This window comes from Rhodococcus sp. BH5, assembly GCF_027583855.1.
Taxonomy (GTDB): domain Bacteria; phylum Actinomycetota; class Actinomycetes; order Mycobacteriales; family Mycobacteriaceae; genus Rhodococcus_F; species Rhodococcus_F qingshengii.
Map to the genome: position 1 here is coordinate 286,492 of NZ_JAJHVW010000008.1, position 44,144 is coordinate 330,635.

Sequence of the window (44,144 nt, forward strand, 5' to 3'; positions counted from 1 at the left end):
GAAGCCACGCTCGGTCAACGAGGGTGCGATTCGACGCAGCAAGACACCGTCGACGATGAAAGTTCCCTGGGGATCGCCCGTGCGGGTACCCAGCACCACCCGTCGCAGCGTCGCGAATCCACCCGTCATCACCGAACGCAGCAAGCCACGTTCCACCTCTGAGTCCGAATGAGCCTTTGAACCGATGACCACCGGCGGGACGGACCCTAGATCCGCCATCACGCGGTCGGCGCCTTCGATGTCACCGAAACCGAACGGAAGGTCGTCCGCGGTGAGCAACACGCGTCGTCCACGAGAAGCAAGCGTCCCGGCGCGAAGCGCTGCGCCCATCCCTTTGTCGCTGCTCATCGGCAGGAAGGTCACTCCAGGCCAAGACCAGGAAGCTGCCAGAGCAGCACACACGTCGGCAGTGTTGTCCGTCGAACCGTTCTCCACGACGATGATCTCGACCTGACCGGCGCTCTCGGCCGGGCGGCTGGTGAAGTACTCGGCGAATTGACGCACCGTCGACTCCAGCACCTCGCCTGAGTTGTATGCGGGGATGATCACCGAGAGTTCCGGCGTAGCTGGTTCCCCACGAACGGGTTCCGTTCGCGATGTCGCCACGTCCCGATCTCCTTACTTCCCCGACTGCAGTTCGAACTCGTCGGAATACTACGCTCCGAGAAACAAGGCGCAGCCCAGGCTCCGAGAAAAAGAGCACGACCCAGGCTCCGAACAACAGCCATCGACTCGAAGACGAAAGCACATCGTGAAATCTGACTTACCGCTCGCACAACGCGTGGTGCCGCCAATTCTTCTCGCCGCTCTGGTGTCGATCGTCGCCGCCATCCCACTGATCTCCAATCGGTGGTTCTACTACTGGGACGACAGCGCAGCAGCTTTCACGCCTGGTTGGCACACGATCGGCGAGCGAATCCTGTCCGGGTCATGGCCGACGCTCATTCCCGAATTGTGGGCCGGCGGCAATGTCACAGCCGAAGCCCTTTACGGGACATACAATCCCGTGATCCTTCTGGATTCGGTTGCCATTGCTCTCATTCCGAACCTGGGAATCGGAATCACCCTGGTCAAGATGCAATTCATGGCGATTCTCGCGGTAGGCGTTTATCTGGTGGCCCGCCAGTACGGCGCCAATCGGTCGATGGCTTTCATCGCCGGATTTGCCATGCCGTTCGCCGGATACACGCTCTATTTCGACGCCTCCAGTTGGGCGTCCGGGCTGATCGCCTTCGCCTGGATCCCCCACGTCTGGTGGTCTACCCGCGCCAGCGCCCTCGGCCGAGTGAACCCCCTGGTACCGATCGTTTTCGGCTATCTTGCGATGACCACCGGAAACCCGTACGGCGCTGTCGGTGTCGCGGTCGTCTACCTCGCTGTCATAGCGGAATGCATCGCAATCAAACGCGCAGGCAGCATCAAATCACTGATGATCAGCGCGGCAGCGATCATCATGATGTCGCTGATCGTGTATCTACCGTTGCTCTTCACCACCGGCGTGTCGGTGCGTACTCAGTCCGGAATCGCGAACGACGGTTCGCTTCGACCCGATCTCGGTGACCTGCTCAACGTCTCCGGCCCGTCGAACCAGCCGTACGTCACCGCTTTCGCTTCGCCTGCCATGACGATTCCGCTGGTGTACCTGGCTTGGTTCCTCATACCGCTCGCACCGTGGATTCAGTGGAAGTCACTGAAGAAGTTGGGCCGCCACAGCGTCTCGCTGTTCGTCTTCGGCGGAATTTACGTCGTACTACTTCTCGGACCGTCGAATCTGTGGCTTTTCCGTTGGCCCGCGCGACTGCTCGAGTACGGTCAACTGCCCGCCATCGTGGTCACGGCGGTCGCCCTCTCTGCCGGACTGCATCGTGATCGAATCCGGACAAGATCAATCATCACCGCGGGATTGTTGGCACTTCAGTTCTATCTTGCCTGGTCGAATGTCCCGGAAGACATCGGTATTCACTCGGCATCACTGATAATCACCGTGGTTCTCACCGTCTTCGCGTTGGTCGTGGCCTACCGAAAGCCCCGCTACCTCGCCGGTGCACTCGCTGTCGGCATCGTCGTCGTGCTCAGTGCTCAGACCAATTTCTGGTTCACCGGAAACTACAACGTGACACCGTGGAAGTTCCCCCGGCAGGTGGCATTCCTGGAGTCCAAGTTCGAGGACCGTTACCAGGGAACCACTTTCGCGATTGCCGACCCCGTCAACATCCCGCCGGACAACGAAACCGGGCAGTGGGGTGACCTCCTGTTCGGCAACGCCTGGCAGCCTGCCGGAGTCAATGCCGTCAACAGCTACGCCGGAATCAGCTACAACGATTTCGTTCAAGCACTGTGCTTGAACTACTACGGCGGTGTCCAGTGTCCGGACGGCGTCGACCGACTGCTCGCTGAGTCGCCGGGAACGGGTGTGTCCTGGCTCGACGCGATGCGAGTCGACACGGTCGTCGTTCAGAATTCCGGACCGTACGGCGGAAAACGCGCCCTCGACGCCCTACCGGAGGGCGAGTGGACCGTATCGCCGGATCGGGTGGTCACGGTCGGCCATCGCACCACCGAGCATCAGTGGCCCGACGGTCGCGTATCGGCAACGACGCCTGGTCTCGACGTGCGTGGCGATGCCGCCGCTACGGACACCAGGGAAACCGTCGAATACACCGGATCAGGCACGGTCACATTCGCCCTGCTGGCCTGGCCGGGTTGGAGCGCGACCGTAGATGGTCAGACGGTCGAGACGAAGGCCAGCCCCGGCGGGTTGTTGCAGGTCGATCTACCGCCGAGTGCCACGTCCGGATCTGCCCTTACCATCGAATTCAGTCCACCCGGAAGCACTTTCGGCTGGACTGTCGCCGGCGTCGGATTGCTCCTGGCACTGTCTCAAGGAGCGTGGGCCTTCCGACGCCGACGCAGCGGTCAGGACGACAACGCTGCAGCCAACGCAGATTCCGTCACCTCGTGAACCGCGCGGTGAGCGGGCAGAATCGACGCTCGCTCACCGTCTGCGTCACCGGTGCCCTGCACCAATCCGAGGAAATGCGTCAGCTGCGCGGCAAGCGGTTCCTCGCTGTAGCGGATCGTCGGAATTTCGATGACCGTCTGCTGCTGGTAGCCGTCCCGATCGGTGGGCATGTTGTCGTCGATGTGCCGGTAGATCGTGATGTCGCGACGCAGGAGATCGATCTCGATGAGTCGATCGGCCTCGAGCAACGACAGCTGGCGAATCTTGCGCTGACTGATCCGGCTCGCGGAAATCGTTGCAACAGCACCTGATCCGAAGCGCAATACGGCGTCGGCGCAATCTTCCGACCGGTTCTGCACGGACGTCGGGTGGAAGTAGCCGAACTCCCCTTTTGCCAAACTGGGTTCCGAGCCGGCAAATCCGATGGCAAGGTCGATATCGTGAATCAGCAGGTCCGTCGCGACACCCGTCGGAATGCGGGAAACGAACGGCGAGTGGCGGATACCGTTCACCTGCCACACATCGCCGGAGAACTCACGGGCGGTGCGGACAGCGGGATTGAACCGTTCGAGCAGTCCACACATCAGGGGAACACCGGACGCGCGTGAACGATCGACCAGGTCGACGCTCTGCTCGTACGTCGCTGCCAACGGCTTCTCCACCAGGACGGGCTTCCCCAGATCGAGAACCCGCCCGGCCAACTCGTAGTGCGCCGGCGTAGCGGCAGCGATCACGACAGCATCGATCTCGTCGAGGGAGTCGAAATCGGCGGCCCAACGCGTATCGAACCGCGCAGCAACAGCTTTGCCCTGCTCCTCGCGCGGCTCGATCAGCAGATCCAACTCGCACAGCGCCGACTGCGCGATGACCCGCGCATGCAGCGAGCCCATCTGACCGGATCCGACAAGAGCGATACGTGGCTTGCTAGCAGTCATTTTTCAGGCCTCCATGGCGCCGCGTACCGCGGCAACGATCTGATCGACGTCGCCGGCGGACAACGCAGCGTGGACGGGGATGCTCAGGCACCGGGACGCAACCGAAGTGGCCACCGGCGTCTCGTCGATGACGACGCGCGGATGTTCGCGGTAGCACTCGTAGTCGTAGACGGCCTTCGGGTAGTAGATGCCGCTACCGATGTCCTTCGCGGCCAGACGCTCACTCAACTGGTCGCGAGTGATCGGTGCGTCTTCGGCCAGCAGCAAGGTGAACTGATGCCAGACATGTCCACGACCGGACAGTTCGCTCGGCAGGATCAGTCCTTCGACGTCCTTCAGGCCGACACGCAAGGCCTCCGCATTCCGGCGGCGCGCCTCGACCTGCTGCATGTACGTCGCCATCTGGGGCAGAGCCAAGCTCGCCTGGAGGTCAGTCATCCGGTAGTTCTGGCCGACCATCTCGTACTGGTAGCGCGCCCGCATGCCCTGGTTACGCAGGACCCGAAGTCGATCGGCGATCGCGTCGTCGTCGGTCGTGATCATTCCGCCCTCGGCGGTCGTGAGGTTCTTCGTTGCATAGAACGAGAAGCAACCCACACCGAAACTGCCGGCGCCTCGCCCGTCGTACGTCGCTCCGTGGGCCTGAGCGGCGTCCTCGACGACAGTCAGACCGTTTTTCGATGCCAACGGCATCAATGCGCCCATGTCCGCCGACTGTCCGTACAGATGAACCGGCATCAGAACCTTCGTGCGGTCACCGATTCGATCGGCAGCGACTGCCGGGTCGATGTTGAAGTCGGACTCGGAGATATCGGCAAACCTCGCGGTCGCGCCTGCCTCGAGAATTGCATTGAGGGTGGCCACGAACGTGAACGGCGTGGTCAGAACCTCGTCACCTGGCTGAAGATCCTGGACCTGAAGAGCCGCGATCAACGCCGTAGTGCCGTTGTTCACCGCCACCGCGTGTCGCGTGCCCACCAGCGCCGCGAACTCGTCCTCGAGCCGCTTCACCTTGGGTCCCTGCGCGACGATCCCCGATCGCAGAGTGTCCAGCACCTCGCGCTCGACTTCTTCCCCGAACGAGATACTGGATATCGCGATCACTGAGTTACCTCCGATAGGTTGCATTCATTCAGCACCGACGGTGTCGGTGCCGACCAACTGAGGGTAACGAAGCAGTCGAATGCTCTACGAAAGGATTCCCGTACATCATGCCAATTGGTAAGAATTGCCAGATTCATCCCACCGTTGTGATCGGAGACGAAGTCACCATCGGCGACGGGGTCAGCATCGGGCCCTACGCGGTCCTGACGGGATCGCTCGAGATCGGCGACAACTGCTGGATCGGTTCGAGCGTCAGCCTCGGCGCCCCTCCCGAATGGATAGGCAAAGAGCACCCTCTGACATGGACCGAACGCAGCCCTCACCAGGGCATCGTCATTGGCTCAGGTACCACGATCCGCGAACTGACCACGGTTCATCAAGGCGGCGAGCGACCGACGATCATCGGGCGCAACTGCTTCATCATGAACCGCACTTCTGTAGGGCATGACGTCCAGATGGGTGATGGATGCACCGTCGCTCCGTCGACCACTTTCGGAGGCCACGTCACGATGGGAGATGACGTCAACTTGGGAATCAACACTGTCATCCATCAGCGGCGTGTCATCGGAACCCGCGCGATGGTGGGGATGGGTTCAATAGTTCCGAAGGACGTTCCTCCGTACGCAACGGTGTTCGGCAATCCAGCGAAACTTCACGGGACCAACCGGGTCGGAATGAGTCGGTCGGGAATCGCGGAGGAGGACATCGCCGCGATCGAAGCCGTGTACGCCGCGGGCAGCTTCGGCACGTCACCGGCCATTCCGGACTCGCTGTCGAACGCCTTCACCTGGTGGCGGGAACGCGCCGACAAACCGCTCGTGGTTTAGCGAGACAAATCCTGGTTGGTATCGTCTGCGAAATGACGAACGGGCGGGATGCAGGCGCGTGAGTACCTCTCCCGAATCTGAACAACCGGTCGAAGACGTCGAACCGGCCGCAGAGCCGAACGCTCTACGCGGCCTTCTCGTCAACGGATTCAAGGTCCTCGTCACCCTCGCGATCGTCGTCGCGATCATCTTCGCGGTGAAGTCCCAATGGTCCGAGGTCAAGAACACGATCACCGAGCTGAACTGGTGGACGCTTGCCGCCTCGTCGGTGTTCATCTTCCTCGGTATGGGTGCCGCAGTGCGGGCCTGGCAACACGCACTCGGCGCCCTCGAACAACCGATTCCGGCCTTCGACGCCGCTCGCGCTTATCTGGTCGGCCAACTCGGCAAGTACCTTCCCGGCAGTGTCTGGGCCTTCGTTCTGCAAACGGAACTCGTGAGGCGCGCCGGTGTGTCCCGTGCCGCAGGCTTTGTCGCAGTGCTGGTCACGGTGGGGTTGAGCACAACTTCGGCGCTGGTCGTCGGCCTCTTCGGTCTACCTGCCCTGTTCGAGGTCAGTACGGCGGCAGCGGTCGGCGTGATCATCCTCGTACCGATCGCATTGGTCTGCGCCTACCCGCCGGTGCTCACACGCCTGGTGAACCTCGCGCTGAAACTGCTCCGCCGCACGCCGCTGCACAAGCCGCTCACGATGCACAAGATTGCGCTCGCGTTGGGCTGGTGCGCAGCAAGCTGGGTGCTCTACGGCATCCAGTTGTGGCTGCTCGCGTCCAGTTCGGCCGGCTTCGAAATCCGTGGGCTCGTCCAGTGCATCGGCGCTCTCGCCCTCGGTATGTGCGCGGGGGTCCTCGTCTTTGTCGTCCCGTCCGGAATCGGTGTCCGCGAAGCCGTCATCGTCGCAGCGCTTTCACCGTTCATGGATGCCGGCGTCGCGCTCGGCCTCGCACTGGCGTCGAGGCTGCTGTTCACCCTCTGTGAGGTCTTTGCCGGCGTCGTGGCTGCACTGTCGGGATCACGAGGCCTGCGCAATGCACTCGTGCACGAGCGCTCGCGGGTGCCGGACCCCACCAAAGCCTGACGTTCGGTCAGATCACTTTCTCGGCCGCGGAATACTGCGTCTCGACGCCGGCCTTCTGCGGACGCCACCACTGCTCGTTGTCGCGATACCACTCGACGGTGGCTTCCAGTCCGCTTCGGAAATCGCGGTACTGCGGCTTCCACCCGAGCTCCTGCTGCAGTCGCGTCGAATCGATCGCATACCGCAGATCGTGACCAGGGCGGTCGGTGACGAAGTCGAAATCGTCCGGCTTGCGTCCGAAAATTTCGAGCAGAGCCGCAATCACCGTCCGGTTGTCGGTTTCACCGTCGGCGCCGATCAGATAAGTCTCGCCGGATTTTCCGCGGTCCAGAATGTCCCAGACGGCGCGGTTGTGGTCCTCGACGTGAATCCAGTCGCGGACGTTGCGGCCTTCCCCGTACAACCGTGGACGCACTCCGTCGAGCAGATTGGTGATCTGGCGTGGGATGAACTTCTCCACATGCTGGTACGGGCCGTAATTGTTGGAGCAGTTCGAGATGGTCGCCGCGATCCCGAACGAGCGCACCCAGGCGCGCACGAACAGATCACTCGACGCCTTGGACGCGGAGTACGGGCTCGACGGGTTGTACGGTGTCGTCTCCGTGAACTTCGCCGGATCATCCAGTTCGAGGTCGCCGTACACCTCGTCGGTCGAAATGTGGTGATAACGGACCCCGTGCGAACGCACAGCCTGCAGGAGCGAGAAGGTTCCCATGACGTTGGTGCGCAAAAACGGTTCGGGGTCGGCGAGGGAATTGTCGTTGTGGCTTTCGGCCGCGAAGTGCACGACTGCGTCGGAGCGCGAGACAAGATCGTCGACCAGCGGCTCGTCGGCCACGTCGCCGTGGACAAACGTGATCCGGTCCTCGACGGACGCCAGGGACTGGCGATTTCCGGCGTAGGTCAGAGCGTCGAGAATCGTGACTTCCACGTCGGGACGCGTCGCCACCGTCTGATGAACGAAATTGGCACCGATGAAGCCGGCACCCCCGGTGACCAGTAGTCGCACGTCATCTCCTCAGGCTCATCGGACGAACCCCACTTTAGCGGCCGGGCGTGTCATGTCCGTTTGCGTCGGCAGGCAGGAGTGCAGGACACTGCACGCATGCGCGGAATCATTCTGGCCGGTGGCACCGGGTCGCGGTTGCACCCGATCACCCTCGGAGTGAGCAAGCAACTCTTGCCCGTCTACGACAAGCCGATGATCTACTACCCGCTCTCCACTCTCATGCTCGCCGACATTCGCGACATCTTGATCATCACGACCCCACACGACGCCGAACAATTCCGCCGGGTTCTCGGCGACGGCTCACAATTCGGCGTCAACCTCACCTATGCAGTGCAACACGAACCGAACGGCCTCGCAACGGCATTCACCCTCGGCGCAGAGCACATCGGATCCGACTCCGTGGCGCTCGTCCTCGGCGACAACATCTTCTACGGCCCCGGCCTCGGAACCCAACTCAGGCGTTTCTCCGACATCGACGGCGGAGCCGTATTCGCTTACTGGGTCTCGAATCCGACCGCCTACGGCGTCGTCGAATTCGACGACTCGGGTCGCGCCGTGTCCATCGAGGAAAAGCCGACGTCGCCGAAATCCAATTACGCAGTCCCCGGCCTCTATTTCTACGACAGCGACGTCGTGGACATCGCACGCACTCTGAAGCCCTCTGCGCGTGGCGAATACGAAATCAGCGACATCAATCAGCACTATCTCGAAGCTGGCAAACTTTCTGTCGATGTCCTCCCCCGCGGAACCGCGTGGCTCGACACCGGCACACCCGATTCCCTGCTCGAGGCAGCGAACTACGTGCGGACCATCGAACACCGCCAAGGCCTCAAGATCGGTTCCCCTGAAGAGGTTGCGTGGCGTCAAGGATTCATCAGCTCCGACCAATTACGCACTCAGGCAGAAGCATTGGGAAAATCCGGGTACGGCAACTACCTACTCGAGCTGCTCGAGCACGGCAAGGAATGGTGACGTGGAAATCCGTCCACTGAAGATCGCCGGAGCTTGGGAAATTACACCGAAGCAGTTCGGCGACAACCGCGGTGTCTTTCTCGAATGGTTCAAAAGCTCCGCCTTCACCGCCGCGACCGGCCGCACTCTCGACCTCGCGCAGGCCAACTGCTCGGTTTCCGAAGCCGGTAGCCTCCGCGGGATCCACTTCACCGACAATCCGCCCGGACAGGCGAAGTACATCACCTGCGTGAAAGGTGCCTTCCTCGACGTTGTCGTAGACCTGCGCGTCGGATCACCGACCTTCGGCGAGTGGGATGCAGTGGTGATCGACGACGTCGATCGACGAGCGGTGTTCCTGGCGGAAGGCCTCGGCCACGCGATCCTTTCACTCGAAGACGGATCGACAGTGATGTACCTGTGCAGCATCGAATACTCCCCCCACCTGGACCGCGACCTCGATCCCTTCGATCCGGAACTCGCGATCGAATGGCCGAGAACAGACCGTAAGGGCAACCCTCTGACCTACGAGCTCTCCGCAAAGGACGCTGCCGCGCCGTCCCTGGCGACGCTCCGCGCGGACGGCATGTTGCCCGGTTTTGTGGCCGAAGATTCGCCGAATCGGTAATCTTCACCTTTCACGACTCGATGGCATGACACCGGCGGGACGGACGGCTGGATGACCAAACGTGCGAGCAGACGCGGCCTGTGGACGGCCGTCGTTCTCGCAGCCGGCCTCGGTGGTCTCGCGCTGGTCGCACCGCCCCTGACTCCGGGAACGATCGAGTCCGCACCGGTCACCGTCATCACGACCACCCCACCCGCGCCGGTTGTTCCGCTCACCCCGGAGGAGCTCTCGGCCCGAGTGGTCCCCACCATCGTCACCATCACGGCGCCGGCCGGATTCACCACCACTGCTGGGACCGGGATCGTGCTCTCCCCTGACGGAGTGGTGCTCACGAATCACCACGTCATCAGCGGAGCCTCGGACGTCACTGCCGTCAGCATGTCCAACGGGCTGATCTACGACGCCGAGATCCTCGGGTACGACAGCGTCAGCGATCTTGCCGTCCTTCGACTCGCGGGCGCTGACGATCTGCCGGTGGCTGTGGTCGGCAAATCAGCAGAAGCCACTCGTGGGGATGCCGTCACTGCAATCGGAAATGCGGAAGGCGGCGGAGTACCCGTCCCTGCTCCCGGCGTCATCACCAACCTCGGTGTCACCGTCAACACCCGCAACGTGTCCGACGGATCGCGAAACCAGTTGAAGGGCCTCATCGAGGTCGACGCGGACATCCGGCCTGGCGATTCCGGTGGTCCCCTGGTCAACGCCGTTGGCGAGCTGATCGGCGTCAGCAGCGCAGGCAACGCCGTCACCGACCGCACCGAAACCTCACCGGCGCCTCAGTCCTACGCGATACCGATCGACACCGCACTACCGATCGTCGAGCAGGTACTCGGTGGCCGCTCCTCCGAGACCGTGCGTGTGGGACCGACACCCGTACTCGGTGTCGCGGTGAAGGATCACGCGGACATGCCGGCCGGCGCCGAAGTTGTTGCCGTGAGCTTCGATTCGCCGGCCGAGCGGGTGGGGCTGACCAAAGGTGCGGTCATCACCGAGTTCGGTGGCAGCCGGATCGCGTCGTCCGCTGATCTCAACGCGGCGATGAGCTCGCGCCGCCCCGGCGACACCGTCGCGGTGACGTGGGTGGACGCAACCGGGCAACCCGGGACCGGTTCGCTGGTCCTCGACGAGGGGCCACCTCGCTAGTCTTAGAAGGCGCCAGCCGTGAAAGCATCGTGGCATGACCACGGTTCTCCTGCTCACCTGTGACGGCGCCGCCCGCGAGGCGGATGTCGAAAGCAAACTCGTCATGGAAGCTCTCACCTCCTACGGCATCGCGTCGACGATGGCGCCGTGGTCGAGCCCGTCCCTCCTCGATATCGACGCCGACCTGGTTCTGATCCGGTCGACCTGGGACTACACCCAGCGCCTCGACGAATTTCTCGCCGTTCTCGATCAGCTGACCGCTCCGATCGCCAATCCACTCTCCATCGTGAAGTGGAACGCATACAAGGGATACCTCACCGAACTTGCCGCGGCCGGCGTACCTATCGTCCCCACCGCTGTGATCGCTGCCGGACAGAGCGAAACACTCACCCTCCCTTCGTTCGAGGGTGCCGACGTCATCGTCAAGCCGGCAGTCTCCGCCGGCGCTGTCGGAGTGGGAAAGTTTGCCTCGGGGTCCGCGCAGGCCCACGCTCACCTCAGCTCGATCCTCGACGGCGGTAACGACGCGTTGGTCCAGCCATTCGTCTCGGACGTCGTCGACGGTGAGCGCTCGATCATCCACATCGGCGGACGCTACTCGCACGCTGTCCAGAAGATCCCGGCCGCCCACGACTTCCGCGTGCAGGAATTTCACGGCGGAACCAACCACCTCCACCAACCGTCCGCCGCCGAACTCGCGGTGGCCGGCGCAGCACTGGCCGCGACCCCATGCGGCCCCGGCGAATTGCTTTATGCACGTGTGGACGTCGTGGGCCCGGTGGATCAACCACTGCTCATGGAAGTGGAATTGATCGAGCCAGAACTCTTTCTGCCATTCGCCCCTGGATCTGCCGACGCCCTCGCACGGGCAGTTGTCGCGTCACTAGGTCGGTGACGCGCCACGGAGTGCCTTCTTGTCGATCTTCCCCAAAGCAGTGAGCGGCAGCGCTTCCAGAATCGAAATCTCCTTGGGCGCCCAGATCGGACCCTTGTGCGATCTCACGTGCGCGATGAGTTGATCGGGTGTGACCGACCATCCCGTCTTCAGTACGACTGCGGCGGTAACAGCTTCTCCCCATTGAGAATCGGGGACACCGAATACCGCACATGCTGCCACCGCGGGATGATGTCCGAGTGAGTCCTCGACTTCGCGCGGGTAGACGTTGAATCCACCACTGATGATCGTGTCTTTGATGCGGTCGACGATCGAGATGAGCCCACTTTCGTCGATTCGAGCAACGTCGCCGGTGTGCAACCACCCATTCGCGAGCGCTGCAGCGGTTTGTTCAGGTTTGTTCCAATAGCCGTCCATCACGAGCGGACCTCGCACACAAAGCTCGCCGGGTACGCCCGTCGCCGTCTCGTTTCCCTGCTCGTCAAGCAACACCACTTCGACACCTGGCATCGCGCGCCCACAACTCCCCAAAACTGCGGGATCGTCCGTGTGCTCACGTGTATCGAGTACCGTCAACGCATTCGGGGCTTCGGCCTGACCGTAATGCTGGCTCAGGATCGGCCCGAACACCGCCCCTGCCTGCTCGAGCCTGGTGGGGTCGATGGGTGCAGCACCGTAAAGCATCCAGTTCAGCCCAGACAGATTCGCATCCGACAGGCGTGGATGGTCGAGTAAGGCATAGAGCATCGTGGGAACCACGAATGTAGCTGTGACTCCGCCATTTTCGATGGCGTCGACAACTCTGTCCGGGTCGAACGACCTGTGCAACTCGAAGCTTGCACCTCGCAGCAGACCGGGTGCGACGAGCAGACCGGCAGCATGAGACATCGGCGTAGTGAGCAGCATGGTGGTTTCAGCCGGCCACTCCCACGTGGTGCAGGCCCAGGCATTGGCGACCAAGGATCGGTCCCTGAGCATGACGCCTTTCGGCTCACCGGTGGTTCCACCGGTGTAGAAGAGATACAAAGCTCGACCCTGACCGCCTAAGCCTGAACCTATTCCCGCCGTACCCAATTCACACGCTGATTCGAGGGCTGACAGTGACATCACTCGAGTCTGTGCCGCTTCGGCGCGTACCTGGAACTGTCCGTCGGCAACCAACAGGAGATCGGTACCACTGTCTTTCAGCACCATCCTGTCGTTCTCTTCGGTCGCGAGCGGATGGAGTGCCGTGTAGCGCACGCCCGCCAGACACGCCGCGGCCATGACCGTGAATGCTTCAGGACACGGCCCCGCAAGCAGGGCGACCCCGGCTCCGTCCGGCAGAGCGAAGCTACTGAGGACACCTGCAATCCGCTCGATCTGTTCCGCAGTCTGCCAATATGTCAGCTCGGCCCGATCACCGTTCCGATCCGTGAATCGAAACGCGATGTGGTCTGGTCGGCGTCGCAGCGCCGACAGAATCAGATCCGCATATCCCGCTTGCACCTGCAAGCCTGGCGCCATCGGTTCATCGTTCATGATGTCCGCGTTCATCGTGGCCCTCCCAAGATCGTGACCGCGGCGACGGCTTCCTCGATGCCGTAGAGACCTCCGCCGTTCTCTGCGACCGCGATTCGAGCACCCGGAACTTGTCGCCGCCCTGCTTGTCCACGCAACTGCGTGACAAGTTCGAAGACCTGCGCCAGTCCCGTTGCCGAGACCGGATGACCACGGGACTCGAGCCCACCTGACGGATTGACCGGACGCACGCCTCCCAACGAACTCGCACCGGACGCCGACCACGCGCCGCCCTCACCGATCGGGCAGAACCCCAGATTCTCGACCTGCTGCACTTCACCGAAGGCCGTGGCGTCGTGGACCTCTGCCACATCCACATCGCCTGGCCCGACTCCGGCTTCCTCGTATGCGCTCATTGCTGCACGGCGACCGATGTGACTCTCCACGTCATCTGCGGTCCGATCCGTGCCTGACACCAAGCTGCAACCGAGTACCTGCGCCGCCCGCCGAGAGGAATCGTGCCTTCGAGCAAAGTCCGCACTGGTCACAATGACCGCCGCTGCACCGTCACTGACGGGCGAGCACATCGGAACTGTCAGAGGCCACGCGACTCGCCTTGCGGCAAGCACCTCTTCGACGCTGAAGAGTTTGCGAAAGTGCGACCGCGGATTGTGCACGGAATGCGCATGATTTTTGGCTGCTACGGACGCGAGCTCGAACTCGGTGGTTCCGAATCTCTCCATGTGCGCCCGGGCAAGAGAAGCGTAGATCTCCATGAACACCGACCGCTCACCCTGCGATCCGAGTGCATCCGGCAGCGGAGCGGACAGCGAAGCAAGGCCCGCGAGCGTCTCGTCGCGATGCGCAACGTCGAGTGCACCGTCGAACACCTCCAGACTTCGAGCCGGATCCGAGCACACCAGCTTGTCCACCCCGACCGCCAACGCGACCTCGGACAGACCGGCGCGAACGTGGGCGATCGCCAGCCAGAGTGCAGTCGCGCCGCCGGCGCAGGCATTTTCGACATTGACGACCGGGACTCCCCCGAAACCGTATGGCCTCAAGGCGATCTGGCCTGGGATCATGTGCTGCCGGTCGATCGCCTTCTGGCTGACTGTCGCGTAGAAGACCGCACCGACGTCACCGCGGGTCAGGCCCGCGTCTTCGACGGCATCGATCGCCGCACGCCCCGCCAATTCCGAGGCCGCGGTATCCGCGTGCCGCCCGAAGAGAGTCGCGCCGACACCGAGAACCATGACTTCGCCGCTCACGCCACCACTCGATTCCTCAATACACCGAGGCCGGTGACCTCGAGTTCGACTACGTCTCCCGGTTCCAGGAACCGCCCGTGCTCCAAGCCGCATCCACTCGGCACGGTGCCGGAACAGAAGACTTCACCCGGGTACAGCCGCGTGGAAGTCGAAGCGAACGAAATCACGTCCTCGAAACGATGGTCCATGTCGGCGCTGGTTCCTCGGCTCACCTCGTCTCCGTTGATTCTCGCGGTCATCTCGAGTTGGTAGGGGTCACCGACTTCGTCGGCCGTCACGATCCAGGGCCCGAGGACATTCGCGTTCGAAAAGTCCTTGCTCTTACTGAGACCGAGTCCGGTGGAGATCTCCTCGAGCTGAGTATCGCGGGCGCTGAAATCGTTGAAGATGGTGTAACCGAAGATATGCGCAGGGGCATCCGCGCGTGAGATGTCGGTTCCACCGCGCCCCAGCACACAGGCGAATTCGAGTTCGTAATCGCGCAGGCTCGAGTACTCGGGCCACACGACGTCAGATTTGTGTCCGGTCACCGCCAATCGGTTCGCTATGTAATACAGCGGGCGCTCCAACTGGATCTTCGGCAGTTCGACGTCCTCGAGTGCGACCCCTTGAATTCGGGCGCGAGCGTTGCGGAAGTGATCCATGAAGCAGCCGAAGTCTCGGATCTGGACCGGCTGAGGAAGCGGCGACATCCAGCGCACATCACCTGCGTCGACGATTGCACTTGCCGGCGGCTCGTCTGCGAGCCGATCCAGGGTCTCCCGTGCCGCCGGACCACCTTCGATGATGGTTTGCATGGTTTCCAGTTCTGGAGCCGGTTTTCCCGTCACATCATGATGAGCTCGCTCGAGTAACAACAGTTGCTCGCCGCTGCCCGTCACCAGAGCCGTCTGCTGAGTCTTTTCGTATTCGACGGTCGCAAGTTTCACTGTGAGTCAATACCTTTCACTGAATTGTTCGTTAGGTGAGGCAGGAATTTTGCTCAGACGAACGCGACCACACGAGCCGGGGCAGCGCTGGCTCGCGCAAGCTTGATCGGGAAAAACGCCACGTGAAATCCCGAGGGCGGAAGCGCGGCGAGGTTCGCCAGTTGCTGAACGATGAATACTTCACGTTCGCGTCCGGCCCGGTGCCCGTCCCAGAGAACCGAGTTGTCCCCGGTGTCACGAAATTTCTGCGCCATGACTGCAAAGCTCAAGTCCCAGCCGGCAGCGTCGGTGCCCAGCACCTTCGCGCCTTGCTCGGCGAGAAACAGCGTGCCTTCGCGACTCATCCCTGGATACTGAAAGAACCCTGGATCAGCCAAGGTGAAGCTCTCTTGTCCGGTACGGAGCAACACGGCACCACCCTGGGGAACGGACGCACCGTTTTCCGCCAGGGCAGCTTTCAGCGCGTCCACCGAGATCGGCTGATTCGCCTCGCACCGGCCGCGCAGGTCGAGCACCACTGTCTCGCAGAACAATTCATCCAACGCGATGTCTGTGATCGTGCGAGAAGGCTTACCCTCCGAGGTTGATCCGTAGTGCAACGGCGCGTCGACGTGTGTGCCCAGATGGCTGTTGAACTCACTCAACATCTCCGATCCCCACCCCTCACCGTCCGGAAGATCATGAACTCCGCACTGCAGTGCTGCCGCGAACTCGTCGCGTCCGGCACCTGCGGGGTGCGAGTAGGTCACCGAGGGGGCAACGACGGAAGCCAGTGCCTTCAAACCCTCGGGGAGCAATTCCCGATCGGCCGGATCGAGAGTTCTAGTCAGATCGATGAGTTCCATGTCCGCCCATTCCGTTAAGTTATTGGACGCTCAGCATAGAACTGGACGATCAACATAGGCAAGACGGTGTCGCGAGAGGAATACGGCCGGCCGATGGCCGGCCTCGTAGCATGAGTGCGGTGCGCAGGTCTCGGCCCCGACGGGCGCGTCGACGTCACCGCGTGCCGGAATTGGCTGCACTCGAGAACGAAAGAAGGCAGGAACACCGAATGGCGTCGACACGCAAGCAGGAGATTTCCGAGGAAACCAGACGGCGACTGGTGAAAGCCGCGGCCGAACTGGCTGCCGAAGGCGGGTCGACCGCGATGTCCGTACAAGCCGTGGCAGAAAGATCCGGTATCAGCAGAGGGTCCGTGGCCTGGCACTTCGGATCGAAGGACGGGCTTCTACGAGCCGTCGTCGAGGACGCATTCCGGTGGGGCATGGAAAAGCTACGCGCAGAGTTGGCATCATCCTCGGCGACTGGAATCGAAGCATTGATCGAAGCCAACTTCGTACTGATGTCATACCCCGAGGCACGAATTTTCTCGACCATCTTGATCGAAGCCGTGATTCCCGGGTCCACCATCCGCGAGACCTACGCAGAGCAGTACGTCGCAATGCGAACGCTGTACGCGGACTACCTGCGTTCGATCGACACCCCGGTCACCAATCCGGAGTTGGTTGCCGTCACCCTTCTGGCCGGCACTCTCGGGATCAACCTCCAACATCGCCTCGATCCCGACAACGTCGATCGACGTTCAGCAGTAACCGAGCTCGAATCGATCTATGCCCGCGCGATGGCACCTACCACAACGTCAGGACACGAGAATCCCTAACCGGACCGGAAGTTCAACTTCCCGAACAACTTTCGCCCGCGACCTGGGGCGGGACCGCATCCAGCCTGGCGCGAATGAACCTGGCAACGTCACGTAGCGCAGCCCGGCTCTCCGGCAAGCCAGGCCAGACGGCGGGAAACGCGTGAACCTGGCCGTTCCAGATCTGCAGCGAGCACGGCGCCCCCGCGGCGGCGAGCCGTTGCGCCATCACCTCCGAATCGACTCTGAGCACCTCGGATTCGGCGGCGATCAGCAACGACGGCGGCAGAGCGGCCAGATCGCCGTCGACGGGTGAGTTCGTCTGTCCGCCAAGCTTTCCGATCGCCATCAATGCCGACACCGGGGCGATCACGTCGCGTCGAGCGTTGGCGTGGACTGATTTGGTGGTGCAATCGAGATCGAGGAGAGGTGAGAGCCCGACAAGACCGGCCGGAACCTCGAGCCCCGCGGAAACAGCTGCAAGTGCCGTCGCGAAGACCAGAAAGCCTCCGGCCGAATCGCCAACGAAGACAACCTTTTCCGGCAAGGCTCCCTGTTCGAGGAGCCACCGGTATGCATCGAGACAGTCGTCGACGGACCCGCTGATGCTCGTGCTCGGCAACTGTCGATATGCGATGTGCAGGACCGGAAGGCCGGTTCGCTTGGCGATGCTTGCAACGACCGGCCGATGCGTGTTGAGCCCGCAGCACATGAACCCGCCGCCGTGCAGGTAGAGAACAACACCGTCGCGCAGATCAGCCGTCGAGCCTGCCGTCCGCACGAGTTCACCGTCGAAACCTGGAAAGCGAATCGCTTCCCGATCGATCCCGGACGGAATGCGTACACCCGCGGCCGAGTCCAGCACTGCGGCGCGGCGCATGGCGCCAGGCGTCAGCGGCGCGATCCCGACCACGGGCCGAAGCATCCATCGGCACGCGTTGTAGAGGACCTGCGATTCGATACTCGGCCTGCCGTATCGAGTTCCGGTCCTTCGACTGACTGTCGGCAACAGAGACATCTGTCCAGATTAGAAGCGATCAGGCACCGAAGAGGTCGACTTCGTCGAGATCGTCGACGATCGTGACCTTTCGTTTCCGCCCGCCGATGACCTTGCCCAGACCGCGCAGTCCGCCGGACTGAGCTTTCGGGGCGGGTTCGATGCGCTGCGGCGCAACTCTCGTCCGCGCTGCGCGCTGAACAGGCTTGGGGGCGGGGGCTGCTGCAGGTGCCGCGGGTTCGGGAACCTCGGCTGGAACCACCGCTTCCGGCTCCACGAAGCCCTGAGCAACCGGGGCCTCGGGCGCGACCTCAGCGGCTTCCTCGACCTCCGCCACCTGCTCCACCTGCACCGGTCCGTCGATCACCGGGATGTCCGATGCCCAGCGGACCCGATACTCCAGACCGCGCGACGCCAGCTCACGCGCGAGATCGCCGTGCCAGACCCCGTCTTCGCCGTCGCCGTATGCCCGTGCGTCGGAGCTCACCCAGATGACGTCGACCTCCGGGTTGCGGTCGGCGAGATCGAGCACGGTCAGCCAGTTCAGCGTCGCCGGATATCCGTCTCGCTTCTTCTTGTCGGTATAGGGCCGACGCAGCGAGATCGCCCTCTCGGCCACCTCGACATGCGACACGTCGACTGGATCAACCACTTCGACGCCGATCGCCACGAGGTCTTCGATCACGTCGTCGACGTAGCCGTCGGCCTTGTCGTGAGCAGCGTCGACGAACCTCGTAAGGTCGCGCCGCAACCCCAGTCGGTCGTACATGCGCGCCTGGACGCTCAGGGCCGCGATCATCTCCGCCGATTCCTCGCGGTAGCGACTCGCAACCTCGAGGACGACCAATCGCGGCACGACGACGCGGTGTCCGAGTGCGCGAGCGTCGGCGATGGCAGTGTCGAACCGTACACCCCTGGTCAGGGCCGAAGAATCGAGAACGATGATCATGCGCTCGATTCTCTCTCGAGAAACCGGACGAATGCGCTAATCCACCCCGAACCGTTACTTGATCTTGAAGATCACTGCCCGCTGAACGATGAAGTTGATGACCGTCGCGGTGCCCTGCGCGATGACGAAGGCCAGCGGCATGCGCCACCACTCGTCGGCGAGCACATGCACCATCAGCGCGTTGAGCCCGACCTGAACCGCAAAAGTGACCGCGTACAGCACGACAACAGCGATGAAGCGGGCGCGAGAAGGCTCGGCCTTGAACGTCCACCGCCGGTTGATCAGATACGCCGTCGTAGTGCCGGCGATAAAGCTGATCGACTTGGCCACGCTCAGATCGAGGCCGACGACCTTGAACAGGAATGCGTACAGCCCGTAGTCCACGACCGCCGACAGCCCACCCGTCGCGACGAACCGGACGATCTGCGTTTTCAGGTCCAACGCGTCGTCGGCGATGTCCGTCGTGACAGGAATCTCGACGGGCAGCGGGACGTGGGGTTCGTGCTGGTGACTTGCAGGTGTTTCGGGCACGACGACGAGAGTAACCACTCGAGTCGGAGCCGTCGGCACTACTCCCAGGTAACCTCTACCTTGATGTCCACGACAGCAGAAGAGACGCCGCAGCCGGCTCTCCACACCCAAGCCCGCACCCTCACCGGTTGGGGACGCACCGCCGCCACCACTGCACAGGTGCTGTCCACCCCCGACGTGGAAGTGATCGCCAACGCGGTCGCCCAGGTTGCGGAACAGAACGATTCCAAGCCATCGCATCTGCGACGCGGCGTCATCGCGCGCGGCCTCGGCCGCTCGTACGGTGACCCGGCGCAGAACGCCGGCGGGCTGGTCATCGACATGAATGCACTCAGCCGCATTCATCGCATCGATCGCGACACCGCTCTGGTGGACGTCGACGCCGGCGTGAATCTGGATCAGCTGATGAAGGCTGCTCTGCCGTTCGGCCTGTGGGTTCCGGTCCTGCCGGGTACTCGTCAGGTCACGATCGGCGGCGCCATCGGCTCGGATATCCACGGCAAGAACCACCACAGCGCGGGCAGCTTCGGCAACCACGTCGTGTCGTTGGATCTGCTGACGGCCGACGGCAAGGTTCGCACGCTCACCCCCAAGGGCGGGCGCAACGACCCGAAGGCCGCACTGTTCTGGGCCACGATCGGCGGCATGGGCCTGACGGGCATCATCTTGCGGGCAACCATCAAGATGACACCGACCGAGACGGCGTACTTCATCGCCGACGGCGACGTCACCAACAGCCTCGACGAGACCATCGCGCTGCACAGCGACGGCAGTGAGGCCAACTACGAGTATTCGAGCGCGTGGTTCGACGCGATTTCCGCGCCCCCGAAGCTTGGTCGTGCGGCAGTCTCGCGCGGATCTCTGGCGAAGCTCGACCAGCTTCCGGCCAAGCTGCAGAAGAACCCGCTTGCCTTCGATGCGCCGCAGTTGTTGACGTTCCCCGACGTCTTCCCCAACGGGCTGGCCAACAAGTTCAACTTCACCGCGATCGGTGAGGTCTGGTTCCGCAAGTCCGGCAAGTATCGCGGCAAGGTCCAGAATCTGACGCAGTTCTACCACCCGCTCGACATGTTCGGTGAGTGGAACCGGGCGTACGGATCCAACGGATTCCTGCAGTACCAGTTCGTGGTTCCGCCGGAGGCCGTCGACGAGTTCAAGAAGATCATCGTCGACATCCAGCGCAGCGGGCACTACTCGTTCCTCAACGTGTTCAAGCTCTTCGGCGAAGGCAATCAGGCGCCGCTGAGCTTCCCGATCCCGGGCTGGAACATCTGCGTCGACTTCCGCATCAAGCCGGGCCTGAACGAGTTCGTCACCGAACTCGACAAGCGTGTCCTCGAATTCGGCGGACGCCTGTACACGGCCAAGGACTCGCGGACGTCCGCGGAAACCTTCCACGCCATGTACCCGCGTATCGACGAGTGGATCGCGACGCGCCGCAAGTACGACCCCACAGGCGTTTTCGCCTCCGATATGTCCAGAAGGCTGGAACTGTGATCAACGCTGTAGGTAACCCGCAAACCGTTTTGCTTCTCGGTGGAACCTCCGAGATCGGCCTCGCCATCTGTGAGGAGTACCTGAAGAAGGCGCCGCTCCGCGTCGTTCTGGCGGCACTCCCTGGCGATCCGGGACGCGAAGCTGCGGTCAAGCAGCTCGAAGCGAAGGGTGCCACCTCGGTGGAGCTCATCGACTTCGACGCCGTTGATTTCGAGTCGCATCCGAAGGTGATCGACCAGGCGTTCTCGAACGGTGACGTCGATGTCGCCATCGTCGCCTTCGCACTGGACGGTGACTCCGAAGAGCTGTGGCAGAACCAGCGCAAGGCCGTTCTGGTGGCAAACGTCAACTACACCGCTTCCGTCTCGGTCGGTGTTCTTCTCGGCGAGAAGATGAAGGCTCAGGGCTTCGGCAAGATCATCGCGATGTCGTCGGTTGCCGGCGAGCGCGTCAAGCGTGCCAACTTCGTCTACGGCTCCACCAAGGCGGGCCTCGACGGTTTCTACCTCGGACTCGGCGAGGCTCTCGCGGAATTCGGACCGCAGGTCACCGTCGTTCGCCCCGGCATGGTGCGCACGCAGTTCAGTGCCCACGTCAAGGAAGCTCCGCTGACGGTCAACAAGGACATCGTCGCGAAGCTCGCTGTTGCCGCCTCGGACAAGGGCAAGGAAATCGTCTGGACTCCCGGCCCGTGGCGCTTCGTCATGATGGGTCTTCGCCACGTGCCGCGCCCGATCTTCCGGAAGTTGCCGGTTTAAGCTCCTCCCGTGCCAGAAACAACAACTGCTCCGAGTACAGACCTTTCGACCCCGTCGCCGTGGCGTAATGCCGCGGCGACGGTGGTGGAAATGGCCCTCGGAGCGCTGGTCGCCGCTGTTGTAGCCGCTGTCGGGCTCTTTGCTTTCGGCCGAGTGCAGTGGCCGGCGTTCACCTCTTCCAATGTCACGCAGGCAGTCACGACGGTGCTGCAGGTGCTCTGCATCGCAGTGGTCGGTGTTGCGGTTCTGATGTTCCGCGCCCGCAAGGCCGAGCGGGTCGCAAAACTCCTCTCGTGGGCCGGGCTCTCCGGCTTCGTCACCACGACGCTCGGACTTCCCCTGGCCGCGACGAGTCTGTATCTGCACGGCGTCTCGGTCGATCAGCAGTTCCGGACCGAGTACCTGACCCGGCTGACGGATTCTGCTGCGCTGCAGGACATGACGTACGTGGATCTGCCGCCGTTCTACCCGGCCGGCTGGTTCTGGATCGGTGGACGCGTCGCGAACCTGCTGGGAATGGACGGCTGGGAAGCCTTCAAGCCTTATGCGATCGGCTCGTTGGCTGTCGTCGCCGTCGTTGCACTCGTGTTGTGGACCAAGCTGATTCGACGCGATTGGGCCGTCGTCGCGGCCTTGGCCGTCACTGCCGTCGTGTTGGCGTACAACTCCCCCGAGGCGTACGGCGCCGTCATCAACCTCCTGATCCCGCCGGTGCTGATCCTCGCGTGGGGTGCATTGGACCGGCCGGGGGCATCTCGATTTGCCGGAGCCGGCGCAATACTCGGAACCGGCCTGTTCCTCGGTTTCGCCGCAACGGTCTACACGCTCTATCTCGGATTCGCCGCGTTCGCAGTGACTCTGATGGCCTTGGTTGCCGCAGTACTTGCCGCACGCGCCCAGAACACGTGGAAAGCCGCACTGGGACCCCTCGTCAGGCTCGCCGTGATCGCCGTGATCTCCGGCCTGGTGGCTCTGACCGTCTGGACGCCGTACCTGCTGAAGGCACTCTCCGGTGCCACCGCAGAGTCCGGCACCGCAATGCACTACCTCCCCGATTCCGGTGCGGTGCTGCCCTTCCCGATGCTGAGCTTCACCCTCGTCGGCGGACTGTGCCTACTCGGCACGATCTGGCTGATTTCTCGTTTCCTCTTCTCCCGCCGCGCCCGGGCACTCGGTATCGGTGTCATTGCCGTGTACCTGTGGGCATTGCTGTCCATGACGTTCACCGTCGCCGGCAGTACGCTCCTCGGTTTCCGACTGGAGCCGGTCCTGATCGGACTCCTTGCCGCCGCCGGTGTGTTCGGTTTCTTCGAGTTCGCCGGTTGGATCGTGCTGGCCACCAGCGAAAATCCTCGCGTCAAAGCGGTACTGGTTGCACTCGGTGTCATCGGAGCCATCGCCTTCGCGCAGAACATCCCGCAGGTGCTGGCGCCGGATATCGCTGTGGCATACAGCGATACCGACGGCAACGGCGAGCGCGGGGACAAGCGACCCCCGGGTGCCGAAGCCAATTACGCCGACATCGACCGGATCATTCGCGAGCAGTTGGGACGCGAACCCCATGACACGGTGGTCCTCACTGCCGACATCGGCTTCCTGAGCTTCTACCCGTACTTCGGCTTTCAAGGACTGACGTCGCACTACGCGAACCCGCTCGCCGATTTCCGTGCGCGCGCTGCGCTGATCGAGCAGTGGTCGGAACTGAAGACGCCTGACGAACTGGTAGCTGCGCTGGACTCGGCGCCGTGGCGCAGCCCCGACGCCTTCGTCTTCCGCCAGGGCGCCGACGGGTACACGCTGCGGTTGGCAGAGGACGTCTACCCCAACGACCCGAACGTCCGCCGCTACACGGTCACGTTCCCCAAGGAACTGTTCGACGATCCTCGTTTCACCGTGACCGAGCAGGGGCCGTTTGTGGTCGTTACCCGCTCTGACGCAATCTAACCAGGAGATACGTCACAAAAGGCTTACCGTCGGGGTCGTTGACGCGACCCCGACGCACCCCTAACTTCATACCGTGCCCCGAACCGATGCCCGAGCGGCGATGATCGATGCAGCCGAGCGTCTGGTTGCCGAGCGAGGTCTGGCCGCTCTGACTCTTCGTGATGTTCAGACCGAAGCCGGGCAGGCCAACAAATCGGCTGCGCAGTATCACTTCGGGTCACGTGAAGGTTTGCTGGCGGCCGTCGTCGAGTCCAGAATGCGACCTGCCGGTGAGCGTCGTCGTGAGTTGCTCGACACGATCGATCTCGACGCGAATCCACCGACGATGCGTGCCCTCGTCGAGGCTCTCGTCCTGCCGTTGGCGGAACAGACCATCTACCGCGAGGGCACGTTGTACGCGCGGTTCCTGGTGCAGTCGATCTTCGACCCGGCGATGTCGTCGACTATCCGTGACCACATGCAGGCCGAGAGTTTCCGCGAAGTTCAGCGGCGGATCGTTGCTGCGTCCTCGTTACCGGCAGAGATCGCCGAACTTCGGGCGGGAACTCTGACCGTGCTCACCGTCGTCACTTTTGCCACGTGGGAAGGCCGCGTCGACAGCCGCGAACGTGCTCACGTGATCGTTGCCGACCTGATCGAAAGTTGCCTCGGAGCACTCTCGGCCCCGGCTGCGCAAATCTGACACGCTGTCCGGCGAGTTTGTTTCCGAAACCGCCGGGGTACTCAGCCCCTCCAAGCGCAGTCGAGCAAACGGCCGCATCAACCACCGGCGGGGTAGGTGATGACAGTGAGCGAACTCGTTGCGCAAAGCCGCGAGCTTGTACCGCATCGTGCAGTTCTCGATTCCGCAGAGCATGTTCTGGTCATTGCGCGCGGCAAACCGTTCGGGCGCGAACAGGCTTTCCATGAAGTGTTGAGCGTCGCGATTCGCAATCGCATCGAAGTACTCACTCTGGCAAGGGCTCTCATCGACGTGTCCGAGTCCCGCGACTACCGCGCGATCCCGACCGACACCGCGCACACCGTTGCGGTGCTCGAATGGGGCGAGCTACTCGAGATCCCCACCGAACACCACCAGAAGTCCAGGGCCGAGTCATCCGAGGACGTCGATGAATCGAGTGAACCCGACGATCCGATCGAACCCGAATATCTGGTCGAGACCGACGTGGGCGGACGGGTCGTCTTCGTCGCCCTCGCGTTCACGATCGGCGGGATAGTCGGATTCTTCGCGCACGACTGGGCACTTCTGCTTCTGATCACCGCCGTGTACCTCGTGTGGATCGCGGCACGGTTGGTCGCGAAACTCGTCAGTGTTTCCCGTAGTGCCCACTGGGCGGACGCTTCGCCGATTCGTGGCGCCGATTCGACCACACGGAACGCGGAAAACTCCCACCATCACGCTGTTGCAGCGTGACGGCGGGAGCATCCGCTTTCGCTAAAGCCTCTGCGGTACACCGTAAGTGACGACGGTATCGCCATTCGACGTGACAGCCTTCGCGTACGGCCTGATGGTCACCGGACCGATTGCTCCCTGTACATAACCGTGAACTCCGGACAGACGGACAGCGGCTTCGGGACCGTCGAACTCCTGATCTTCGAGCAGTGCGACGTCGGTGATACCGCCCGGCGCCAGGTCGACGTCCAGTTCCTGCGACGGAATGATGTCACCACCGATGACGAACCCATTGGAAATATCCAGGCCCAGTTCGAAATCCGGAACCAGACCGATCCCGAGGTTGGTTCCACTCTCGACTGCCCAGTCGAGACCAGGACTGTTGAGAACGACCGTCGCGCCGGTCAGCGCGATCGGGTAACCGATCTGATAACCGATCGTCAGCTTCGTTCCGGTGAAGCTTGCCGCGTCCGGCCCGTCGATCTTCACGCCGGCAACCCCGTCGTGGAAGAACTCGACACTCAGCGGTGAGCTGTCGAGAGGCGGAAAGACGTGGATAGCGGTATCAGCCTGGAAGACTTCTATCCGATTCCCTTTGACGTCGGTGATCGAACTGGTGTTGTCAACGCCTGCCGACGCCGTCCCACCCCCCAGGACAACGGCCAACAAGGCCACTGCTCCTACTGCGCTACTACGAACTGCTGTCTTCGACATGCACAAGCACCATCCCATCCGGTATAGGCCCCGGACGTAGGTTCCAACTCTTCGTCGAGGATGGGATTCGTCGGGGCTGCCTGAACAAACGCGAGCAAGATCCTTGTTGCGATACCCCGGTCACGAACCCGTCAAACGGTGCACGAAAACATTACTTTCCGGACAAGTCGGGCGGACCGGTTTGTCCCGCTGACTGCGCCCGCTCGCGGACGCGAACCGTTTTGTTCGTTACTCTAACAGTGGAAGTTATCGAATCGAGACCTAAGTAGGCCACCCCGAACTTCTGAGATCGCCACTTCAGGGATGGGCGCCAGAACCGAAAGGCACCGACTGCATGACCGAGACCTTGCCCGACGTCCAACTGCTCGAAGAAGCACGTCCAGGGCGAGTCCGTTCAGCAGTGCGGCGCTCGGTCGTCCAGCGCGGTCGTCTGGTCGACCTCGCGATCATGGCGACGTTCACCGTCGCGGCGATCTACGTGATGTCCAACCTGTGGAGCGATCTGCAGTCCGGCTATCTGTTCAACGCGGGCCGCGACCAGGCCATGTGGGAATGGTTCTTCGCCGATACCGCTCACGCCCTCGCCCAGTTCCGCAGCCCACTGTTCAGTGACCTGCAGAATTATCCACTCGGCGTGAACCTGATGGCCAATACCGCGATGTTCGGCATCAGTATCCCGTTGGCCCCGATCACGCTGATCTTCGGACCGACCGCCACGTATGCGATCGGGCTGACCGCCGGCCTCGGCGGCACCGCCATCGCTTGGTACTGGGCATTCTCGCGGCACGTGCTGACCGGCGTCTCCGTCCGCTCCAAGATCGCGGCCGCCGTCGGAGCGGGGTTCTGCGGATTTGCGCCCGCCATGATCTCGCATGCCAACGGCCACCCGAACTTCGTCGCGTTCTTCGTACTTCCGTTCATATTCTTGCAGGTAGTGCGCATTTCGAACGGCAAGCGTCCGGTTCGCGACGGTGTCGTCCTCGGCCTACTCGTCGCCTGGCAGATCTTCCTCGGCGAAGAACCGCTCCTCATCTTCACGATGTCAGCCATGGTGTTCGGCGCCGCCTATGCACTGCCCGGCCTGGCCAAGTCGCGCCAGGCGATCAAGCGCGCGATGCCCGGCCTCGTGATCGGCGGCGCGGCCACACTCCTGATCACCGCGGTGCCGCTGTGGTCGCAGTTCTTCGGCCCAGCGAGCTACGACGGCGTCTCACACGGTCAGGCAGGCAACGACACCGCTGCACTCACCACGTTCCCGACCGAATCGGTTGCGGGCGACCCCGAGGGCGCGGAGTTCCGAATGAACCCGACCGAGGAGAACGCGTACTTCGGATGGCCGCTGGTGCTCCTGCTTCTCGGTGCAACGGTGTGGCTGTGGCGCATCCGCCTGACCCGCGCGGCTGCCGCCGTGATCGTGGTCATGGGTGTGCTCTCACTCGGTTCCGAACTGACCATCGACGGTGACAAGACCGGCATCACTCTGCCGTGGAAACTCCTCGCCGACCTGCCGTTGTTCGAATCGGTGCTCGAATCCCGATTCGCGATGGGCGCGATTCCGGCGATCGGGCTGCTGCTCACCCTCGGCACCTACCGCGCTTTTGTCGAACTTCGTGGACCGCGCCGCACGGCAGCCGGTGTCTGGCTGGTGGCTCTCGCCGTCGCGATGATTCCCCTGATCCCGACCCCCATCGACGCCGATCAGCGATCTGCGACGCCCGAATTCATCACCAGCGGCTCGTGGGAGAACTACGTCAGCGACGGCACCCTGGTGACGGTTCCCGTCGCGAGCGCCGAAGACGCCCGCGCACTGAGCTGGCAGGTCGACGCCGACTTCGGCTTCCCCATCGCCGGCGGGTACTTCGTCGGCCCGGATTCGAAGACCCGCGCCGGAATCTACGGCGCCGAGTCCCGGCCCACCTCGACCCTGCTGGTCAATGCCAAACAAACCGGCAAGGTCCCGTTGATCGACGTGGGCACCAGAGCGAACGCACTGACCGACCTGCGGTACTGGCACGCCGACGTACTGGTGCTTCCCCGATTCTCCGGCGACGACGCCCTGCGCCACACGGTCGACGAGCTGGTCGGCTTCGACGCCAAGCGCGTCGACGACGTGTGGGTGTGGGACGTACGAGACCTCGTGAGCGGCAAGACCTCCAACCAGAGCTGAGCGGGTTGATCAGCGGGTCATGATCACCGGACCGTCTTCGGTGATCGCGACCGTGTGCTCACTGTGCGCAGCCCGGGCGCCCGAAACGGTACGAAGGGTCCACCCGTCGGCGTCGTGCCGGTAGTCGTCGGTTCCGTCGGCGATGAGCATCGGTTCGATGGCGATGACCAGGCCGGGACGCAGCCGGAAGCCTTTGCCTGCTCGACCTTCGTTGGGCACGTCCGGGCCTTCGTGCATCTCGCGGCCGATGCCGTGCCCACCGTGATCGGCCAGCATGCCGTACCCGCGGCCACGCGCGTACTGTCCGATCGCGGCACCGATGTCGCCCAATCGGTTTCCGGGCTGGGCAGCGGCAATGCCACGGGCAAGTGCCTCATCGGTCGCGTCGATCAGTGCCTGATCCTCACTACTCCCCCGCCCGACAGTGAAGCTGATGGCGGAGTCACCACACCAACCGTCGAGTCTCGCGCCGCAGTCGATGCTGACCAGGTCACCGTCGCGAAGCCGGTACTCATTCGGGATACCGTGCACCACAGCATCGTTCACACTCGCACAGATGGCGCCTGGGAACGGCGTCGGTGCCGTTGCCGGCCGGTAGTTCAAGAACAGCGCCGAGGCGCCGGCCGCCGAAATAACCTCCGCGGCAACGGCGTCCAATTCGAGCAACGTCACCCCGACGCTTGCCGCTTCACGCGCCGCAGCCAGAGCCTGCGCCGTGATTCTCCCAGCCGCCGCCATCGCGTCGATTTCCCCTGCGGTCTTGATTTCGACCATTTCGAACACCTTCCTTGTCGAATAACTATACCGGTATTACTATAAGCACATGGTGCGCGTGCCGCTGACGGCGGAAGAACTCGAACGAGGACTACGACTGGGTGAACTCCTGCGATCGGCGCGGGGGGACCGAAGCATGGTTCAGGTAGCGCTCGACGCCGGCATCTCCGTCGAAACGCTGCGCAAGATCGAAACCGGACGCATCGCGACACCCGCCTTCTTCACCATCAGCGCGGTCGCGGAAGTGTTGGGTATTTCACTCGACACCATCGCCCGAACACTTGAAACACCACAATCCGAACAGGAAGTTGCATCCTGAGTAGTTCTCTCAGGATGTGTGGGCCCGCACTCGCCTAACATCGTTCCTTGTGCCGTCTGAAGTAGTAGTGCCCCCGAAACCCGTGCCCACTGGCCCCGAAGCTCCCCGAGAATCGGATTCCCAGCGAGTCCGGACGGCACGACTCATCGCGATAGTCACCGGCCTTCTGGGCCTGCTTCTTGCACTCGCGACGCCCTTCCTGCCCGTCAAGCAGGAAGCCGCGAGCATCGACTGGCCGCAGGGTGGGACCGTCAACAGCGTTTCGTCGCCGCTGATCTCCTACTCGCCCACATCGCTCGACATCAGCATCCCCTGTTCCACCCTCGGCCAGTTGGGCGGCAGCGGCGGCACACTGCTCTCGACCATGCCGAACGGTGCGCCGGACCGAAACGCCCGCGGCCTCACCGTCCGCACCACTGCCGACCGCCTCGAAGCACTCACCCGTGATTCGGTGCTGATCTCGACCCCGCTCGATCAACTGAGCGGGTGCACGGCGATCACCATCACGACCAACTCCGAGCAGACCGTCGCGGCGGTCACCGGAATCGACGGCGTCGGCACCACCCTGACCGGTGACTACCGCCCACAGGTTGTCGGCATCTTCACCGACCTGCAGGGCGCAGCGCCCGCCGGACTATCCGCCCACATGGACGTCGACTCCCGGTTCTCGTCCAGCCCCACACTTCTCAAACTGTTCGCGATGATCGTGGCGGCGCTCTCGACCATCGTCTCGCTGTACGCACTGCACCGGATCGACGGCGTCGACGGCCGTCGTGCGCGGCGGTTCCTGCCGGCGCGATGGTGGAAGTTCACCGGCATCGATGCCCTGGTTATCGGCACGCTGGCGCTGTGGCATGTGTTCGGCGCCAACACTTCCGACGACGGTTACCTGCTCGGCATGGCCCGGGTCTCGGAGCACTCCGGGTACATGGCCAATTACTTCCGCTGGTTCGGAGTCCCCGAAGCGCCGTTCGGTTGGTACTACGACGTGCTGGCATTGTTCGCGAAGGTCAGCACCGCGAGCATGTGGATGCGCCTGCCCGCGCTGATCGCCGGCATTCTGTGTTGGATGGTGATCAGCCGCGAGGTGATCCCGCGACTCGGTGTTGCGGTGCGCCGCAACAAGGTTGCCATCTGGACCGGCGGGCTCGTGTTCCTCGCCTTCTGGTTGCCGTACAACAACGGCCTGCGCCCCGAGCCCATCATCGCCCTCGGCGCTCTGCTCACGTGGTGCTCCATCGAACGCGCCATCGCTACCGGACGTCTGTTGCCCGCCGCGATGGCCGTGCTGATCGCCGCATTCTCGCTGGCCGCCGGACCTTCCGGGTTGATCGCGATCGGCGCGTTGATCGCCGGCGCCCGGCCGATCCTGCAGATCCTGATCGCCCGCGGCAAACGCGTCGGCTTCCTGTCCCAGATCATGCCGATTCTCGCCGCCGGAACCGTGGTGCTCGTCGCGGTCTTCGCAGATCAAACCCTCGCGACAGTTCTCGAATCGACCAGAGTGCGAACGGCCGTCGGGCCGAACGTTCCGTGGTTCGAGGAACGGTTGCGTTGGGACGCACTGATGACCATCTCCCCCGACGGCTCACTGGCCCGCCGCTTCGGCATGTTCGTCATGATCGTCGGACTCGTCTTCTGCGTCATGATGATCCTGCGCAAGGGCCGGATCCCGGGCACCGCTATCGGGCCCTCCCGCCGAATCCTCGGCATCGTGTTCGCGTCGCTGCTCCTGATGCAGTTCACCCCCACCAAGTGGACTCACCACTTCGGTGTGTACGCCGGTCTGGCCGCCACGGTGGCCGTCCTCGCCGCCGTCGGTGTGAGTGCGTCGAGCATGCGTTCCAAACGAAACCGCGCGCTGTTCGCCGCCGGCATCCTGTTCATCCTCGCTGTGGCGTTCACGAGCTCCAACGGCTGGTGGTACGTCTCGAGTTACGGCGTCCCGTGGTGGGACAAGCCGCCGTCAATCGCCGGCAAGGGATTCTCGACGGCCTTCCTCGGCCTCACGATTCTCGCGCTGCTGCTGGCCGCGTGGTACCACGTCATGGAGCCGCGCCGGCGAAACGGCACAGAGGACAGCGTCAAGAAGACCAGGCGACTTCGCCTTCTCGCCCCGTCACCGTTGACCATCGCGGCCGGAGCGGTCGTGCTGTTCGAGGTGCTGTCCCTGCTCAAGGGCGCGGTCGCGCAGTACCCCGCGTATTCGATCGGCAAGTCCAACATCGAATCCGTCTTCGGCGGAAGCTGCGGTCTCGCGGGTGAGGTACTCGTCGAGTCCGATCCGAACGCCGGCGTTCTGCAATTGACGGATCGGCCCACCGATCTCGCCGGCGCGGGTGCATTCGGTGCGAGCGAATCAACCGGGTTCTCGCCGGACGGGGTTGCAGGCGACCTCACGGCCGACGCAGAAGACTCGACGGCAGGCAGTGCAAACAGCCTCGACACCTCGACCTCGCAGTCCGGCACCACCACGCCGGGAACCGGATCCGGCACCGCCGGTGGCTCGCAGTCGACGGCCGGCGTCAACGGCAGCAACGTCGCGCTCCCGTTCGGGCTCGACCCCGCAAAAACCCCGGTGCTCGGTAGTTACGGAGCACCTCAGAACGCGTCACTGACCACCGGTTGGTATTCACTCCCCGAGCGCAACGACGCCGCACCGCTCCTGACCGTCGCGGCCGCCGGACGCATCCGCTACGTCAACTCCGACGGCATCGTCACCCCCGGCGCAGTGCTGCAGGTCGAGTACGGCAAGAAGCAGGCCGACGGGAGCGTCGACGCACTGGGACGTGTCGATCCGATCGACATCGGCCCGTCGCCGTCGTGGCGCAACCTGCGCGTTCCGATGGATCAGCTGCCCGCAGACGCCGACACCGTGCGTCTGGTGGCCAGTGACACCGACATCAGCGCCGACCAGTGGCTGGCGGTCACACCGCCACGAGTGCCGACCATGCGCACGCTGCAGGACGTCGTCGGATCCACCGATCCCGTGCTGATGGACTGGGCTGTCGGTCTGGCCTTCCCGTGCCAACGTCCGGTGGATCACCTGTACGGCGTCGCCGAGATCCCCGACTGGCGCATCCTGCCCGACCGCATCGGCGCGGAGTCCACCAACGCCTGGCAGGACCACTACGGCGGCGGACCGCTCGGCTGGACTACCGAACTGCTCTCGGCCAGGGCATTGCCGACCTATCTGGACAACGACTGGGATCGTGACTGGGGATCGCTCGAGCAGTACACACCGCTCGATTCGGACGCGGTTCCCGCGCAAATGAACGTCACCACAGAGACCCGATCGGGCACCTGGACACCGGGCCCGATTCGTTACCAGTCGTAACTGTTACGCGTGGACCTACCAACCACCTGGGCACGGTAGGTCCACGCTCAGCCCTGACATACCATCGGTAGCCGTGCCCGACGCCGTGACAGCTTCACCTCAGACTTCGAGTTCGCCGCCTCCTGCTGGTCAGGATGCCCGCGAGCGTTTCCATCGCACGCGATGGGTCGCGATCATCGCCGGCTTGCTCGGCTTCGTGCTCGCACTGGCAACTCCGCTGCTTCCCGTCGTGCAGACGACGGCTTCGGTCAACTGGCCGCAGAACGGCGTGATCGGCGACGTCGAGGCACCGCTGATGGCGCAGGTTCCCATCGACGTCAACGCATCGATCCCCTGTACCGCGGTCAGCTCGCTGCCGGAGGGCGGCGGCATCTTGCTGTCGACGGCACCTGCACAGGGCGACGGCGCGGCACTGTCGTCGATGTTCGTCCGGGTGTCCGCGACGAGCGTCGACGTGCTCGATCGCAACGTCGTCGTCGCTTCGGCGGCACGCGAGGACGTCGAGTCCAGTCGCTGTGGCGCCATCGCGTTCAGCTCCGACGTCAACCGAACCACGGCAGAGTTCGTCGGACTGACGTATCCCGACGGCAACCCGATTCGTGGCCAGCTCGACGGTGACTTCCGCCCGCAGGTGGTCGGCGTCTTCAGCGACCTGCCCGACGGCGCTGCCCCCGAGGGCCTCGGCTTCTCGATGACGATCGACTCACGTTTCTCGTCGAGCCCCAGCGTCTTGAAGCTGGTCGCGATGATCGTGGCCGTCCTCTCGACCATCGTCGCGCTGGTCGCCCTGGCTCGCCTCGACGGCACCGACGGCCGCAAGCACCGACGCTTCCTGCCCGCACGCTGGTGGAAGTTCTCCGGTATCGACGGAGTGGTGGTCGGCACGCTCGTCGTGTGGCACTTCATCGGCGCGAACACCGCCGACGACGGTTACCTCCTCACCATGGCCCGAGTCTCACCGGACGCGGGATACATGGCCAACTACTTCCGTTGGTTCGGCGTTCCCGAGGCCCCGTTCGGTTGGTATTACGAAGTGCTGGCCGTGATGGCGAAGATCTCGACCGCGAGCCCGTTCATGCGTCTGCCCGCTCTGCTCGCCGGAATCCTCTGCTGGATGGTCATCAGCCGCGAGGTCGTCCCGCGTCTCGGCCGGGCGGTTCGCCGGAGCAACGTCGCCCTCTGGACCGGCGGTCTGGTGTTCCTGTCCTTCTGGCTGGCGTACAACAACGGTCTTCGTCCCGAGCCCATCGTGGCTCTCGGCGCACTGCTCACCTGGTGCTCCATCGAGCGCGCCATCGCCACCGGACGTCTGCTGCCCGCGGCCACGGCAATCTTGATCGGCGCCTTCACTCTTGCCTCCGCACCCACCGGATTGATGTGTATCGCAGCCCTTCTCGCCGGTGTGCGCCCGTTGGTACGCATCGTCGTCAAACGTCACCGACTGGTCGGCACACTGCCGCTTCTCGCTCCGATCGCCGCTGCCGGAACCATCGTGCTGGTGGTCATCTTCGCCGACCAGACCTTTGCCGGTGTCATGGAAGCCACGCGCGTCCGAACGATCATCGGCCCCAATCTCGAGTGGTACCAGGACTTCCTGCGCTACTACTACCTCTTCGTCCAGACAGTCGACGGCTCGGTTGCCCGACGCTTCGCGTTCTTGACGATGATCCTGTGCCTCTTCACGACGCTCTTCGTGTTGTTGCGCCGCGGCCGCGTCCCCGGCGCGGCAACCGGTCCGTCGTGGCGCCTGGTCGGCGTCGTCTTCGGCACGATGTTCCTGATGATGTTCAACCCCACCAAGTGGACTCACCACTTCGGTGCGTACGCGGGCATCGCCGGTTCTCTCGCCGCGCTGACCGCCGTGGCCGTGTCCGCGTCCGCCCTGCGCTCGCGTCGTAACCGATCGGTGTTCGTGGCCGGACTGCTCCTGATGCTCGCGTTGACGTTCGCCGGCATCAACGGCTATTGGTACGTCTCGAGTTACGGCGTGCCGTGGTTCGACAAGACCATCTCCTACGACGGCCGTGAATCCAACACCCTGTTCCTCGCGCTCTTTGCTCTCGCCTTGGCGTTTGCCGCCTGGCAGTACCTGCGTGAGGGATTCGCAGCCCCGCCCGAGAAGCCGAACACGGCCAAGGGCAGACGAATTCGCAAATTCGCGGCCGCTCCCCTCACCGTGATTGCCGGTCTGATGGTCCTGTTCGAGGTGCTCTCGCTACTCAAGGGCGCAGTGTCGCAGTACCCGGCGTACTCGCTGGGCCGAAGCAACATCGAGGCACTCGCGGGCAAGACCTGCGGCATGGCCGAGGACGTTCTGGTCGAGACCGACGTCAATTCCGGGAATCTGCGGCCTCTGACCGCTCCCGGATTCAACGCCGAGGATCCGTTGTCCGGAGTTGATTCGAAGGGCTTCTCCCCCAATGGGGTTCCCAGCGATCTGACTGCGGATTACATCGAAGTCAAGCAGGGCATGGGCAATACCGACAGCCAGAGTGTCGGTCCCACCTTCGCCACCGGTTCCGGTGCCGGAACCAGCGGCGGCACCGGCAACGTCGGCGTCAACGGCAGCACGGCCAAGCTCCCCTTCGGCCTCGATCCGTCGAAGACACCGGTCATGGGCAGCTACCAGCCCGGCGTGCAGGAACCTGCTTCCCTCATCTCGAGTTGGTACGGATTGCCCACTCGCAGTGAAGAATCACCGCTGGTGGTCATGTCCGTCGCCGGGCGTGTGTGGTCCGTCGACAACACGGGTGCGATCACGTACGGCCAGTCACTGTTGGTCGAGTACGGCAAGACTCAGCCCGACGGAACCGTGCAGGTTCAGGGTTCGTACATGCCGCGAGACATCGGACCCGCGCCGTCGTGGCGCAATGTCCGTATCCCGATCGACGAACTCGCGCCGGACGCCGACGCCGTTCGGGTGGTCGCGTTCGATCCCAACCTCACAGGCGATCAGTGGATGGCATTCACGCCACCGCGCGTGCCCAAGCTCGAGTCCCTGAACTCGTACATCGGCAACGAGCAGCCGGTGCTTCTGGACTGGGCTGTCGGCCTTCAGTTCCCGTGCCAACGTCCGTTCACACATCAGAACGGCGTGGCCGAGATGCCGAACTTCCGCATCCTCCCGGACCGTCCTCTTGCGGTCAGTTCCACCGACACCTGGCAGTCCGCGGACAACGGTGGCCCGCTCGGATTCACCGAGGTTCTTGCCGGTGCGACGACGGTTCCGACGTACCTGAAGGACGACTGGGCGCGGGACTGGGGATCACTCGAGCGCTACGACCGGTACTTCCCCAATGCGGTTCCGGCAGAGGTGGAGACGGGCACCGCAACCCGCTCGGGCATGTGGATGCCCGGCGAGATGCGGGTGCATTAGCCTGCGCTACCTACTCGGGTGACTGCTCGGGTGCGACGTACGGAGACGGCCGAGACCGCTCCGACAACGACGACGCACCCGAGTAGTTGCCCAACGCCTGGCCGTTCGCCGAGCAGCACAACTGCCAGCAGCACGGCGAGAACCGGTTGCATGAGCAGGAGCGTCGCGCCCACCTCGGCGGGAAGCCGAGGGAGCGAGTTCCCCATCAGCATCCAGCCGAACACCTGGCCGACCAGTGCCAGTGCCGCGAGCCAGCCGAACGCTTCCCAGCCCGGGACGAAATCGATCCGGCCCCACAGTGATCCGATGACGGACCCGGCGATGCCCGCGGACGTCGTCGAGATCAACACCTGGCTCGCTGCCCGATCCGCCTCGCCCGTCCGGCCGACCACGAAGATGTAGCCGCCGTAGGCGATTCCGGAGACGAGCGAGAGCGCCGTTCCCCACATCAAGTCGTCGCCGGTTCCCCCGCCCCCGAACACGCCGCCCGCCAAGGCGATTCCCGTGAACATGAACGGCAGGGCGAAGACGAACCGCATCGGCACCCGATGGCCGAACACCAACCAGGACAGTGCGGGCACCACGAGCACCTGCACGTTCACGACGACGCTCGCCATCCCCGCGCCGATCATCAGAATCGACTGCGACCACAACGCGAAATCCAGTCCGAGCAGCAGACCGCCGAGCACCTGCAGAACGACTGCCCGCCGGCTCGGCTTGCCCACCCGGCGGTACTCCCGCCATGCCAACCACAACAGCGGCGGCAAGGCCAGGAAGCAACGGAAGAAGACGGCGGTCGAGGGCCCCACATCGGCCAGCTTGATGAGGAGCGAACTGATCGAGATCGCAGCTGCGCCTCCGACGACCAGCAGTCGAGGGTCGATGCGCCCCCGAGGAGTTCGGGTGGGTGTCGATGTCTGCGCGGTCGCGGAGGTCAGTGTGGTCACTCGACAATGTTCCTGCCGCTAACTATTCAGCACAAGCAAATGTTCAGACCGTATATTCGGTAGCATTACTACTGTGTTGAATCTCGAAAGACTTCGCGCCCTGCACGCCGTCGCCGAGAACGGATCAGTAGCGGCTGCCGCCCGCACCTTGCATGTCACACCCTCCGGAATTTCGCAGCAGTTGAACAAGCTCGAGCGAGAGGTCGGTGTTCCGCTCCTCGAACCGCAGGGCCGCGGTGTGCGACTCACCGAAGCGGGCCGAATCCTCGCGCGCCGAACCGCAGAGGTTCTCTCGACGCTCGCCCAGGCCGAGGCGGAAATCGCGTCGCTGCAGAGCGAGGTGACGGGCCGCGTACGTATCGGCGCCCTGGTCTCCCCCAGCAGGACAGTGCTGCCGCGAGCCATCGCCGAAATCAGGCACGCGCACCCCCAGCTCGAAATCACCTTCAACGAAGGCGAATCCGAAGAACTGCTCCCCGCACTGATTCGCCGCGACCTCGACGTCGTGGTGGTCGACAGTTGGAGCACTCTGCCCGTCGAACTTCCCGACGGACTCTCCTTCACGCCCGTGTACGACGACGTGGCGCTGCTCGCTCTCCCGACGTCACATCCGCTGGCGGAGAACAAGGTCGTCGCGCTCAGCGAGCTGTCCGAGCATGCCTGGGCGACGTGGACACGGGGAACGGACTTTCACACCTTCACCGTCCGGACCCTGCGCGCGCAGGGGTTCGACCCACGAATCGAGTACGAGGTCGCCGAGTTTCCCACCCAGGTCGAATTCGTCGCTCAGGGCCTCGCCGTCGCATTGATTCCACGTCTGGCGAGAGTTGTACCGCCGGAAGGTGTTCGAATGCTCGACACGGTTCCGCCGCTCGGCCGAGACATCTACCTCGCCTGGCGGACAGACAGCGAAAGGCCGGCCGTCCTGGCGGCGATAGAAGCGCTACGCCGCCAGTTCGACGCCCTCGGTGACAAAAAGAACTAGAGCGGCATCAAGTTGTGCTTGCGCGGGTTCTTGAAGATCGTCTTGTCCGCGAGCAACTTCAGAGCCTTACGGATCTCGAGACGCGTCTGCGAAGGCTCGATCACCGCGTCGATGTATCCGCGCTCCGCCGCGATGTACGGCGTCGCGACGAACTCGTTGTAGAAGTTGATCAGCTGAGCACGCACCGCGGGTGCATTCTCGCCGGCCTCGGCAAGCTGACGCCGCCCCATGATGTTGACGGCACCCTCGGCGCCCATCACGGCGATACGAGCGGTCGGCCACGCGAGGTTGATGTCGGCACCGAGCTGCTTGCAGCCCATGACGGCATAACCGCCGCCGTACGCCTTACGAACCACCACAGTCACCTTCGGCACAGTGGCTTCGATGTACGAGAACAGGAAACGCCCGCCGCGCTTGATGACGCCGACCTTTTCCTGATCGACGCCGGGAAGGAAGCCCGGTGTGTCGACGACGAAGACGAGCGGGATGTTGAAAGCGTCGCACAGACGCACGAAGTGGGCGGCCTTGTCGGAGCTGTCCGCGTCGAGGGCGCCGCTGAGGTACGTGGGCTGGTTGGCCACGACACCGACGGGCAGGCCGTCGACGCGGGAGAATCCGGTGATCACGTTGTGCGCGACCTGGGCTCCGATTTCGTGGAAAGTGCCGTCGTCGAAGATCCGCAGAATGATGTCGTGCATGTCGTAGCCGGCATTGTCGGCATCCGGCATGAACGCATTGAGTTCGAGATCCGACTCGGTGATCTCGGGTTCGAGGCCCGGGTTGATCAGCGGCGCCTTCTCCTGGCACGACGACGGCATGAAGCTCAGGTACTCACGCACCCAGTCGAAGGCAGCCTTCTCGTCGGGAGCGACGTGATGGATGTTTCCGTACTCCGCCTGCTTGCGGGCTCCACCCAAGTCCTCGAGGCTGACCTCTTCGCCGGTGACCGACTTGATGACGTCGGGTCCGGTGACGAACATGTACGACTCTTCGGTCGCGACCACGACGTCCGTGTTGATCGGGGCGTACACGGCACCGCCGGCGCATTTACCGAGGATGACCGAGATCTGCGGGCACAGGCCGGACAACGGCTCCTGACGTGAACCCATGTTGGCGTACCAGGCCAACGAGGAAACGGCGTCCTGGATGCGAGCTCCACCGGAATCGTTGATACCGACGACCGGGCAGCCCACCTTCAGCGCAAAATCGTTGACAGCTGCGACCTTACGGCCGAACATCTCTCCGGCGGCACCGCCGAACACCGTCTGATCGTGCGCGAACACGGCTACCGGACGCCCGTCGACGGTTCCGTGACCGGTCATGACGCCGTCGCTGTACGGGTTGCCCTCGCCCGCCATCTTCACCAGGGCACCGATCTCGATGAAGCTACCGGGGTCGAGCAACATGTCGATGCGCTGGCGCGGCGTGCTGTGCCCTGCTGCATCGCGCTTGGCAATGGCCCGAGCCGAGCCGGGTTCCTTTGCCTTCTCCAACTTTTCGCGGAGTTCAGCGAGCTTCTCCGCGGTGGTTGTCGTCACTTCTGAACTCCGGTTTCCGCTGCTTTGGTCTGAGCTGTCTCGATCTGGGCCAGCTTGGTGGTGAGGTCTGCCGCAACCTTCGCGATGTACGGCTCGTCGACGATCTGCAGGTGGTCCCCGCCGATGTAGACGACCTCGAGGTTCTTCACGTAGTCACCCCAACCACCATCTGCCTTGCGGGTCTTGAATGCAGGCTCGAGCGTCATCAGCTCGTCGTGGTACTTGTCAGCCATGTAGAGCACGACGTCGCCGTCGTAACTGCTGAACTCGGCCGTCTGGATGGCGCGATTGTCCAACCACGACGTCCGCTGATGCTCGATGATGCCGCCGGGAATCTTGGCGCCGCTCATCTTGATCATGTCCATCAAGATCTGGATCTGATCCTCGTCGGCTTCGGTGGAAGCCAGAACGTCAAGCGGCAGCGGCACATCCAGGTTGTAGGTGCGCTTGGCGAACTTGCCGTAGCGCTCCCAACGCTTGCGTCGTTCCGCCTCGGTGTCCGGCACGACCTCGCCGGCCATGACGGTGTCGAGCAGCCCGACCACACGCACGTCGGCACCCTGCTCGCGCAGCAACTTCGCGACCGCATACGACATCACGCCACCGAACGACCAGCCACACAGCACGTACGGCCCGTCGCCCTGGATCTCACGCAGCAGCGGAACGTAAGCAGCAGCGCGGGTTTCGATCGAGCCCTCGACCCGCTCGAATCCGTACATCGGCGTGCCGGCGGGCAGGCGCTTGAGCAGAGGCTCGTACGTCACCGTCGAACCACCGGCAGCATGGAAGACGAATACCGGTACGGCAGTGGAACCTTCGGGGCGGGCACGCAGAGTACGCACGAGTCCGTCGATCTTGCCGTCGTCCTCGAGGTACTGGCGAACGACGTCCGCAAGCTCTTCGATGGTGGTGGAGTCGAGAACGTCGTCGAGAGTGATCTCGCCACCGGCACGCTCGGAAAGCCGAGCAGCAAGCTTCTCGGCGACCTCGTCACCGACGATCGGCAGATCGTTGAAGATGCCCTTGGCCGACTTCCCGGTGACAACCGCCCACGTCGCAAACGTCAAGCGCTCGGCCGCATCTCGCGGCGGAACGTCCGAGCCTGCGTCGTCGGCAGTTCCGGCTCGAGAAGGATCGGAAGGCGCAGCAGCAACCGGAGCAGTGGTAGGTAGTTCCACTGCCACCTCGGCGGGAGCAACGTCCTCGTCAGCAGCGTCGGCCGCCAACTTCTCCGCGGCCTGCTTGTCGGCCATCGCCTGAACCTCTTCGCGATTGTCGATCGCGTAGCGCAGGTACTTGTTGACCTCGTTGAGGCTCGCGTCCTTGACTGCCTGGAGCTGGAGCTGCGGAATGTCGAACTCGTACTCGACGCGGTTCTTGATACGCATCGCCATGAGCGAGTCGAGACCCAGTTCGATGAGCGGAACCTCGGCCGGCAGATCCTCCGGCGAGTACCCCATCGACTCGGCAACCACGATCTTGAGGCGGTCGTCGAGGCTCTGCGAACCGTTCGGATCCCACTTGTCTCCGGCGTCTTCGACGACCTCGGCCAAGGATTCCATCGGCGCACTGGTCTTGACCGGCGCGCTGACGACCAGCTCGGGCAGCGGCTCACCCGACGTGACGACGGCGTCGAAGAGCAGACGGAACGTAGCGCCCTCACGAGCGTGCACCTGCACCGACGCTCCACCCGGATGCGGGTTGAGTGTCGTGGTCAGGGTCGAAGCACCGGCCAGTTCACCGTGCGGAACAGCAGCGGTCAGAGAGACATCCGAAAGCACCTGTCCGGCAGCGGCGCTCACCAGCACCGCCAGGTCGGTGACGGCGGATGCGTCGACCTCCCACACGTGGCGGCCGTCGGGCAGAGCGACGTGCGAACCGGGTACGCGAGCCGAACCGCCGGCACTGACGCGAATGTCGAGCCAATACGGCTTACGCAGGAATGCGGTACGCGGAACCGAAGCGAAATCGCCTGCGGGAAGCAGAGACTCGAGGTTCACGGCATGGCCGTGCACGTACAGCTGCGCGAGAGCGGCAAGAACACCCGCGGACTCGTCTTCCTTACGCTTAAGCGTCTGGATGAGCTCCATGTCGTGCAGGCCCGAATCGAAAGCGGTAGCCGCCACCGACATCAGCGTCACCGGGTTGGGTGCAAGCTCGACAAAAGTGGTGTGGCCGTGGGCAACTGCACCGCGTACCGCATTGGTGAAGTACACGCTGTGGCGAAGACCCTTGACCCAGTACGCCTCTTGATGGATCGGCTCGTGACCGGGACGGTAGAAAGTGTCCTTGTCGACGGACGAGTAGACGCCGAGCTTCAACGTGGTCGGCTCGATACCGGCCAACTCGGCGGCAAGCTCACCGAGCAGCGGATCTACCTGCGAAGTATGGCTGGCGCCCTTGGTCTGCAGGACACGCGCCATCTTGCCGTCGGCCTCGGCGGCCGCGACGATCGCCTCGATGTCCGGCTGCGGTCCACCGATCACCGTGTGCGTCGGAGCTGCGTAAACACAGACCTCGAGCTTGGGGTACGTGGGCAGTAGCGCCTCGATCTCGGATGCGCTGTACTCGAGCAGAGCCATCAGACGGATGTCGTCACCGACAAGTGCGCCCTCGGCCTCACCCATCAGCCGTGAACGTGAACAGATCACGCGGACAGCGTCTTCCAGGTTCAGGCCGCCGGAAACGTACGCGGCAGCGGCCTCACCCATCGAGTGCGGAACCACGGCTTCGGCCTCGGCGCCGTGGTGACGCAGCAACGCGGCCAGACCGACCTGGATGGTGAAGATTCCCACCTGCGCGGTCTCGACGTTGTACTCGATCGAATCGTCGAGGAACATCTCGACCATCGAGTAACCGGCCTCGTCCTGGATCAGCGCGTCGACCTCGTCGACGGCCGCCTTGAAGACCGAGTTCTCCGTGTAGAGCTGCTTGGCCATCTTGCGGTGCTGCGAGCCGAAGCCCGAGAACACCCACACCGCGCCCTTGGGCGACGGCGAGTCGGCGGAGAAGACTCCTTGAGCAGGCTTGCCTGCGGCGACGGCGCGCAGCGAGCTGATGGCCTCGGAGCGCGTCTGCGCCAGAACAGCGGCGCGCGAGCGTCCGTGGTTGCGACGCGCGAGTGTGCGGGCGACGTCGGCGAGGGGCGTCTTGCTTCCCTCTTCGGTTTCGAGCCAGTCGGCCAGATCAGCGGCTGCGCGGCGACGACGCGACGGCAGCGCGCCGGACACGGCCAGCACAACGGTGCTCTCGTTCTCTGCTGCCGGTTCGTCGACCACCGGGGCATCCACAACCGGTTCATCGACTACCGCGTCGGCAGGTACGTACTCCTTGACCACGACGTGCGCGTTGGTTCCACCGAAACCGAAACCGGAGACACCGGCGACAGCCTTGCCGGTGTAGCGCGGCCAGTCGGTGGCCTCGGGCGTCACCTGCAGGTGCGACTTCTCGAAGTCGATGTGCGGGTTCGGGCCCAGGTAGTTGATCGTCGCGGGAATCTTGTTTTCCTGCATCGCCAGAACGACCTTGATCAGGCCGGCGGCGCCCGCAGCTGCTTCCAGGTGCCCGAAGTTGGTCTTCGCACTACCGAGCAGAGCCGGCTTGTCTTCGTCACGACCACGACCGACGACACGACTGAGCGCGTCGGCCTCGATGGGATCACCGAGATCGGTACCCGTTCCGTGCGCCTCGATGTAGTCGACGGTGGTCGGCACGATGCCGGCGTCGCGGTACGCGAAACGCAACACGTCGGCCTGGGCATCGGGATTGGGTGCGAGCAGACCGTTGGAACGGCCGTCCTGGTTGACCGCGGATCCGGCGATCACCGCGAGGATGGAATCTCCGTCACGCTCGGCGTCTTCGAGGCGCTTGAGCACGACGAGTCCGCCGCCCTCACTGCGAACGATTCCCTGAGCCTGAGCGGAGAAGGCACGCAGTTTTCCGTCGGGAGCGAGCATCCCGGTCTGATCGAAACCGAGGGTTCCGGGAGGGGCCAGCAGCATGTTGACGCCACCGGCCAGCGCGATGTTGGAGTCACCGCTGCGCAGCGAGCGCACAGCCTCGTGAACGGCAACCAGCGAAGACGAACACGCGGTGTCCAGAGCGATGGACGGTCCACGGAAGTCGAAGAAGTACGAGACCCGGTTCGCCACGATGGCCGTCGACGTTCCGGTCAACGCGTACGGATGCGCCGTCGTCGGATCACTGACCGCGAGCAGCTGGTAGTCGTTGGCGGAACTGCCGATGAAAACACCGACCTGCTTGCCCTTGAGCCCACTGGCCGGAATGCGAGCGTGCTCGAGTGCTTCCCATGCGAGTTCGAGTGCGAGGCGCTGCTGCGGATCGACGTTGACGACCTCGAGCGGAGACATCGCGAAGAACTCGGCGTCGAAGCCCTTGACGTCGTCGAGGTACCCGCCCTTGGTGTTCGCGTTCTCGACCGCGGCCTTGATGGCGGGATCCGACATGAACTCGGCCCAGCGGTCCTCGGGGAGGTCGCTGATGCCGTCGCGTCCGTCCGCCAGCATTTCCCACATGTCCGAAGGCGTGTGCCCGGCACCGGGGAATCGTGTGGACAGTCCGACGATGGCGATGTCGTGAGCGTCCGTCGCGCCGCCTGAGACGTAGTACGAGGCGTCGACGGTCTCCTCCGGCGCCTCGGGCTCACCTTCGATGATCCGAGTAGCCAGCGAAGCGATGGTGGGGTGTTGATAGGCAACCGTGGCGGTCAGCGTGACGCCGAGCAGATCCTCGATGTCTCCGCTCAGAGCGACTGCGTCCCGCGAGGCGAGCCCGAACTCTTCCATCGGGCGATCGTCCGTGATCGAACCCGCCGGCTGACCGGTCGCGTTGGCGATCCAATTGCGAAGCCACTCACGCAGCTGCGCGACACTCATCTCGCTCACAACGTCTTTGCTCTGCGCACCATCTTGTTCAACCATCAACTCACCAAGCCACCGATCATGAAGGGACTGCTCCTCAAACGCTATCGGGGAATGCGGTCTGCTGATAGCCGCCTCGCAACGTTCCCTCGATATAGCTCGCC

The 44,144-nt window shown here is 63.5% G+C and carries 34 protein-coding genes (1 of these 34 running past the window's edge); 18 read left to right on the forward strand and 16 right to left on the reverse strand.

Going from position 1 to position 44,144, the window contains the following annotated elements; translation table 11 throughout:
- Positions 1 to 606 carry the 5' portion of a glycosyltransferase gene (locus RhoBH5_RS21630; RefSeq protein WP_054827093.1) on the reverse strand. 204 nt of this gene lie to the left of the window's left edge, so only the first 606 of its 810 coding nucleotides appear in the window; the start codon lies at positions 604 to 606; the stop codon falls past the left edge of the window.
- A gap of 145 nt (positions 607 to 751) precedes the next feature.
- On the opposite strand from RhoBH5_RS21630, the gene RhoBH5_RS21635 reads away from it, so the two are divergent.
- A complete protein-coding gene (locus RhoBH5_RS21635; protein WP_192712873.1) occupies positions 752 to 2,962 on the forward strand; it encodes a hypothetical protein in 2,211 nt (736 codons plus the stop codon).
- Here the strand turns inward: RhoBH5_RS21635 and RhoBH5_RS21640 are convergent.
- Together RhoBH5_RS21640 and RhoBH5_RS21645 are read right to left on the reverse strand one after the other, a co-directional pair.
- The gene (locus RhoBH5_RS21640; protein WP_063315249.1) at positions 2,917 to 3,897 is read right to left on the reverse strand and encodes a Gfo/Idh/MocA family protein; all 981 of its coding nucleotides are present in this window, start codon (positions 3,895 to 3,897) and stop codon (positions 2,917 to 2,919) included. The genes RhoBH5_RS21635 and RhoBH5_RS21640 overlap by 46 nt on opposite strands.
- A gap of 3 nt (positions 3,898 to 3,900) precedes the next feature.
- Complete coding sequence (locus RhoBH5_RS21645; RefSeq protein WP_042950324.1) at positions 3,901 to 5,001, reverse strand: DegT/DnrJ/EryC1/StrS family aminotransferase; 1,101 nt, start codon at positions 4,999 to 5,001, stop codon at positions 3,901 to 3,903.
- Between the two features lie 107 nt (positions 5,002 to 5,108).
- Here RhoBH5_RS21645 and RhoBH5_RS21650 point away from each other — a divergent pair, with 107 nt between their 5' ends.
- Together RhoBH5_RS21650 and RhoBH5_RS21655 are read left to right on the forward strand one after the other, a co-directional pair.
- Positions 5,109 to 5,828, forward strand: coding sequence for a DapH/DapD/GlmU-related protein (locus RhoBH5_RS21650; RefSeq protein ID WP_007731791.1), 720 nt, complete (start codon positions 5,109 to 5,111; stop codon positions 5,826 to 5,828).
- Positions 5,829 to 5,886: 58 nt separating this feature from the next.
- Complete coding sequence (locus RhoBH5_RS21655; RefSeq protein ID WP_058038039.1) at positions 5,887 to 6,906, forward strand: lysylphosphatidylglycerol synthase transmembrane domain-containing protein; 1,020 nt, start codon at positions 5,887 to 5,889, stop codon at positions 6,904 to 6,906.
- Between the two features lie 7 nt (positions 6,907 to 6,913).
- Here RhoBH5_RS21655 and rfbB read toward each other — a convergent pair whose 3' ends face one another.
- Positions 6,914 to 7,915 carry a dTDP-glucose 4,6-dehydratase gene (gene rfbB / locus RhoBH5_RS21660; protein ID WP_054827096.1) on the reverse strand — a complete coding sequence of 334 codons (1,002 nt, stop codon included), beginning with the start codon at positions 7,913 to 7,915 and terminating at the stop codon, positions 6,914 to 6,916.
- 96 nt (positions 7,916 to 8,011) lie between these two features.
- Between rfbB and rfbA the strand changes: the two genes are divergently transcribed.
- Genes rfbA through RhoBH5_RS21680 form a run of 4 tightly spaced genes read left to right on the forward strand, consistent with a single transcriptional unit; the run spans position 8,012 to position 11,532 of the window.
- Positions 8,012 to 8,887, forward strand: coding sequence for a glucose-1-phosphate thymidylyltransferase RfbA (rfbA, locus tag RhoBH5_RS21665; RefSeq protein ID WP_003943968.1), 876 nt, complete (start codon positions 8,012 to 8,014; stop codon positions 8,885 to 8,887).
- 1 nt (position 8,888) lies between these two features.
- Positions 8,889 to 9,494, forward strand: coding sequence for a dTDP-4-dehydrorhamnose 3,5-epimerase family protein (locus RhoBH5_RS21670; RefSeq protein ID WP_042447635.1), 606 nt, complete (start codon positions 8,889 to 8,891; stop codon positions 9,492 to 9,494).
- A 51-nt stretch (positions 9,495 to 9,545) separates the two neighbouring features.
- Complete coding sequence (locus RhoBH5_RS21675; RefSeq protein ID WP_047272763.1) at positions 9,546 to 10,637, forward strand: S1C family serine protease; 1,092 nt, start codon at positions 9,546 to 9,548, stop codon at positions 10,635 to 10,637.
- Between the two features lie 34 nt (positions 10,638 to 10,671).
- A complete protein-coding gene (locus RhoBH5_RS21680; RefSeq protein ID WP_270008773.1) occupies positions 10,672 to 11,532 on the forward strand; it encodes an ATP-grasp domain-containing protein in 861 nt (286 codons plus the stop codon).
- Here RhoBH5_RS21680 and RhoBH5_RS21685 read toward each other — a convergent pair.
- From RhoBH5_RS21685 to RhoBH5_RS21700, 4 genes are read right to left on the reverse strand one after another with little or no spacing between them, the layout of a single operon-like run.
- The gene (locus RhoBH5_RS21685) at positions 11,521 to 13,068 is read right to left on the reverse strand and encodes an AMP-binding protein (RefSeq protein ID WP_058038043.1); all 1,548 of its coding nucleotides are present in this window, start codon (positions 13,066 to 13,068) and stop codon (positions 11,521 to 11,523) included. The two genes, RhoBH5_RS21680 and RhoBH5_RS21685, sit on opposite strands and share 12 nt — an antisense overlap.
- A complete protein-coding gene (locus RhoBH5_RS21690; protein WP_030535807.1) occupies positions 13,065 to 14,303 on the reverse strand; it encodes a thiolase family protein in 1,239 nt (412 codons plus the stop codon). Before RhoBH5_RS21690 ends, RhoBH5_RS21685 begins: the two co-directional genes overlap by 4 nt.
- Positions 14,300 to 15,232 (reverse strand): fumarylacetoacetate hydrolase family protein, encoded by a 933-nt coding sequence (locus tag RhoBH5_RS21695; RefSeq protein WP_030535808.1) that lies wholly within the window; start codon positions 15,230 to 15,232, stop codon positions 14,300 to 14,302. Before RhoBH5_RS21695 ends, RhoBH5_RS21690 begins: the two co-directional genes overlap by 4 nt.
- A 53-nt stretch (positions 15,233 to 15,285) precedes the next feature.
- Entirely contained in the window at positions 15,286 to 16,077 is a 792-nt protein-coding gene (locus RhoBH5_RS21700) for a cyclase family protein (protein WP_051649531.1), read from the reverse strand.
- Between the two features lie 209 nt (positions 16,078 to 16,286).
- Between RhoBH5_RS21700 and RhoBH5_RS21705 the strand changes: the two genes are divergently transcribed.
- The gene (locus RhoBH5_RS21705; protein ID WP_158170230.1) at positions 16,287 to 16,895 is read left to right on the forward strand and encodes a TetR/AcrR family transcriptional regulator; all 609 of its coding nucleotides are present in this window, start codon (positions 16,287 to 16,289) and stop codon (positions 16,893 to 16,895) included.
- Positions 16,896 to 16,908: 13 nt separating this feature from the next.
- Here the strand turns inward: RhoBH5_RS21705 and RhoBH5_RS21710 are convergent, their stop codons facing one another.
- Genes RhoBH5_RS21710 through RhoBH5_RS21720 form a run of 3 tightly spaced genes read right to left on the reverse strand, consistent with a single transcriptional unit; the run spans position 16,909 to position 19,351 of the window.
- Positions 16,909 to 17,892 carry an alpha/beta hydrolase gene (locus RhoBH5_RS21710; RefSeq protein WP_270008774.1) on the reverse strand — a complete coding sequence of 328 codons (984 nt, stop codon included), beginning with the start codon at positions 17,890 to 17,892 and terminating at the stop codon, positions 16,909 to 16,911.
- A 19-nt stretch (positions 17,893 to 17,911) separates the two neighbouring features.
- Positions 17,912 to 18,820 carry a PIN domain-containing protein gene (locus RhoBH5_RS21715; protein WP_050655619.1) on the reverse strand — a complete coding sequence of 303 codons (909 nt, stop codon included), beginning with the start codon at positions 18,818 to 18,820 and terminating at the stop codon, positions 17,912 to 17,914.
- 54 nt (positions 18,821 to 18,874) lie between these two features.
- Positions 18,875 to 19,351, reverse strand: coding sequence for a GtrA family protein (locus RhoBH5_RS21720; RefSeq protein WP_073513418.1), 477 nt, complete (start codon positions 19,349 to 19,351; stop codon positions 18,875 to 18,877).
- 63 nt (positions 19,352 to 19,414) lie between these two features.
- On the opposite strand from RhoBH5_RS21720, the gene RhoBH5_RS21725 reads away from it, so the two are divergent.
- The 5 genes from RhoBH5_RS21725 to RhoBH5_RS21745 all read left to right on the forward strand — a co-directional run bounded on the left by RhoBH5_RS21725 (position 19,415) and on the right by RhoBH5_RS21745 (position 24,964).
- The gene (locus RhoBH5_RS21725; RefSeq protein WP_003943934.1) at positions 19,415 to 20,848 is read left to right on the forward strand and encodes an FAD-binding oxidoreductase; all 1,434 of its coding nucleotides are present in this window, start codon (positions 19,415 to 19,417) and stop codon (positions 20,846 to 20,848) included.
- On the forward strand, positions 20,845 to 21,606 hold the full coding sequence (locus tag RhoBH5_RS21730) for a decaprenylphospho-beta-D-erythro-pentofuranosid-2-ulose 2-reductase (protein WP_007731800.1): 762 nt from the start codon (positions 20,845 to 20,847) through the stop codon (positions 21,604 to 21,606). The genes RhoBH5_RS21725 and RhoBH5_RS21730 overlap by 4 nt, the downstream gene beginning before the upstream one ends.
- Before the next feature lie 90 nt (positions 21,607 to 21,696).
- Positions 21,697 to 23,550 carry a galactan 5-O-arabinofuranosyltransferase gene (locus tag RhoBH5_RS21735; RefSeq protein WP_047272776.1) on the forward strand — a complete coding sequence of 618 codons (1,854 nt, stop codon included), beginning with the start codon at positions 21,697 to 21,699 and terminating at the stop codon, positions 23,548 to 23,550.
- Between the two features lie 73 nt (positions 23,551 to 23,623).
- Entirely contained in the window at positions 23,624 to 24,232 is a 609-nt protein-coding gene (locus tag RhoBH5_RS21740; protein WP_003943927.1) for a TetR/AcrR family transcriptional regulator, read from the forward strand.
- Positions 24,233 to 24,331: 99 nt separating this feature from the next.
- Positions 24,332 to 24,964, forward strand: a complete 633-nt coding sequence (locus RhoBH5_RS21745; RefSeq protein ID WP_231915915.1) for a hypothetical protein — start codon at positions 24,332 to 24,334, stop codon at positions 24,962 to 24,964.
- Between the two features lie 21 nt (positions 24,965 to 24,985).
- Here RhoBH5_RS21745 and RhoBH5_RS21750 read toward each other — a convergent pair whose 3' ends face one another.
- On the reverse strand, positions 24,986 to 25,657 hold the full coding sequence (locus RhoBH5_RS21750; protein WP_003943954.1) for an MspA family porin: 672 nt from the start codon (positions 25,655 to 25,657) through the stop codon (positions 24,986 to 24,988).
- A 334-nt stretch (positions 25,658 to 25,991) separates the two neighbouring features.
- Between RhoBH5_RS21750 and RhoBH5_RS21755 the strand changes: the two genes are divergently transcribed.
- A complete protein-coding gene (locus tag RhoBH5_RS21755) occupies positions 25,992 to 27,824 on the forward strand; it encodes a glycosyl transferase (RefSeq protein WP_270008775.1) in 1,833 nt (610 codons plus the stop codon).
- 9 nt (positions 27,825 to 27,833) lie between these two features.
- On the opposite strand, the gene map is transcribed toward RhoBH5_RS21755, so the two are convergent.
- Positions 27,834 to 28,598 (reverse strand): type I methionyl aminopeptidase, encoded by a 765-nt coding sequence (map, locus tag RhoBH5_RS21760; protein ID WP_054831533.1) that lies wholly within the window; start codon positions 28,596 to 28,598, stop codon positions 27,834 to 27,836.
- A 49-nt stretch (positions 28,599 to 28,647) separates the two neighbouring features.
- On the opposite strand from map, the gene RhoBH5_RS21765 reads away from it, so the two are divergent.
- The 3 genes from RhoBH5_RS21765 (at position 28,648) to RhoBH5_RS21775 (ending at position 35,630) form a co-directional block, all read left to right on the forward strand.
- Positions 28,648 to 28,917: a helix-turn-helix domain-containing protein gene (locus RhoBH5_RS21765; protein ID WP_003943854.1), complete on the forward strand. Its 270-nt coding sequence runs from the start codon at positions 28,648 to 28,650 to the stop codon at positions 28,915 to 28,917.
- Between the two features lie 82 nt (positions 28,918 to 28,999).
- Positions 29,000 to 32,254, forward strand: coding sequence for an arabinosyltransferase domain-containing protein (locus RhoBH5_RS21770; protein ID WP_007731809.1), 3,255 nt, complete (start codon positions 29,000 to 29,002; stop codon positions 32,252 to 32,254).
- Positions 32,255 to 32,327: 73 nt separating this feature from the next.
- On the forward strand, positions 32,328 to 35,630 hold the full coding sequence (locus RhoBH5_RS21775) for an arabinosyltransferase domain-containing protein (RefSeq protein WP_270008776.1): 3,303 nt from the start codon (positions 32,328 to 32,330) through the stop codon (positions 35,628 to 35,630).
- On the opposite strand, the gene RhoBH5_RS21780 is transcribed toward RhoBH5_RS21775, so the two are convergent.
- The gene (locus RhoBH5_RS21780) at positions 35,627 to 36,577 is read right to left on the reverse strand and encodes a DMT family transporter (RefSeq protein WP_270008777.1); all 951 of its coding nucleotides are present in this window, start codon (positions 36,575 to 36,577) and stop codon (positions 35,627 to 35,629) included. The two genes, RhoBH5_RS21775 and RhoBH5_RS21780, sit on opposite strands and share 4 nt — an antisense overlap.
- Before the next feature lie 73 nt (positions 36,578 to 36,650).
- On the opposite strand from RhoBH5_RS21780, the gene RhoBH5_RS21785 reads away from it, so the two are divergent.
- Positions 36,651 to 37,562, forward strand: coding sequence for a LysR family transcriptional regulator (locus RhoBH5_RS21785; RefSeq protein WP_065351773.1), 912 nt, complete (start codon positions 36,651 to 36,653; stop codon positions 37,560 to 37,562).
- On the opposite strand, the gene RhoBH5_RS21790 is transcribed toward RhoBH5_RS21785, so the two are convergent.
- Positions 37,559 to 39,100 (reverse strand): acyl-CoA carboxylase subunit beta, encoded by a 1,542-nt coding sequence (locus RhoBH5_RS21790; RefSeq protein ID WP_003943957.1) that lies wholly within the window; start codon positions 39,098 to 39,100, stop codon positions 37,559 to 37,561. The genes RhoBH5_RS21785 and RhoBH5_RS21790 overlap by 4 nt on opposite strands.
- Complete coding sequence (gene pks13 / locus RhoBH5_RS21795) at positions 39,097 to 44,040, reverse strand: polyketide synthase Pks13 (protein WP_270008778.1); 4,944 nt, start codon at positions 44,038 to 44,040, stop codon at positions 39,097 to 39,099. The genes RhoBH5_RS21790 and pks13 overlap by 4 nt, the downstream gene beginning before the upstream one ends.
- Positions 44,041 to 44,144 lie beyond the last annotated feature (104 nt).

Excerpts from the sequence above, each read along its gene's own strand:
- RhoBH5_RS21710 (WP_270008774.1), bottom strand. The coding sequence starts at position 17,892 with ATGTCTCTGTTGCCGACAGTCAGTCGAAGGACCGGAACTCGATACGGC.
- RhoBH5_RS21750 (WP_003943954.1), bottom strand. The coding sequence starts at position 25,657 with ATGTCGAAGACAGCAGTTCGTAGTAGCGCAGTAGGAGCAGTGGCCTTG.
- RhoBH5_RS21650 (WP_007731791.1), top strand. The coding sequence starts at position 5,109 with ATGCCAATTGGTAAGAATTGCCAGATTCATCCCACCGTTGTGATCGGA.
- RhoBH5_RS21675 (WP_047272763.1), top strand. The coding sequence starts at position 9,546 with ATGACCAAACGTGCGAGCAGACGCGGCCTGTGGACGGCCGTCGTTCTC.
- RhoBH5_RS21680 (WP_270008773.1), top strand. The coding sequence starts at position 10,672 with ATGACCACGGTTCTCCTGCTCACCTGTGACGGCGCCGCCCGCGAGGCG.
- RhoBH5_RS21745 (WP_231915915.1), top strand. The coding sequence starts at position 24,332 with ATGACAGTGAGCGAACTCGTTGCGCAAAGCCGCGAGCTTGTACCGCAT.
- RhoBH5_RS21735 (WP_047272776.1), top strand. The coding sequence starts at position 21,697 with ATGGCCCTCGGAGCGCTGGTCGCCGCTGTTGTAGCCGCTGTCGGGCTC.
- RhoBH5_RS21725 (WP_003943934.1), top strand. The coding sequence starts at position 19,415 with ATGTCCACGACAGCAGAAGAGACGCCGCAGCCGGCTCTCCACACCCAA.
- rfbA (WP_003943968.1), top strand. The coding sequence starts at position 8,012 with ATGCGCGGAATCATTCTGGCCGGTGGCACCGGGTCGCGGTTGCACCCG.
- pks13 (WP_270008778.1), bottom strand. The coding sequence starts at position 44,040 with ATGGTTGAACAAGATGGTGCGCAGAGCAAAGACGTTGTGAGCGAGATG.
- RhoBH5_RS21640 (WP_063315249.1), bottom strand. The coding sequence starts at position 3,897 with ATGACTGCTAGCAAGCCACGTATCGCTCTTGTCGGATCCGGTCAGATG.
- RhoBH5_RS21755 (WP_270008775.1), top strand. The coding sequence starts at position 25,992 with ATGACCGAGACCTTGCCCGACGTCCAACTGCTCGAAGAAGCACGTCCA.
- RhoBH5_RS21700 (WP_051649531.1), bottom strand. The coding sequence starts at position 16,077 with ATGGAACTCATCGATCTGACTAGAACTCTCGATCCGGCCGATCGGGAA.
- RhoBH5_RS21685 (WP_058038043.1), bottom strand. The coding sequence starts at position 13,068 with ATGAACGCGGACATCATGAACGATGAACCGATGGCGCCAGGCTTGCAG.
- RhoBH5_RS21715 (WP_050655619.1), bottom strand. The coding sequence starts at position 18,820 with ATGATCATCGTTCTCGATTCTTCGGCCCTGACCAGGGGTGTACGGTTC.
- RhoBH5_RS21705 (WP_158170230.1), top strand. The coding sequence starts at position 16,287 with ATGGCGTCGACACGCAAGCAGGAGATTTCCGAGGAAACCAGACGGCGA.
- RhoBH5_RS21765 (WP_003943854.1), top strand. The coding sequence starts at position 28,648 with ATGGTGCGCGTGCCGCTGACGGCGGAAGAACTCGAACGAGGACTACGA.
- map (WP_054831533.1), bottom strand. The coding sequence starts at position 28,598 with ATGGTCGAAATCAAGACCGCAGGGGAAATCGACGCGATGGCGGCGGCT.